At 65.7% G+C, this 57,671-nt stretch carries 50 protein-coding genes (1 of these 50 running past the window's edge); 28 read left to right on the top strand and 22 right to left on the bottom strand.

Going from position 1 to position 57,671, the window contains the following annotated elements; genetic code table 11:
• The 3 genes from NA11_RS17020 to NA11_RS44805 form a co-directional block, all read right to left on the bottom strand.
• Positions 1 to 555, bottom strand: the 5' portion of a protein-coding gene (locus NA11_RS17020) for a GNAT family N-acetyltransferase (RefSeq protein WP_069162886.1). The gene continues 66 nt to the left of window position 1, outside the view; 555 of the gene's 621 nt are visible here — the first part of the coding sequence; its start codon is at positions 553 to 555; its stop codon lies off the left edge, out of view.
• Positions 555 to 1,229: a hypothetical protein gene (locus NA11_RS17015; RefSeq protein WP_069162885.1), complete on the bottom strand. Its 675-nt coding sequence runs from the start codon at positions 1,227 to 1,229 to the stop codon at positions 555 to 557. The genes NA11_RS17020 and NA11_RS17015 overlap by 1 nt, the downstream gene beginning before the upstream one ends.
• 116 nt (positions 1,230 to 1,345) lie before the next feature.
• The gene (locus NA11_RS44805) at positions 1,346 to 1,543 is read right to left on the bottom strand and encodes a hypothetical protein (RefSeq protein ID WP_141717641.1); all 198 of its coding nucleotides are present in this window, start codon (positions 1,541 to 1,543) and stop codon (positions 1,346 to 1,348) included.
• Positions 1,544 to 1,977: 434 nt separating this feature from the next.
• Between NA11_RS44805 and NA11_RS17010 the strand changes: the two genes are divergently transcribed.
• Complete coding sequence (locus NA11_RS17010) at positions 1,978 to 3,219, top strand: AlbA family DNA-binding domain-containing protein (RefSeq protein ID WP_084654698.1); 1,242 nt, start codon at positions 1,978 to 1,980, stop codon at positions 3,217 to 3,219.
• Positions 3,220 to 3,366: 147 nt separating this feature from the next.
• On the opposite strand, the gene NA11_RS17005 is transcribed toward NA11_RS17010, so the two are convergent.
• Positions 3,367 to 3,771: a hypothetical protein gene (locus NA11_RS17005; protein ID WP_069162884.1), complete on the bottom strand. Its 405-nt coding sequence runs from the start codon at positions 3,769 to 3,771 to the stop codon at positions 3,367 to 3,369.
• Positions 3,772 to 3,913: 142 nt separating this feature from the next.
• A complete protein-coding gene (locus NA11_RS17000) occupies positions 3,914 to 4,450 on the bottom strand; it encodes a GNAT family N-acetyltransferase (protein WP_141717640.1) in 537 nt (178 codons plus the stop codon).
• A 635-nt stretch (positions 4,451 to 5,085) separates the two neighbouring features.
• On the opposite strand from NA11_RS17000, the gene NA11_RS16995 reads away from it, so the two are divergent.
• From NA11_RS16995 to NA11_RS16945, 11 genes are all read left to right on the top strand, one after another.
• Positions 5,086 to 5,418, top strand: coding sequence for a YraN family protein (locus NA11_RS16995; protein ID WP_069162882.1), 333 nt, complete (start codon positions 5,086 to 5,088; stop codon positions 5,416 to 5,418).
• A 20-nt stretch (positions 5,419 to 5,438) separates the two neighbouring features.
• Positions 5,439 to 6,716 (top strand): WGR domain-containing protein, encoded by a 1,278-nt coding sequence (locus tag NA11_RS16990; protein WP_069162881.1) that lies wholly within the window; start codon positions 5,439 to 5,441, stop codon positions 6,714 to 6,716.
• A 57-nt stretch (positions 6,717 to 6,773) separates the two neighbouring features.
• Entirely contained in the window at positions 6,774 to 7,466 is a 693-nt protein-coding gene (locus tag NA11_RS16985) for an LPD29 domain-containing protein (RefSeq protein WP_069162880.1), read from the top strand.
• 50 nt (positions 7,467 to 7,516) lie between these two features.
• Positions 7,517 to 7,759, top strand: coding sequence for a hypothetical protein (locus NA11_RS16980; protein ID WP_069162879.1), 243 nt, complete (start codon positions 7,517 to 7,519; stop codon positions 7,757 to 7,759).
• Positions 7,756 to 8,439 carry a hypothetical protein gene (locus tag NA11_RS16975; protein ID WP_069162878.1) on the top strand — a complete coding sequence of 228 codons (684 nt, stop codon included), beginning with the start codon at positions 7,756 to 7,758 and terminating at the stop codon, positions 8,437 to 8,439. Before NA11_RS16980 ends, NA11_RS16975 begins: the two co-directional genes overlap by 4 nt.
• Positions 8,432 to 9,271, top strand: a complete 840-nt coding sequence (locus NA11_RS16970) for a hypothetical protein (RefSeq protein ID WP_141717639.1) — start codon at positions 8,432 to 8,434, stop codon at positions 9,269 to 9,271. The genes NA11_RS16975 and NA11_RS16970 overlap by 8 nt, the downstream gene beginning before the upstream one ends.
• 19 nt (positions 9,272 to 9,290) lie before the next feature.
• Positions 9,291 to 10,184 (top strand): hypothetical protein, encoded by an 894-nt coding sequence (locus NA11_RS16965; protein WP_069162876.1) that lies wholly within the window; start codon positions 9,291 to 9,293, stop codon positions 10,182 to 10,184.
• A 123-nt stretch (positions 10,185 to 10,307) separates the two neighbouring features.
• Positions 10,308 to 11,189 (top strand): hypothetical protein, encoded by an 882-nt coding sequence (locus NA11_RS16960; RefSeq protein ID WP_069162875.1) that lies wholly within the window; start codon positions 10,308 to 10,310, stop codon positions 11,187 to 11,189.
• A gap of 43 nt (positions 11,190 to 11,232) precedes the next feature.
• On the top strand, positions 11,233 to 11,763 hold the full coding sequence (locus NA11_RS16955) for a hypothetical protein (RefSeq protein ID WP_069162874.1): 531 nt from the start codon (positions 11,233 to 11,235) through the stop codon (positions 11,761 to 11,763).
• 117 nt (positions 11,764 to 11,880) lie between these two features.
• Entirely contained in the window at positions 11,881 to 12,477 is a 597-nt protein-coding gene (locus tag NA11_RS16950) for a hypothetical protein (RefSeq protein WP_069162873.1), read from the top strand.
• A 14-nt stretch (positions 12,478 to 12,491) separates the two neighbouring features.
• The gene (locus NA11_RS16945) at positions 12,492 to 12,968 is read left to right on the top strand and encodes a hypothetical protein (protein WP_069162872.1); all 477 of its coding nucleotides are present in this window, start codon (positions 12,492 to 12,494) and stop codon (positions 12,966 to 12,968) included.
• A gap of 63 nt (positions 12,969 to 13,031) precedes the next feature.
• On the opposite strand, the gene NA11_RS16940 is transcribed toward NA11_RS16945, so the two are convergent.
• Both NA11_RS16940 and NA11_RS47175 read right to left on the bottom strand, forming a co-directional pair.
• A complete protein-coding gene (locus NA11_RS16940; RefSeq protein WP_069162871.1) occupies positions 13,032 to 13,607 on the bottom strand; it encodes a hypothetical protein in 576 nt (191 codons plus the stop codon).
• Positions 13,600 to 14,070, bottom strand: coding sequence for an HNH endonuclease family protein (locus tag NA11_RS47175; RefSeq protein ID WP_369691134.1), 471 nt, complete (start codon positions 14,068 to 14,070; stop codon positions 13,600 to 13,602). The genes NA11_RS16940 and NA11_RS47175 overlap by 8 nt, the downstream gene beginning before the upstream one ends.
• Positions 14,071 to 14,653: 583 nt before the next feature.
• Between NA11_RS47175 and NA11_RS16930 the strand changes: the two genes are divergently transcribed.
• Positions 14,654 to 15,097 (top strand): NUDIX domain-containing protein, encoded by a 444-nt coding sequence (locus NA11_RS16930; RefSeq protein WP_141717638.1) that lies wholly within the window; start codon positions 14,654 to 14,656, stop codon positions 15,095 to 15,097.
• Here NA11_RS16930 and NA11_RS47390 read toward each other — a convergent pair.
• Positions 15,048 to 15,455, bottom strand: a complete 408-nt coding sequence (locus NA11_RS47390; RefSeq protein ID WP_501193646.1) for an SUMF1/EgtB/PvdO family nonheme iron enzyme — start codon at positions 15,453 to 15,455, stop codon at positions 15,048 to 15,050. The two genes, NA11_RS16930 and NA11_RS47390, sit on opposite strands and share 50 nt — an antisense overlap.
• Positions 15,456 to 15,732: 277 nt before the next feature.
• Here NA11_RS47390 and NA11_RS43910 point away from each other — a divergent pair, with 277 nt between their 5' ends.
• Complete coding sequence (locus NA11_RS43910; protein WP_084654695.1) at positions 15,733 to 16,275, top strand: GNAT family N-acetyltransferase; 543 nt, start codon at positions 15,733 to 15,735, stop codon at positions 16,273 to 16,275.
• Between the two features lie 58 nt (positions 16,276 to 16,333).
• On the opposite strand, the gene NA11_RS16920 is transcribed toward NA11_RS43910, so the two are convergent.
• A complete protein-coding gene (locus NA11_RS16920) occupies positions 16,334 to 16,576 on the bottom strand; it encodes a hypothetical protein (RefSeq protein ID WP_069162867.1) in 243 nt (80 codons plus the stop codon).
• Positions 16,577 to 16,667: 91 nt separating this feature from the next.
• Positions 16,668 to 17,312, bottom strand: a complete 645-nt coding sequence (imuA', locus tag NA11_RS44800) for a DnaE2-dependent mutagenesis accessory factor ImuA' (RefSeq protein WP_501193645.1) — start codon at positions 17,310 to 17,312, stop codon at positions 16,668 to 16,670.
• A 489-nt stretch (positions 17,313 to 17,801) separates the two neighbouring features.
• On the opposite strand from imuA', the gene NA11_RS16910 reads away from it, so the two are divergent.
• The 4 genes from NA11_RS16910 to purF all read left to right on the top strand — a co-directional run bounded on the left by NA11_RS16910 (position 17,802) and on the right by purF (position 21,445).
• Positions 17,802 to 18,272 carry a hypothetical protein gene (locus tag NA11_RS16910; RefSeq protein ID WP_141717636.1) on the top strand — a complete coding sequence of 157 codons (471 nt, stop codon included), beginning with the start codon at positions 17,802 to 17,804 and terminating at the stop codon, positions 18,270 to 18,272.
• 76 nt (positions 18,273 to 18,348) lie between these two features.
• Positions 18,349 to 18,942: a hypothetical protein gene (locus tag NA11_RS16905; protein WP_141717635.1), complete on the top strand. Its 594-nt coding sequence runs from the start codon at positions 18,349 to 18,351 to the stop codon at positions 18,940 to 18,942.
• 321 nt (positions 18,943 to 19,263) lie between these two features.
• Positions 19,264 to 19,899, top strand: coding sequence for a GNAT family N-acetyltransferase (locus NA11_RS43905; RefSeq protein ID WP_084654694.1), 636 nt, complete (start codon positions 19,264 to 19,266; stop codon positions 19,897 to 19,899).
• 76 nt (positions 19,900 to 19,975) lie between these two features.
• Complete coding sequence (purF, locus tag NA11_RS16895) at positions 19,976 to 21,445, top strand: amidophosphoribosyltransferase (protein ID WP_084654693.1); 1,470 nt, start codon at positions 19,976 to 19,978, stop codon at positions 21,443 to 21,445.
• A gap of 39 nt (positions 21,446 to 21,484) precedes the next feature.
• Here purF and NA11_RS16890 read toward each other — a convergent pair whose 3' ends face one another.
• Genes NA11_RS16890 through NA11_RS16880 form a run of 3 tightly spaced genes read right to left on the bottom strand, consistent with a single transcriptional unit; the run spans position 21,485 to position 35,647 of the window.
• Entirely contained in the window at positions 21,485 to 22,111 is a 627-nt protein-coding gene (locus NA11_RS16890; protein ID WP_069162861.1) for an SAM-dependent methyltransferase, read from the bottom strand.
• Positions 22,112 to 22,151: 40 nt separating this feature from the next.
• Positions 22,152 to 24,566, bottom strand: a complete 2,415-nt coding sequence (locus tag NA11_RS16885) for an FAD-dependent oxidoreductase (protein WP_069162860.1) — start codon at positions 24,564 to 24,566, stop codon at positions 22,152 to 22,154.
• Positions 24,563 to 35,647 (bottom strand): type I polyketide synthase, encoded by an 11,085-nt coding sequence (locus tag NA11_RS16880; protein ID WP_069162859.1) that lies wholly within the window; start codon positions 35,645 to 35,647, stop codon positions 24,563 to 24,565. The genes NA11_RS16885 and NA11_RS16880 overlap by 4 nt, the downstream gene beginning before the upstream one ends.
• Positions 35,648 to 35,914: 267 nt before the next feature.
• Here NA11_RS16880 and NA11_RS16875 point away from each other — a divergent pair, with 267 nt between their 5' ends.
• The 7 genes from NA11_RS16875 (at position 35,915) to NA11_RS16850 (ending at position 43,166) form a co-directional block, all read left to right on the top strand.
• Entirely contained in the window at positions 35,915 to 37,165 is a 1,251-nt protein-coding gene (locus tag NA11_RS16875) for a helix-turn-helix domain-containing protein (protein WP_069162858.1), read from the top strand.
• Entirely contained in the window at positions 37,162 to 38,055 is an 894-nt protein-coding gene (locus NA11_RS16870; protein WP_069162857.1) for an aminoglycoside phosphotransferase family protein, read from the top strand. Before NA11_RS16875 ends, NA11_RS16870 begins: the two co-directional genes overlap by 4 nt.
• A 52-nt stretch (positions 38,056 to 38,107) precedes the next feature.
• Positions 38,108 to 38,884: an NsdA family TPR-like regulatory protein gene (locus tag NA11_RS16865; protein ID WP_501193644.1), complete on the top strand. Its 777-nt coding sequence runs from the start codon at positions 38,108 to 38,110 to the stop codon at positions 38,882 to 38,884.
• A gap of 478 nt (positions 38,885 to 39,362) precedes the next feature.
• Positions 39,363 to 40,163: a tyrosine-type recombinase/integrase gene (locus NA11_RS16860; RefSeq protein ID WP_369691133.1), complete on the top strand. Its 801-nt coding sequence runs from the start codon at positions 39,363 to 39,365 to the stop codon at positions 40,161 to 40,163.
• Positions 40,160 to 42,478, top strand: a complete 2,319-nt coding sequence (locus NA11_RS46645; protein WP_245745919.1) for a tyrosine-type recombinase/integrase — start codon at positions 40,160 to 40,162, stop codon at positions 42,476 to 42,478. The genes NA11_RS16860 and NA11_RS46645 overlap by 4 nt, the downstream gene beginning before the upstream one ends.
• Positions 42,439 to 42,642 carry a hypothetical protein gene (locus tag NA11_RS46640; protein WP_245745918.1) on the top strand — a complete coding sequence of 68 codons (204 nt, stop codon included), beginning with the start codon at positions 42,439 to 42,441 and terminating at the stop codon, positions 42,640 to 42,642. Before NA11_RS46645 ends, NA11_RS46640 begins: the two co-directional genes overlap by 40 nt.
• Before the next feature lie 2 nt (positions 42,643 to 42,644).
• Complete coding sequence (locus NA11_RS16850; RefSeq protein WP_084654692.1) at positions 42,645 to 43,166, top strand: DUF6262 family protein; 522 nt, start codon at positions 42,645 to 42,647, stop codon at positions 43,164 to 43,166.
• A 54-nt stretch (positions 43,167 to 43,220) separates the two neighbouring features.
• Here NA11_RS16850 and NA11_RS45660 read toward each other — a convergent pair whose 3' ends face one another.
• Positions 43,221 to 43,382: a hypothetical protein gene (locus NA11_RS45660; RefSeq protein WP_167837655.1), complete on the bottom strand. Its 162-nt coding sequence runs from the start codon at positions 43,380 to 43,382 to the stop codon at positions 43,221 to 43,223.
• Positions 43,383 to 44,601: 1,219 nt separating this feature from the next.
• On the opposite strand from NA11_RS45660, the gene NA11_RS16835 reads away from it, so the two are divergent.
• A complete protein-coding gene (locus NA11_RS16835; RefSeq protein ID WP_069162853.1) occupies positions 44,602 to 45,246 on the top strand; it encodes a hypothetical protein in 645 nt (214 codons plus the stop codon).
• Positions 45,247 to 45,274: 28 nt separating this feature from the next.
• On the opposite strand, the gene NA11_RS16830 is transcribed toward NA11_RS16835, so the two are convergent.
• The 7 genes from NA11_RS16830 to NA11_RS43895 all read right to left on the bottom strand — a co-directional run bounded on the left by NA11_RS16830 (position 45,275) and on the right by NA11_RS43895 (position 54,181).
• Positions 45,275 to 45,943 carry a putative type II toxin-antitoxin system PemK/MazF family toxin gene (locus tag NA11_RS16830; protein ID WP_141717634.1) on the bottom strand — a complete coding sequence of 223 codons (669 nt, stop codon included), beginning with the start codon at positions 45,941 to 45,943 and terminating at the stop codon, positions 45,275 to 45,277.
• Positions 45,940 to 46,191, bottom strand: coding sequence for a hypothetical protein (locus NA11_RS16825; protein ID WP_069162851.1), 252 nt, complete (start codon positions 46,189 to 46,191; stop codon positions 45,940 to 45,942). The genes NA11_RS16830 and NA11_RS16825 overlap by 4 nt, the downstream gene beginning before the upstream one ends.
• Before the next feature lie 103 nt (positions 46,192 to 46,294).
• Positions 46,295 to 48,937 carry a DNA polymerase I gene (gene polA, locus NA11_RS16820; protein WP_069162850.1) on the bottom strand — a complete coding sequence of 881 codons (2,643 nt, stop codon included), beginning with the start codon at positions 48,935 to 48,937 and terminating at the stop codon, positions 46,295 to 46,297.
• On the bottom strand, positions 48,934 to 49,470 hold the full coding sequence (locus NA11_RS16815) for a hypothetical protein (RefSeq protein ID WP_141717633.1): 537 nt from the start codon (positions 49,468 to 49,470) through the stop codon (positions 48,934 to 48,936). The genes polA and NA11_RS16815 overlap by 4 nt, the downstream gene beginning before the upstream one ends.
• 144 nt (positions 49,471 to 49,614) lie before the next feature.
• Entirely contained in the window at positions 49,615 to 50,334 is a 720-nt protein-coding gene (locus tag NA11_RS16810) for a hypothetical protein (protein WP_069162849.1), read from the bottom strand.
• On the bottom strand, positions 50,335 to 53,832 hold the full coding sequence (locus NA11_RS16805; RefSeq protein ID WP_069162848.1) for a hypothetical protein: 3,498 nt from the start codon (positions 53,830 to 53,832) through the stop codon (positions 50,335 to 50,337). It abuts the gene before it with no gap.
• A gap of 13 nt (positions 53,833 to 53,845) precedes the next feature.
• Positions 53,846 to 54,181 (bottom strand): hypothetical protein, encoded by a 336-nt coding sequence (locus NA11_RS43895; RefSeq protein ID WP_084654690.1) that lies wholly within the window; start codon positions 54,179 to 54,181, stop codon positions 53,846 to 53,848.
• Positions 54,182 to 54,594: 413 nt separating this feature from the next.
• Here NA11_RS43895 and NA11_RS16795 point away from each other — a divergent pair, with 413 nt between their 5' ends.
• Together NA11_RS16795 and NA11_RS16790 are read left to right on the top strand one after the other, a co-directional pair.
• Positions 54,595 to 55,143, top strand: coding sequence for a hypothetical protein (locus tag NA11_RS16795; protein ID WP_069162846.1), 549 nt, complete (start codon positions 54,595 to 54,597; stop codon positions 55,141 to 55,143).
• Positions 55,144 to 55,451: 308 nt separating this feature from the next.
• A complete protein-coding gene (locus NA11_RS16790; protein ID WP_069162845.1) occupies positions 55,452 to 55,904 on the top strand; it encodes a hypothetical protein in 453 nt (150 codons plus the stop codon).
• 581 nt (positions 55,905 to 56,485) lie between these two features.
• On the opposite strand, the gene NA11_RS16785 is transcribed toward NA11_RS16790, so the two are convergent.
• Entirely contained in the window at positions 56,486 to 56,860 is a 375-nt protein-coding gene (locus tag NA11_RS16785) for a hypothetical protein (RefSeq protein ID WP_069162844.1), read from the bottom strand.
• Positions 56,861 to 57,671: the final 811 nt, after the last annotated feature.

Genomic DNA, 57,671 nt, shown 5'->3' with positions numbered 1-57,671 from the left:
CCGTGCCGAGTTGACTGCTCGGACCATGACAAGTGAGGTCACGCCCAGCTCCGGATGATGGTTGCGTGCGACCACGCCGAACCCGTGACGGCGGTAGAGCGCGATAGCTGCAACGTTGGAGTCGCGGACATGCAGCCCGAGCCAGTCGACGCCGGCTTCCTCGCACGCCCACGTGTACAACGCGGCGCACAAGCCATCGGCTACACCTTGGCCGCGGAACTGCGAGACAACGTAGGTACCCCAAACCATTGCCCAGCGATCGCCAGGACCCACAGGCGGGTCCGGTAGATCGAACTCGTCACTGTCGCGTTCAGAGTCCAAGAAGGCGCCGGCCATTCCCACCCATGTCAGGTTGCCAGGCTCCTCGGCGACCACCAGGACCTGGTGCCCTCGACGGGTGTAGCGGGTAACCCGTGCTTCCCAAGCCGTGGCGTTCAACGCCGCCGCCTCGTCGAGGGTTTCGAGAAACGCCGACCCGTCAGTGCGTAGCGCCTGCAAGCGCAGCGAACGCAAACGCGGCCCATCGCCCGCACCGGGCCGCTTCAGCGCCCACATCAGTTGCCCACCGAGGTCTTCGGAGCCGCGAAATACAGGCGAGCCCCCAGGTTGTCCAACGGGGACAGATAGACCAAGGCACGGAACCAGGCCATCGCCTTACGAGGGTGCAGCCGGTACAACAAGGCGGCGTAGGCGAACAACACCCGGTGCGCGGGCCGATTGTCGATCTCACCGTAAGGCAGACACTCGGTGAATGGCCACGGGAGGCTCTGCTGAAGAACGCACACTCCAGCTGCGGCCCATTCCAGTCCGTGCGTGATCGCCTCACGCTCTTCGTCCGACGATGCCTGGCCTGGGTTGTCCTCGGGGTCGCCGGCCAACGAGTAGGCGAGCTCGGCGTAGGCGTCGAGGCACTGCGGATGTAGGAATCTGCCGCAGATCTCGCGGCACCCCGATTCATATGCCTCGCGATCCTGCTCGGACTCCTCGCCATCCGGCAGCCAGATCCTCTCCATCCGCCACTCGGCCCGGGCACCGAGTGCGCGGACCTCACGCTCCGGGGTGGTCAATGAACCGGCGGGATTGTCGTCGTAACACTGCGCCGGATCGAACCGCTGCTCCGTGCGCCACGCCAGCAATGGACGGTCGAGCTGCCGCAAGGCTTGTCCCGCCACCAATCCCGTCGGTGCGATCCACGGCACGGCACCTCTGGGGACCTGAAGGATTTCCACGGCCACAGTCTCGTCTACCGGCAACCGACACGGACCAGATCTGCGACGTCACGGAATTGCATGGTCAGCATCCGAGCCCAACGCTCGCTCAGCACAACCCCGCCTCGGCCGCCGCTCTATCGGGACGTTCCCGCGTTTGTCTGCCCCTCGGAGACACCGAGACCCGAGCAGTCAGCCCAGCGCCGAGACAGCCGCTCGTACGCGGCGGCCTCGTCCATGGCGAGGATCTGGGAATATTCGAGCGCCAGCACACCCGAGGTGCCAGCCCGCACGAGATCAAGCAGTCCATTGGCTACGCCTACGGCACAGGCCATTTCACGCTACTCACCGTCAAGACGTGCATAAACTTCCTCCATGGCCACCATCTTGCCGACGCTGACTGTTTGCTCGAAAGCCGCGTCGCCGATTTCGGATTCTGCGTGGGCTGCCCCTGCGGGGTCGTAGTGTTCGCCATCGCATGGGCTGGCGACCGGGTACGCGTCCACGAATCCGGTGACCTAGCACTGTATTCCGAGTTCGAAGCGACGGGCTGGCCCGAATCCGATCACGGAGACCCTGTCCTCGGTCCATTTCTGTGTCGTGAAGTTCCACCGTTGGGCGCGGCAGAGTTCGCCGCGCGCAAGACCCGCCAGTAGGCCTCAACCGCGCGCGGAGATGCCTATACAAGTGAGAACGATCGTGGTCCCGCCGGTGCGGTGCGTGAAATCCGCTGTGGTCGTGTCGGTGTCCGCGGCTACGCTGCTTGCCCGTGACGACGACTACCGGTCCGCTGTGGGATCCCCGCACCGAGCACGATCTGCGTACCGCCCTGGACCATGGGCTGCTCGAGGAGACGCACTACCTCGATCTCAAGCGGACGGTCGATCCGGGCAAGTCAGCCAACAAGAAGATCGCGGCTGATATCGCCTCATTCGCGCTCGACGGCGGCACGATCGTCATCGGAGTCGACGAAGGTGCCGACGGGGCGACACTGAGCCTGTGGCCGATCGAGTTGGCCGGCTTGCCCGAACGCATCGAAAGTATCGCCGTCACCGTCGTGCACGAGCCGCTCCGCATCAGCACCACCCGCATCGCCGCCACCGGTACACCCGGGCACGGCTACCTCGTCGTCCGAATCCCCCGGTCCCCACGCGCGCCGCACATGGTCGATGGCCGCTACTACGGTCGCGGGGACAAGGAGAACCGCATCCTGTCCCAGGAAGAGGTGCTGCGGCTGCACGAACGCCGACTGACCGGGCGCACCGACATCCTCGCCGAAACCCACCGCGCCATCGAGGAACTCGGCCCGCGCGGCGGCACCTCGATTCTGGCGATCCTCGCCGAGCCGCTCGGCGCACCTGACGATCTGCTCGTCCCGCTCACCGAATCGGGCGACTGGCAGAGCACCGTTCTATCCCTCGTTCAGGACGCCGCACTGCCCGAGCACCGTGCATACGCGCCAACCCTGGCCGAGACCGGTAGTTTCGGCCGCCGCGCCAACGCCGTTGCTATCACTACTGGTATGCACGACGGCACACGGTTCGAGGTCGGCGAGAACCGCGCCGCCGAGATCGCGTTCCGGGAGAATGGGTCGCTGCTGCTGGCCTCCGAGCGTGCCGTCGAAATCCAGACGTTCCCCCACGTGAACCCGAAACCGCCCGACATCGAGGTGGTGTTCGAGACCTTGATCCTCGGGGACACCTTGCTGTTGATACGTCTGGCCGCTCTGGTCTCCCAACGGTTCGGGTTCAGTGGCACCTGGCGCATCGGGCTGGTCGTGACCGGCTTGCGCGGCACTCGTTCGTTCACCCTCTGTGCCCGGCGTTTCGGGCACGATGGTGCGGTCTACACCGCCGACTCCTACCAGCGGGCCACCGAGGCCACGCTGCTCGACCTCACCGCCGAGCCCCGCACGGTGGTCAAGGCCCTCGTCGCCCCGCTGCTCCGCAGCTTGGACGCCCACCGCGCGTGGGAAACCTACTTCACCGAGCCCACCGACGCCAGCGGTTAGCTCCGCCGAACCCTTGCTTGCCAGCGTCACTGAACCGATTCGCATCGACTCCGTCACCAGCGGTTGCGATCACCTCATGACCGACAAGAGCGCCAGGCCAGGGCGAGGAACTTCGCAGTCAGGCTGCTCTCAATCGGGGCCGCGGCATCATTGCCCGGCTGTGCCCCTGCGGCCACCTAGCTGCATGCCGACCAGCGACAGAAGCGACATCAGGCACTCAATCAGATGGTCGAAGTCCGCCGACGCCGCCTCGGCGAACAGCTTCTCGCCCGCCTCACTGTCGTCGTTCGCTCGTGCGGTCAACAACCGCAGCGCCCATATCTGTCCAGCCGACATATCCGGCGACGCCGGCGGGGGGCGCCATGGGATCGAAGGCAGCGGTGTCATCGCCAACAGCGTGTCCATCCACAGCAGCGCGGCCTGGATCACCGCGGTTCCGGACTCGTCAGCGTCGAGCAGCTGGGCCATCTGCAATGAGCCCTCCACGTAATCGCCGTCGATCGCCGCTTCCAACGCAGCGCGTGCGTGCACTTGCCAGAGCTGATCGGCCAATGTTTTTCCTCCCCGGTTCCACCCCAACGATCATCTCGACCCTATCGCCCGAACCTTCACCCGTCATGCGGGAACATGATCTCGCAGTGCTGAGCCCGCCGGAGTAATCGTTGAACCCACCGATCACTGCACTACGGCAGAGTCAATGTCGTAAACGGTAGTGCCACATGTACTTCGGGTGATAAATCCTCGCCTGAAATTTGGTGAGGCCGACGAAGGCGAATCCTGCGCCGACTGCGACGGCCTGGCTTGCCCAGTTACGGGAGTCGACGTGGCAATACAGGTCGGTGCCGGGGAAATCGAGAAGGCCGACCACTGTGCGCAAGGCGCTACTCGCGTATCCGTTGCCCTGATGTGACTGTGGCACTAGGTATTTGATGACAACCACATCGCGCGTGTAGCTGTCGGCGTCGAGACCACCGACGATGAATTCGGCCGACGGGTGCGCGATGCTGGCAGCGGCGATATAGACCACGCATTCACCGCATCCGTTGCGGCCCACCCATTCCATGCAGTGCCCGGCACCCTCCGGCATAACCTTCCCGCAATCACCCGGGCGCCAACTCCCGATCCAGTCCGCTGCTTCCTGGGTGTCGAACCACGCCGAAATCGTCACCCGATCGACGGGCTTCAGCGGGTGTAGAGCGACATGGTCTGGCATGGCCTGGCGATTATCCACCCTCGGCGCCCACCCAACCGGCAACGTGCCGCAGGACGAGGCCGCCGACGAGAACTCGATGGGGAGACCGCGCCGACACGGCTGAACACGACAACTTCATTCGACGCCACATCGACACCTCGCGCGATTGAGTCATCGGCAACGCAGACTCGCACTCCCGCACGCCCCCCTGCATCGATCAGCCCGACGCAATTCCTGCCGCAGAGGCGGCTCCCTGCTGATCGAGCAGCACCACTGCGGCAACCCGACGACTGGCAGCCATTCCTCTGAACCGCACCCCAGGATGGATTGGACAGCAGGCCAGGCCAAGCACGGTGCGCAGGCGGTGCGCAGTGGCTGCGCATGCAAACGCCGACGAGTAGAGCGCTCATTCCGATCAGAACGAGATTGACGAACTACCCCCTGCCGCAATGTAATTAGAGTTCACATACCTCAGAAGAACCGGCAACCCGGGCACGACTTTCGTCGCCGAGGCAAGTGCGATCACGCCCGACGGTCACGAGAAGCAGCGTCGAGCCCGCGGCTGGGACACATCGACCGCCGAGCCTTGCCGCACTCCGGGCGATCCGAAGGCCGAGCGTCCAGCAATCAAATCGTTACCAACATTACCCCTAGTTTGGGGTAATGTAATTGGCATGACGCACACCGCGACCGCAGAGCTCGATATGGCAGCTCACCATCTCGAGCAGGCCGGGCTGACCATCGATGCCCGCAACTGGACGTGCAGCTACGGATCACTCGATCTGGTCGCCCATGACGCCACGACCACCGTCTTCGCCATGGTGCTCACCCTTCCCAAAGGGAAGGCGGCGGACGCCGTTTCGCCCTCCTTCGCCAAGTGCCAGCGAGTCCGCAGGCTCGCGCTGCTGTGGCTGGCCGAGCAGGACGGCCCTTTCCAGCCCGTCCGGTTCGACGCCCTCTTCGTGCCCGAACTGCCCGCGATCGAGCACCACCTAAACGTCTTCTGACCTGTCCGGAGGAGATCGGCATGCCCACCACCGCCACTGTGGCAATCAGCGAACAGATCCTGCTGGTCAAGGTCGCCGCCGAGGCGAACAACAACAAGTTTTACGAATTGATCCTCAGGACCGACGGAATGGTCATCGCCCGATACGGCCGAGTCGGCAGCCCCAAGGGCCAGATCAAGGAATACACCGGCGGGCAGACCACCTTCGCGAAAAAGCTGAAAGAAAAGTGCGGCGAAGGGTATCGGATCGTCCAGAACGACCAATCATCATCTGATGCTTTGTCCCCCAGTGTTGTTCAGAGTGCCGCGAAGGCGGCTCTCGGTGCCGGTGATCCCATCACCGACGAGTTGGTCGATCTGCTCGCCTCGGTCAACCGCCACACCATCCAGGTTCAATCCGGCGGTCTGATCACCCCAACCGCCAGCGGTGGAATGGAAACCGCGCTCGGCCCGGTCTCTCCTGCCGCCGTCGCGGCCGCGCGCCTCCAGCTCGACGCCGCCGCCCACGGTGACATCGACGCTGTCAACGAATATCTGATGCTGGTCCCCCAGCAGATGCCGCGCGCCCGGGGGTGGGAACACCAGTTCAGCGAGCCCCGTTTTCTCGCCGATCAACGCGACTTTCTCGACCAGCTCGACGCGGCCGTGCGCGTTGGCAGTGCAGGCGCAGCCGGAGCCCGCGCCCAATTCCGTTACCGGCTCGAGCACGTCGCCGACGACAGCGCCAAGGTCGCCCAACTGCGCCGGGCCTACGAACGCACCCGCGACCGCAGCCACGACTGTTCGGCACTGCAACTGCACCGGGTGTGGACCGTGACCGATACGACCGGCACCGACACCTGGGCAGGCTTGCGCGATCAGCTCGGCAACGTCCAATGGCTCTGGCACGGCAGCCAGCCCGAGAACGTGCTGAGCATCCTCGCGCGGGGGCTGTACTGCCCGCCCACTACCGGTAGCAGCATCCGTGTCACCGGCCGGATGTTCGGCGACGGCATCTATCTCAGCGATCACTCCACCAAAGCGCTGAACTACAGCTACGGCTACTGGGCCGGAACCCGCACCCGCCACACCCGCTGCTTCATGCTCTCGGCGCAGGTCGTGATGGGCAACGAGCTGACCACCACCGCCAGCGATACGCCACACGGCGTCGTCGCGCGGATGCGTCACCGCGACGCCGCCACCGGGCAGCCCTATCACTCGCTCAACGTCCGAGCCGGAACGTGCCGGGTCTACAACAACGAGATGATCGTGCCCGATCCCCGCCAGATTCGCTTGCGCTACCTCGCCGAATTCCGCTAGCACGCAACACTTCTCGACCCCACCATTCGTCCTGCGACCGCAACCTGGGAGGCTTTCATGTCGCACACCTATCGCATCTTCGAAACCTTCATCCCGCCCGGCGAGGCCCCGCAGCCTGTCGGCGCGATCAGTGGCGCTCAGTCCGCCGCCGATGCCGTCGGCCGTCTGCACACGATGGCCGATATTGCGCGGGCCGACGCCGAGGTCAGCGGAGTGACCCGCTACTGGGACAGCCTGATCGTGTACCGGGCGGGCGGGCTCACCGAATACGAGGTCGAGCCGCTCAACGCGTCCGGCCGTTGCGCGGCAATAGATCTCATGTCCGCCGCCCTCGATGACGCCTGGCCCGATGCGGCGTTCAGCGTCGCGCCGTGGGACAGGGACGTCCTGGTGCACTGGATCGACGGCCCCACCGAGGGCAGCGTCCGCGAATACCTTCGCTTCCTCTACATCCGGGAATTCCATATCAAATACAAGCGGTTACAACTGCGCCGCCTCTACAGCGCTCCCGCGTGGACGACGATCGCCTCGGCGATCACCACGAGCATCGGACTCGCGGTGCCGCGCACCGCGACCGGCGACATCGATTGGCGCGCCGCCGCCAGCGTCACCGTCGTCGAAGCACCCGAATCGCTGACCAGCGCGACCACCCGCACCCACCTCACCCTCGACGAGCTGCTGCGCGTCGTCGCGCACTCCACGGCAATCGATACCGACGGCCACGGGTCGAAGCGGCAGGCTGCCGCGTGACCGGCACCCCGATGCCGTCGACTCCCCCTCCCCCAGAGAGACAGACACGCATGAAAGTCATGGTCCCCCAATGCATCGAAGACACATTCGCCGGAATCACCGCCTCCGGTGATCTCGTCATCGACACCGGCACCGGCCTGGTCGCGCTGACACCGTGCTGCCAGGCGGTCGTCACCTTCGTCGACTACTCGCTGTGCTGCAAAGGCTGCTACCGCGAGGTCTCCCTCGAATATGCCGACGACCCGCACATCCACACCCCGCGCGCACAACTCACCGTGGAGATCGAACCATGAAAAGCCAACCCGATAGCGCCCCGGCGACACTCCGAACATTCACTAGCACCGAATATTTCGATATCCACGGTCATCCCGTCCTCGACGCCGACGGTCCGGCGGCCGGGCATCTAGGGCTGGGTTACCAGTTCCGCATCGGCAGGCGGCACGCCCCGGACCGATGGGTGGTCGTGGTGACCCTGTCACCAGCGTTGTACGACGAGACCGGGGCCAAGATCGTGGACTCCGCGGTCAAGCGACCCCTGACCGTCGCTGGGACGGCGGTCTACGGCGATCTCGATCTCGCTGCCGAGCCCACCGGCACCGTGCCGCAGGCCTCGATCGTTTTCGACCACTACCACCTCGCCACTCCAGCCCCCGATTCGCAGCACGCCCGCGCGGTGCACACCGCGCTGACCCAGCTCTGCGAGCAGGCCTTCGCGTTCTTCCATACCCCACACCAGTTGCACGCCAGCATGATCGACCACACCATCGGCGAGATCGCTGCCCTCGACCAGCAGATCCTCGACCACTGCTCAGCGCTGTTCCCCCGCCGCGCCGCGGCGATCCAACGCCGCAACCACCTCATCGACCACCCGCCCTCGCGCGCCGAAGACCCTGCCGCCGCGCCCGAGCACGGCCAGCCAACGCTCGCCCCGTCCCGCTCACTGCCCGACAACCCGAGGAATGCTCATGCCTAGATCCAGCCAAAGCTTCACCACCACAGAGCTTTTCCACTACTACAACCCGATCCTCGAAGCGAGCGGGCCGGTCAACGGCCCGATCTGTGTCGGGTATCACCGACCCGGAAAGAATCGCCACAGCCGCGGCAGCTGGGTTCTCGTCATCGTGTTCTCCCCGCGTCCGATCGATTCCACGGGCCACCCCTACGGCGAGCAGCGGTATGTCACCGTCGGCAAGGCCACGTACTCGGGCTATATCGAAATGACTGTCGAGCCGGAGCAGGGCGAGCAGCCGCCCTTCGGCACGTTCGGCGAGCGCCGAATTGCGCGCCACGATGCCCACTTCGACAGCTTCGGGGTGATCCCCCAGGCATTGCAGCGAGTCAGCAAACAGATCCTCACCTACTACCACACCCCGCAGCGCCTGCACGCCGCCAAGATCGACCACACAGCGCACGAGATCGTCCTGCTCGACCGAAAGATCTTGGAGCGCACCAATTCTCTGATCGCCCGCCGAGCCGCAACCCTCCAGGAATACGCACGCCTGGTGGGCGGTGACGAGCACGAGGCGACACCATCGCCCGATGTCGTACCGGCCGGAGTAGCCGCCAGCCCCGACAGCCTGCTCGAGCAGTTCCAGGAGTGCGTACGCCGACTCGATTCGATGGCGAAGGCGCACACCGACCGCGATTCCTACACCACCGCCGCCTACTGGGACGACCGCGCCGACGACCTCGAGCGCGCACTCGGGTTGGCCCGCTCTCTCACCGACTCCGCTGGATCCGGTCGGCTGCCCACGCTGTGGCACCCGCTGGGCGTGCCGATATCGACCACTACACATTGCACCTAATTAGGTGTAATGTGTAGCTATGCCCATCTCCCCCACACTCCCTTCGGCCGAGGAGATCGAAGCCGCTCTGGAGCGGGCCTACAGCGATCGAAATCGGTGCAATGCCCGGATCGCCGCGTTGTCCACGCTGGGCATCGCCGTTGCCGCCCGCCGGTATCTGCCCGCCATCCGCTGGGTGGTGCTCACCGAGAACATCGAGGGACTCTCACCGGTAGCGCTGTGCGACGGCCGCAGACCCGACCTCGAGATCAGCGAGTCCGACGACGACGCCGTGCACACCTTCATCAACGCGACCGGTCTACTGGCCTCCAACATCACCGACCCCGAAGCCGCCGGACTGACCCGCACGCAATACAACAATTTACTGCTCGACCTGGCCACCGCCCTCGACACCGGAAAGAGCTGGCTCACCAACGAATCCGATGCCGACAGCCGCGAGTACCCGGCGCGCCCGGACGCCGAGCACCAGGGCGACGCCGAGGCCGTCGCAGACGCGGTACCGGCGAACCGCAGCGGCGACCCGGTCGAGTTCTCCATCGACGACACCGCTTTCGCCACCTGGATCACCGACGCCGACGTTCTCGGCGACGCCCCGACAACCGCAAGTGATGCCCCGGCGTCGGATCTGCTGTCGCTGCTCGACAGCGCCCTGCTCGCGGGCGTGGTAGTCGGTGCGCCGCGCTGGGAACTGCTGCTCGATGTCGACAACGCAGCCCGCGATCCCGGGTTTCACCTGATCCTGCGCACACGCGCCACCGACCACATCACGGCCGGGTACACGCTCGGATTCACCCCGATGGACGATCTCTGCACCGAGCGTGACACCGCGCCCGCCGCAACCGTGCGCCGCCACCTCGATCACGTGATCGCCGTCGCCAACGCCACCCTCGGCGCGATCACCGGGCACGAGTAGACGACCCCGCCGCGCGCCGCCCTCGATCGCACGGCACACCGCGGCCACCCCGGCACGCCCGGTCGATGCCGACCGCGCCGACAAAGCACCAGCCCGAACGACAACGAGGAAGGAACACCAGCGATGCCGATCACTCTGTATGTCGACGAAACCGCCCTCGCCGCCCACCTCCGCACTGCGGACTGGGTACCCGGGTTACCCACCACCAGAACCACCTGGCGGCGGCGCTGGTCGACAACCCTGCGCACCATCATCGACGGACTCAGCGCCGCCGAACTGCTCACTAGCGACGGGCATCTGGGACAGTTCCCGGTCCGGATCCGTTACAGCCTCGTCGGCGAGACCGGCACCCGCCCCAGCAGCATCCAGCTCTGGGCAGAGACCTTCGGGGCCGACGGCATCCGGCTGGCGACAGTGACCTACCGCGACCCCGATCACTTCGCCGACCTCGTCACCGAGGCCGGCTCGCCCGACCGGGTGGCGTGCTCGGTCATACGCTCGATCCTGGCCGATCTCAACCACTGTTTCCGAAACCTCCAGCGCCTGTTGGCTGTTCGCGGTGCCCACGACACCGTCTACTACTCACTGCCGAGCCAGCACGCCCAGGCGGGTATGTCGCTGGCCGACGGACCCGACATCCGCGCGGTCACCATCGATGCCGACACCGTGAACCTCGAGCTGTGTGCCCCCGACGACTCCGAGCCCGACGCCGCCAGCCGCGAATGGCTCGAAACCATCAGCGCCCCTCTCGGCGAACGCCTCGTCCTGGCGATTTACCCCGATACCCTCGTCGACGGCAGCGGCCACCCCGACGCGATCGTGCACCACCCAGAACCCGAGAACACCGATCTGCCGCTGCACATCTACAACGAAGTCGTCAACCTGCTCGGTCCCCCGCTCAGCGCCGACACAGCACGACAGGCCGCCGCCGCGCTCGAGCGGACCACAGGCGAAGCCGACAGCCGACCACGGCATGCGCTCGACACCGGGAAGGTCGTCGCGTGAGCCTCCTGGCCAGCCGTGGCAATCTTCGCGCGGAACCGGGCCGATGACCTGGACCTCCTACGAGTTGCCCGCGCGCTATCTGCGGGCCGGAATGACCACCGCCGCAGCGGAAATCCTTACGGTGCACACCGTGGCGGGAGCGCTGATCCTCGCGACCCTGTGCACCAGGCGGCCCGACGACCCCTTCCTCGATGCAGAGTTCCGATGCAGCCCTCACACGCAATGCTGGCCCGCGGACCAGCACGTCGAGTTGAGCGTATGGCCATGGACCGAAGTCGATGCCAGCAACCACGAACACGCCCGCGCGGTACAGATCAACACGATCACCGGCAACCCGCACCCCGATCCCGGCAACCCGGGCGAGCACACCGACTCCGAACTCACCGATTTCACCGTCGACGCGGTCGCTCTGGTCCGGCTACATGTCCGCGCTGCCAACGAAACCCAGGCCATGGCCATCCTGGCCAGCACCGGCGAAGCACTGGAACCCAGCACCGGACCGGTCTCGCTGTCACCAACCACCACACTGGCCGAGGTCAGCTACCGCCACCTGCTCAGCATTCGCCGCGAATAGACCTGCACAGCAAGCGCTTTCAACCTCCATGCAATTCCGTCGGGATGACCTCGGCATGTTCTCCACGGCCGTCGACACCGATTTACATTACACCTTATTGAGGGTAATGTAATCAGAGTGAGCACTCCGGACCACTCGCACTGCGCGATCGGCGGAAACGACGACCTGCCACCGCCGATAGCCGCTGCTCGACACGCTGGCGAGCCCGCCGCCCCTCGCCGCAACACCGGCTACCGCAAAGCGGTGATCGAGCACGCCCTGGCCCACGACATCGCCCCCGGCGACGTTGCCGCCTCTCTCGGCATCACCAAACAGGCCGTGAGCCACCTGATCAACCACAGCCGGACCCAGGCCGCTTACGCCCTGCCAGTCGACACTCCCGCCTGCGACGAGAACGGCCAGCCACTGGGCGGAGACGCCCGCTGGTATGTACTCACACCCGAAACGCACTGGGACACAACTCAGATCGCCCACGTCATCGTCGCCACCGCCGCACACGGCGGCGATACCCCGGCCTCGACCGCCATCTACGCCTGTGACATCACCGGCCGCCGCCGCACACCGGAGCCGATCTTCGGCACACCGCTGCCCGTCGACGCCGACCACGACCGCGCCCTGCGCCACGCCGGATATCTCCGCGTGCAGACCCTGCCACCACCGAACCGGCTCGGCCGCAACCGATCCCGCACACGCCCGACCATCACCCGACTCTGAAAGCGAGCCCTGCCATGGCCACGCTATCGCTGCACGAAGACAACCTGTCCCGCTGCCTGCACAGCGACGACAGCATCCGCGAGACACCGCTCACCCTGCACGGCTGGCGCACCCACTGGAGCACCGCCACCCGCACGATCCTGGATTGCCTGGCCTATCACGGCGAGATCTTCTCCGCGGTGGGACTGCGCGGCGACCCACCGATCGAGATCGCCTACGACATCGTCGACGAACCCTACGACTACCCCGACAGTGTCCTGGCCTACGCCTACACCCCCAACGAAGGAATCCGACTGGCCACCATCGCCTACTTCGAGCACAACAACCTCGTCACCCACCCGGCCGATCCCGATCACTGCGAGGACCGCAGGCTCTTCGACACCCCGTTCCAGGCCGCCGAAGCGTTCGCACGGCGACTGCTCGACGACCTCAACACCCAATTCCACGCCCAGCAGGACGCCTTAGCCGACTACACGCGCCTCACCGCCTAGAAGGCGTGCACTTCATCCCGATAGGCGCTAGGGTGCTGTGCCCCAGGCGCTTTCGCGTCTCCCTCAGAGGTCGCCGATCATGAACTTGCGGGTCGCGGTGTTGAATTTCACCCGCTGGTAGCTCACCCATCGGCCCAGATGCACCATGTCCTGCGCCGTCACGCCCATCGCCCGCAGTTCCGGCCACGGCAGCAGATAGCCCTGCGGGCTGTAGATCGGCGTATCGTCGGTCCACCGCGAATACCGACCGCTCTCCCGATTGAAGATCTTCTCCGAACCCTGCACATGCGCATCCGATACCGCGATCACCCGCGCGCGCCGAACCTTCCAGCAGCGCGCCGAAGGCGGGAAGTCCTCGTCCGGCTCCAACTCACCGATCGGCTCGACCTCGTACAACGCGCCAACGCGCGGATACGGATCCGGCCGGCTCAACCCGTAGCGAATCGCGAACGCATTGCCCAGCCGCTTGAGCTCGGTGACATAGACGCACCCCGGATCGGTCGGATCGTTGCGCGTGGACAGAATGTGCTCGACATGATCCTGCGGCAACTCCGCCCGCGGCACGATGTCGTGCCCGATCTGAAACCCCGGCACCCCGCCGTGCCAGAACCGTCTGCGCTCAACATGGCGATCAGCCACAAGAATCGAGCTCTGTGGACATCGCGGCCTTCTCCGCACCGGTCACCCACAACCCATAGGCGGCCTTGACCCGGATCTGGCGGACCACATAGGTGCAGCGGTAGCCCTTGCTCGGCGGCAACCACGTCGCGGCATCGGAATCGCCCTTGGCCTGATTCGTCGGCCCGTCCACCGCCTGCAGATTCAGCGGATCGTTGGCCATGTCGCGGCGCCGCTCCGGCGAGAGTTGCTGTGCGCCTTTCTGCCAAGCATCCGAGAGCGCGACCACATGGTCGATTTGCACATCATCGGACGTGGTGGCCCCGCGGACAAAATGGATGTCCTTGCCGGTGTAGAGATCGGCGAGCTCACCAGCCGCGACCTTGCAGTCCCGTGTTCTCGGCACGAAGCTCACCTGGATGAGGTCGCGTTTGAGGATGTCGTTTCGGGTGTCACAGCCGTTGTGGCCTAGCGGCACTGACACATCATCGGACCATCGCTCTCCGAACTGGTCTCTGCTGTAGCCGGACTTCGGAGCTCGACCGGCCACCCGTAAGGCCTCAAGCTGAACCCGCGCCACCGTCGCATCGATCGTTCGACCGATCGGCGCGCACTCCTGAGTGACGCTGAGTGCGCACAGGGGGCCGGGCGCCGGCTCCGCCGAGGAGGCGGCGCATGCGCACACCAACAGGCCGGCGCACGCCGCACCGACGGCCCATATTCGATGGCGATAGCGTGAAACGGTCATCGTTGTGTCCTGTCACTGATCTTCCGACCAGGCATCCAGATGTCCAGCGGCACCGAGAGCACCGGGCTCTCGCATCGTCGCAGAGACCACCGATCAAACTGGTTAGCTGGCCACGGCGTGTCTCACGAACAACGACCGCAGTCTCACCGGCGCGCTCGCTACCTGCCAACGAGCCTGGACAGACCTCACCTTCACCGGGCAACCGCAACGCTGGACAGTTGTCACATGAGCCACACCGAACAGCCGCTCTACCAACGCGACCCCGACGCATACCAACGGCCACCTCGCCGAAGGCAACCGGCGCCAAGCACGCAAACGCATCGGCGCCGACGCCCTACTCCGCGACGAACACGGCCGTATCCTGCTCGTCGACCCCGCCTACAAACCACTCTGGGACCTCCCCGGCGGAATGTGCGAAGCCAACGAAGCCCCCGACCACGCCCTGCGCCGCGAACTCACCGAAGAGCTCGGGCTGCACCTGCCAACCACCACGGCTCTGCCCCTGCTCGTCATCGACTGGATAGCGCCCCACGGGACCTGGGACGACAGCATCATGATGATCTTCGACGGCGGAGTCCTGACCACCAAGACAATCGCAGCCCTGCGCGCAGCCGACGACGAACTCGACGGCTGGGAATTCGTCACCACCGAGGAAGCCCAGTCAAGGCTGAAACCGTATTACTGGCAACGTGTTTCAGCAGCAATAGACGCCGCTAACAGGGGAGAATGCATCTATCGGCGCACCGATACATTTCCTGTCTAGATCTACACACAGCGCACTGCTCGGGTGTAACACGAACCAGAACGAGCAGGCGGAAGTGTCGAGTGGGGGCCGGAGGCCTGATCGGCCAACCTCGCCGCCGCGAAGTCGCGGGCGGCCTCGACCTCATCATTTCGGTTGTGACGCAGCGGAATCCGGGGTCGTCATCGAGCATCGTATGGTGCGCGTCGCTGAACTCCGCAAGAGCGGCCCGGTCGAACAACGAGGTGAAGGCACTGCCTTTCAGCTCGAAGCGGTCGTGGCTGGTTTCGCTGGATTGCCATTCCCATACGTTGCCGCACAGGTCGTAGATCCCGTGGGGGCTGCCACCGGACGGTCTAGCTCTGCGGTGCAGACGCATCGATCGAGGTAGGCGGGTACACCTTCGCGGTGCTCGATTGCCAAACCGGTGATTGCGAGCGCTCGTTCCTGGCGTAGGAACGTATGGTCATCGACCGGTTCGCCCGGCCTGGCCGCGCGGTGCTGGCGATCTCCCCGGACCCAGACCCATCTCCCCTGCCGACCCAGCCCGCTCCATGAGCGTTGCCCTATCCAAACACCTTGCCCTGATCAGCAATTCACTAAGGAGCGACTGGTCATGAACAGAACTCTGGTCACCGGCTGGGAGAATAGATGCCATGTCGCATCTACCCCGGTTCAACGATCCGGTCGAGGCCTCACTTTCCGCGCGCGATTTCGATCACCCCGATTCTGTTCGACTGCTGTGTGACTACGCCAGGGAGCGGCGCGTGCTTGTCGGATTCGACGATCCGCCTAACCTGGACAAACCATCGGAGTACCAGCCTCCACGTGGACTGTTCGTCATCGCATACACAGAGCCAGAGATCCCCATCGCATGCGGTGGCATACGCACCTATCGCGATCGCAAAGGGGTCTTCGAGATCCGCAAGATGTACGTCGCACCGCAATATCGTAGGCAGGGAGTGGCCCGTCGCATCCTCCTCAGGCTCGAACAACACGCGTCTACGCAAGGCGCCCACGAGTTGCTTCTGGAAACCGGGTCGTACAACCAGGCCGCCATTCGTCTGTACACCTCGTCCGTGTATCGACCAATCCCGCCCTATGTGCAAGGAAGACCTAGCTTCAACCGCGCCTTTGCAAAGGATTGCAGAATTCCGGCTGGCGACGCTGCAACGGGATACTCGGCTTTTGACGAATGAAGCGGCCGGTCGCGAGACCGAATTTGTGCTACCGCTCCTATTCGGTCAACAATTGGCGCTATTCGACCGGACTGACCGCGTCCTCGGGCACCCACTGCCGAAAAGTCACCGACATCTCGCCGTTATGCGTGGACACCTCGAATGCCACCTCGGCCCACCAGCCGATCACTCCACCGAATCGCAGCCTCGCCCACCGGTGCACAACCGCAGGCAGCCAGTCGCCCCCGGAGCACGGATCAAGGCTGTAGGCGGCAACACCGATGGCTGGTTTGCCTTCGGATCTTCTGGTGCTGACGGGCATTACCCACGCCCGCCGCGGATCGACCCGGGCCGGGTGCGGTGTTCCCAGCCGACGGAGTGGAAAGAAACGATCCTGTTTCGCCATCACGAATTCATCCGGTCCGCGTCCAGTTCGACGACGTTGCGGCGGCGTCTGCTGCTGCTGCTGCGCGATTAGTCCAGGCCAGCCGTTGGTCACCAGCTCCTCCGAGGCGTAGCGGCGTGACGGCCCGGCGCCCGACTCGATCGATCACTTGGACGTCGATATCGACCGCGCGCACGCGTCCGCCTCCCGCGCTGAGGCCGACATAACCCGCTGTGCGGGAACGGATCTCCAGATCAGGGCGTACGAGGCCACTATTGGTGACGATCAGCACCGAGTCATGGCGGCGCACGCGGGCGATGAGGGCACGGGTGCGACTTGGCGGCGCGTCCACCTCTCCGTCGACCACCACCACATCCATTCCATCGAGCAAGACGCTGGCCACCGACAAAGGGTCCGGCCCGCTGGTGGGGATGTGGGCCAGGCGGCTGAGATCGCCGCCCAGTTCATGGAAGGCCAGCCATCCGGCCCTGGCCATGCCGAGCACCGACACCCACCGACCGCCCGCGGTGACTGCCGCCAATAGACCCAGCAGCACGTAGCCGCCTCCGCTGCAGCTCACTACAGCCCCTTTCGGCAGTCCCGCTTGTGGCAGAACTTCGCCGAGGCCGCCGGGGATCGGCACCACCCCGGCGCCGGCCGATGGCGCAGCCATTGCCGACGGTGTTGCTGCCGCGCCGCCGCCCCCGCGACGACGCTCGATGGCGTCGATGCGGGAGCGAAGATCGTCTAGCTGAGCTGCGCGACCACGCGTCGTTGCCGACGAACGGACACCAGCATCTGGCCGCCCGTCACCGCCCGCCACTTCCCGAAAATCGAACATAGGTTCGATAAGCATGACACGGCCCTGGCCGGAAGTCGAGATCCGAGCTATCGATCGGCAATCATCGCCATGACGGCTGGAACGCGGGTGAGTGCCGCGCTACGGTATCGACCGCGTTCGGTACGAACTACACCGGAATTGGCGGCCCTGGACCGGTGGTTCAGGGCCATGGCGACCTTGGCGCCGGGGCAGCTCTATCCACGCGCTTTGGAGTCCGGCGGCTCAGCCGTTTCGGCGGCGCGCTTCCGCCGGAACGGCTAGTTTCGTGCGCAACAAATGAATTCAGGTATCAATACGACTCATTGCGAAGGGACTCCCGTGGTGGATCTTGCGTTTTGCAACGTCAGCCTCGACTCGGCCCACCTGCACCGCATGCACGAGTTCCTGACCGACCGCGGATGGGTCATCATCCATCCTGACTACAACACCCTCGACGACAACGGCATGCCCACGAAACCCAGCACCAGCTGGCGCTACCCCGACAGCTTCGGCGGTGTCGCGCTGAACAGCATCGAGGGTGGTCCCTACCCGCTGGTCTGTCGCTTCGGCATAGAGTGGCTCGACCACCCGCAGTACCGGTTGGGCTTGAATGTCGACGGAGCCGGATACATGCGTGGATGCCCCGACCACACCGAGACCGAACACCACCTCGTCATCGGGAACGACGCCGGCGAACTGGACCTCACCGAGGTCGGCGTGCTGCTCGACCGCCTGGAACCCGCAGCTCGCGCGCTCAACGCACGTGATCTGATCGAATGCCGGTATTTCGGCCCATGCGGCCGGGATCTCTGACTTGGCGTACACCATGTCCGCTACCGGGCCTGCGGTCCAACCACCTGATCCACGGACACTGGGCAAAGTAGGTGATGTGAGCCAAAGCTCTCGCTCGGAGAGCGTCCTCGCGTTGCTTGACGCTGCCGCAGCGAAGGTGCAGTGCCTGCACGCTGAGCAACTGGCAGCGGAGGAGGACTACATCCGTTGCGCCGCCGCGGCGCACGAAGACGGGCACCTGGATTGGCGAGGGCTGACCGAGGTCTACGAGCGTATCCGGGCTGAGGGTCGTCCTGGATACTCGCAGCGCTGGTTGCGGCACATCCCTCACGACCTCAACTCTTTGCGCCGCTTCGCCGCGGCCACCCCGAACAACAGTGACGGCACCTGGAGCGGTGAATCCGGATGGGAAGGACTGGACAAGGACCGAATCCCGACCAACGGCACCCATGTGGCGTACGCGCTGTTCGGCAACGCGGGCGCTCCGATCCACATCAGCTTCACCTACAAATTCCGTTCGTGCGTCAAACGACTACACGAGAGCGGCCTGGAATGGGTCTCGTGGAAGGCGTGGCCGGCCTCTGACCGCAAAGACGCTGTTCGGTTACGGCGGCAGCTCGCTGAGCACTATAACTGGACCAACGTGGCCGAATCGAGCTCTGAAAGTGTCCCCGAATCCCCCACCGTCTGAGGGGATCTCGGACTTACGAGGGCGGAGGCGATGGGCCGCATGACAGTAGTGCATTCCGGCGTTCAATTACGCGTTCCCGGCGACGTGAAGCACGTGGTGGAGAACTCGCTCGGCCGGTACGTTGCCAACGGTGCGAGATCGAGCAGCTCAGGGCAGGGTAGGCCGACTGTCGGTACCTGCCAGCATTTGCCAGAGCATACGATTGGCAAATGAGTACTGACTGGTCTCGTATCGCGCGGCTGGTGCGGGGACCCGGGGGACCCGCGCTACCGATGTACCGGATCGCCCCCGTCGGGTCCGTGTGCCTCATCAGGGCGACTGATGCCTGAATTGACAGAGGATGTCGTCCAATCAGCTCGGTTCACCCAGACCGAGCAACCTGCCCTCTCCGCTGAAGGTGGTCTGCTGTTGCGGCCGTGGGTGACCGATGATGCCGAGGCTGTTTTCGAAGCGTTTCAAGATCGGGACATCCAGCGTTGGCATGTGCGATCCGCTGGTTCGATCGCCGAAGCCGACGAATGGATAGATGAGTGGAATATGGCGTGGCACATAGCGATTCGTGCCCATTGGGCGGTCGCGGAGACTAGCACCGGCCGCGTCGTGGGCAGGGTTTCGTTGAAGCACATGGACCTCGTCGCTGGGCAGGCCGAAGTTGCGTACTGGGCGATGCCGGCCGCGCGAGGCCGCGGCGTTGTCCCGCGTGCAGTCGAGGCGTTGACCGCGTGGGCCTTCGACGATGCCGGTTTTCATCGACTCGAGTTGACTCATTCAGTCCACAACGAGCCTTCGTGCCGAGTGGCGCACAAATCCGGCTTTCGTTGGGAAGGAACGAAATACAGCTCTGGGCTACATCTGGATGGGTGGCATGACATGCACCTGCATGCTCGCATCAGTCAGGCCGGCTCCGATCCCTATAGGTCCTCGGATGACAGACAGCACGCCAGCATGGCCGACTAGCAGCCGTGCTCTGGCTGTTCCCCTTGTAGTTCTGAGGCGAACGTCCAGGAGCCCTATACCGGTCAGGTAGTCTCAGGTGGTGGACGACAGCGCTCCCAAGGAGTCTTGCGGCGTTTTCGGGCTTTACGCCCCCGGCAGTCCCGTTTCACACATGACTTATCTCGGCCTGTTCGCGTTGCAACACCGCGGGCAGGAAGCCGCGGGGATCGCAGTCAGCGACCAGGGCAGGATCTGGGTCGACAAGGACAACGGCCTGGTCTCGGCCATCTTCAACGACAACCGCTTGCAGACACTGCGCGGTGATCTGGCCATCGGCCACACTCGCTATTCCACTACCGGCTCCGGTGATTGGGAGAACTCGCAGCCGGTCTATCGCGACCTCGGCGGCCATCAGTTCGCCCTCGCCCACAATGGCAACTTGGTCAACACCGCGCAGCTTGCCGAGACCCTCGGACTGCCCCCGAGCGCGGCAGGCAGCGACAGCGGTCTGGCCGCGGAGTTGCTCGCACGCGAGCTGCCCGCCGAGGCCACCGGTACCCAATCTGAACTGGTCGAAGCGTTCGTTCGCACCTTGCCGCAGTTGAGCGGTGCCTACTCGTTCGTGCTGCTGAGCCAGGATTTCCTCATCGGAGTCCGTGACCCACACGGCATTCGGCCACTGATTCTGGGCAAACTCGACAACGGCTGGGTCCTGGCGTCGGAGACGCCCGCGTTGGACGTGATCGGCGCGGAAATGGTGCGCGAGATTCAGCCCGGCGAAATGGTGGTGATCGACCAGACCGGAGTCCAGTCGCTGGCACCGTTTCCCGCCGAGCAGATCCGGTCGAAGTTCTGCTCCTTCGAGTTCGTCTACTTCGCCCGCCCTGACGGCCGGCTGCGTGGGGAGAACGTTCACCGGGTGCGTCAGCGCATGGGCGAGGCCTTGGCCAGGCAGGCCCCTGTCGAGGCCGACGCGGTCGTGCCGGTCCCGGAGTCGAGTGTGCCCGGCGCGCAGGGTTATGCGCACGAGTCCGGCATCCCGTATGTCGACGGCTTCGTGAAGAACCGCTACATCGGGCGCACATTCATCGCACCGACCCAGGAACTAAGGGCCGCCGCTGTCCGGATCAAACTCAACCCCATCCGGGAAAACATCGAGGGCAAACGCCTGGTGGTGGTGGAGGATTCGATCATCCGTGCCACAACCCTGCGTGAAACCATGCGGATGATGCGTGGCGCCGGGGTCGCCGAAATTCACCTGCGGGTGCTGTCTCCTCCGTATCGGTGGCCGTGTTACTACGGGATGGACACCACCGACCGCTCGAAGCTGGTCGCTGCACACATGACGGTCGACGAGCTGCGCGACTATCTTGGCGCGGACTCGCTGGCCTACCTCGAGCTCGACGCGATGCTCGCCGCCATCCACCCTGAGGATTCGACCGGGCTGTGCACCGCCTGCCTGACTGGTGACTACCCGATCCCGGTCCCCGTCGACCTCACCGAATTGGCCATCACACCCTCGGTGCCGCTCGCGGCTCCAGCGTCGATCAGCGGACTGCCGAGATAACGCTGGATATTGCTCACACAGCCAGCGAGACAACAGGATTCACAAGATCCCTTCTTCGGCGGCCACCGAACACGGCGAGTTCTGTCCTGTCGCGAATACATCGAGAACTAGATCTTCATCGATGTAGCGAGCCAAGCTCCACAATCCGGGCGTCGCCCTGGCGATGTCATGGACTTCATCGCCGGTGAGGGTGTAGTCGGGTACCGGGCGGCGCCAGTGTGCGCACAGCACCGTCGCCGCGGGCTCACAGTGGGAAACGACCTCGAGAAGAACCTGTTCGACAGTGGAGGCCTCGAGGTAGTAGCAGACCTCGCTGAGCACGATCAGATCGAACTGCTCCTGCGGCCAGCTCTGTCCCAGCGCCCACTGCCGGAACTCCACAGTTCCGGCATCGCAATTGTGCTCGACACGCGTGCGTGCCTCGGCCAGGGCTTTGTCAATGACATCGGTCGCGACGAGGTGGTCGCAGCGGGAGGCGAGCTCGATGCTGAGAGTGCCTATGGCGCAACCTGGTTCGAAGGCGCGTCGATAGCGAGCCTTGGGCAGGGACGCCATCAACAGTGCGCGCCGTCGCGCCTCATACCAGTGGGTGTCGAATCCCCAAGGGTCGAGCTCGTTGGCGTAGATTTCCTCGAAGTAGTTGCTGGGCACCGCTTTTGCGTTCATAGTGACGGATTCCTTTCTACGGCTGGATGGTTGCGTGCGTTCAGCACAGTCCGAACGGTGGTTTGAGCGTGGCCAGCTGAGAGCAGCGGCTATCGTCGGGGTCCAGGACCGGGGTGAAGGTGTTCGCCGCGATGGCGCTGTCCCATGGCTTGCCGAGGAGCAGCATCGCGGCCAGTCTCCCGATCTCATCGGACCCCCGTGCCCCGTGGCCGTTGCCGCCCACCGCGACCGCCAGACTGTCGTCGAGGTAGCCGATATAGGGGTAGCGGGTGAGGGTCTTTTCGATGATGCAGCCGGCCTGGGTGATCAACGTGGATCCCAGCCCCGGGACCATGGTGCGCATCGCCGTGGACAGGAATCGGCGCTGACGGCGGGTGATCGTCTGCTGGGTGTACCAGGCGGTCATCTCCTCCACGGTGCTCAGCGGGTCGATGAAGGGCTGCATGCCGGGCCCGATCCGCAGATACCACCGCCGGTCCGGATATTGCACGGGCGGCAGCAGATACAGCGACATGTTGTCATCACCGATGTCGGCGGGATCCACGACGACCACTGGCGGCAGGCTCGCGAAACGATCTCGTTGGTGCTCGTCGAGGGCGAAGAGCAGGTTCGGTTCGGTGAACGCCCGCATGCCCAACCGGACACCGGCAGGCAGGAGCCCGTTGTGGTTGGTGAACGCCCCGGTGGCCATCAGCACTTTCTCCGCGGCGATCTCCCGGCGGGTGGTGCCATCGAGGATCTGCAGGCGCCACAGTCCCTTCCGGCGGTCCATCGCCACCACCGGTGCGCGCACGCAGCGCCCTCCGGCAGCCGCGGCAAGTCTCAGCTGAGCTGTGACCAGGGCCCGCGGGTTCAGGTAGCCGGCGTGCGCGCGTTCGAGAAGGCCCTCGGTGCCGCCGTCGAGCTCCGGTATCCCGAGTTCGGGGAATTCGGTGCGCAATTGCGATTGCGCCAGCCATGCGACGTCGATGCCCTCTTCCCGACCTCGCTGGACCATCGCCGAGGTCCGTGTGTGGAGCGAGCCCGCCATGAGGATCAGCGAGCCGCAGTCGTGGAAGAACCGCAGCCCGGAATCGGCCTCGATGTCGCGGAATCGCTCCAGCGAGCGGCTGTCGAGAGCGGCCCAGACCGGATCCCAGCCGATCCGGCGGCAGATGCGGGCTTGGTCGTAGTGGGCGCCGAACGAATGCTGGCTCAGCGCCTCGTCGGCGCCGGGTTCGGCAGGGCCGATGACCAGGACGTCGGCGCCTTCCCGGCTGAGGTACTTGGCGGCCGCGGCACCGAACATGCCCGCGCCGATGACCGCGATTTCGACGGTGTGCGGCATGGTGCTCCTCGTCGGGATGTTAGAAGGCTCGTGGGGCTGAATAGACTCGGGGGGTTCGGCATTCGCGGCGAGCAGGTTCATCGCGGTGGCGGCCCGGGGCGCGAACCGGAATCGTTCGGTTCGTGTCATTCCTGCGGTGAAGCCGTCCAGGGTTGCGAGCGCGACGAGCGCGACATAGGGCAACGCTCGCCGATAGTCGCTGCGGCACTGCGCCAGGGTGTAGTCCAAGGACACGGTGCTGGTCAGGACGTGGTGGTAGTGGTGGAGCAGTCGCCCTTCCCAGGCGCGGCGGGAAGCGGGATCCAGCGAGGACAGCAGTAGCAGCGCGACGTCGGCGAGCGGGTTGCCCCACATCGCGAACTGCCAGTCGATCAAATACGCCGAGGGCGTGCCAGGTAGCCGGGCCGGGTCGAGGAACACGATGTTGCTGGCCCAGGCGTCCCCGTGGCAGACCGCCTGCAGGGTGGCCTGCGCGTGTGCCCGGTGCGATGTTCGAGCTACGTCGATCTGTGACAGCTGTTGTGCCGCAGTTGGTTCCCACGGCGTGACCCACAACGGGGAGGGGCCGTCGATGTCGTCGAGGCCCATGCGGATCGAGTCCAGCAACGGCGGCGACTGCGCGTTCAACAGCCACTCGTGCGGCTCGCCGGTGGGTGTGGTGGTGGCCGACAGGGAATGCAACAGTGCCAGGGTTCGCACCGCGGCACGGGCCTGCAGGTCGGTCAACCCTCGCGCCATTGCCGACCCGGTGACGGTTCCGGCCGCGCCGAGGTCTTCCAGCGCGAGGGCGCCGTGCCCGTCGGGGCGCAGTGCCGACCAGTAGCAGCGCGGCGCGATCCCCCTCGGCGCTCCGTTGTGTTCGCGCAGCATCCGGTATAGCGACACCTCCCGGGCCAGCACTCCGGCTTGCAGTGCCCACCGTCCCCATTCGGTGTCACTGTCCGGTGTTGTTTTGTAGATGAGCGAGCGTGCGCCCCAGCGGATTCGGTGTACCGGGCCCATTTGCCCGCCGGTGCGTGAGAGCGGCTCGACCTGGATCGGGGCGGCGTCGAGCGGCCATCCCAGGTGCTCGTGCAGCCATGCGGGGTCGATGTCGGATGCGCGCGGGATCGCTGCATGGGTGTTCATCGCGCACCCGCCTGGTCCCGGACCGGTCGCGGTGGCAGGTAGTCGTGTGCGCGCAGCCGGTCCAGATACAGCGGGATCAGCTCGAGCAGCGGCGGGCAGCTCACCCCAGGCCGGTGCGTGGTGGTGTTGGTGACGTCGAGCCGGCTGGTGCGGAAGTAGGGGTCGGACCCGGTCAGTAGTGGGATCAGCGGGTAGAGCGGGTTGTCGTCGGCGAAGCGCAGGCCGGCGAGTAGGACTTCCCAGTCGTGCAGCGCGATCACCTCGAGGCGGTAGCCGTCTGCGCGCAGCACGTCGATGAACTCGTCGTAGCGCAAGGGTGCAGGGTGGGTGAGGTGGAAGGTGGTGCCGGGCTCGGTCGCGTGCGAGAGGTCCACGATCGCGGCCGCGACATAGTCGACCGGGGTGATGTCGATGGTGGCATCCATTTCCGGGCAAACCCCGAGGGTGATGATGCCGCGCAGGAATCGGGTGATGAAGTCATCGGGTTGGCCGCAGCCTCGAGCGTGGGCGCCCATGATGGCGCCGGGACGGTAGATGTTGGCGGGCAGCCCGTGGCTTCGGGCTTGTTCGACGAGTTTGTCTGCTACCCATTTGGTTTCGGCGTAGCCACCGCCGAACAGGCTCTCGCCATGGACCAGCGGTCGGTCTTCGTAGAGGACCGCGTTGCGCAGGTAGCCATAGGCGTCGAACACCGCGTCGGAGGAGATGTGGTGCAGCTGCGAGAGCGGCCCGTCGGCGGCCAGCCGGATCAGCTCGCGGGTGCCGTTGACGTTTGCGGGCTTGAGTTTTTCGTAGGACAGCAGTGAATTCACTTGTGCCCCACAGTGATATATGGCGTCGCTCTCTTCGGCCAACTGCGCCCAGCGGTTCGGTGTGAGTCCCAGGCGCGGGCGTGCCAGGTCGGCGGGCACGCCGATGATCCGCGGGGCCCATGTGTCCTGGTAGAGCTGCGCGGCGGTGAGCGCGGTGATGACTCGCTGCTGGGCGTGCCCGGCGTCGTCCGCACGCACCAGACAGTGGACGCGCGCGCTGGTGGTGCCCAGCAACTCTGCGGTGAGATGGGTGCCCAGGAATCCGGCCGCCCCGGTGATCACGATGTTGTCGGCGGGTCGCGCCCGGCGCACTGCGGCGGCGGGGGTGATGATCGGTTCCAGGCGTGCGTCTTCGAGCAACCGGGCAGGCTGGTTCGACGTCGGCACGAGGGCCGGTGTCGAGGTGGGTTCGGCCGACCGGGGGAAGAAGCCGCCGTGGCGCATCTGGCGCAGACAGGTTTTCGCGGTCTCGAGCAGGTGCGCGACATCGTCGGGGGTGTGGCTGGCCGACAGGAAGCAGACCCGGGTTTCCAGGACGTAGATGCCGTGGGCGGCCAGGGTGTGGAAGAACACTTCCAACGCCAGGGTCGAGCGGTGCAACCGGTAGTCGCCGTCGGCGCCGATGAATCGGAACACCGAGGCGAAGGACACGATGCGCAGCGGGAAGCCCTCGGCCTGGCAGAACCGGTTGAATTGCTCGGCCAGCCCGTTGACCTGGTCGCTGACCCGTTGTTGCAGCTGCGGGCCTTCGGTGGACAGGCGGGCCAGCACCGCCGATGCCGCGGCCATGGTCATCGGGTTCTTGTTGAAGGTGCCGCCGAAGAAGGTCGTCGCCACGCGCGGTTGCGAGGAGTCCCCGAAGCGCCAGTCGCCGCCGTCGACGGTGTCGAGGAACCGCGCGCGCCCGGCCACCGCGCCGACGGGCATGCCGCCGCCGAGGATCTTGCCGTAGACGGCCAAGTCTGCCTCGACCCCGGACCAGCCCTGCGCGCCGCGCGGCCCGGCACGGAAGCCGGTGACGACTTCGTCGAAGATCAACGCGGTACCCGAGTCGCGGGTCAACGCGCGCAACTGGTGCAAGAACTCGACCGGCTGCAGATCCGGGCGGCGACTTTGGACCGGTTCGACCAGCACCGCCGCCAGCTGTGGCCCCAGATCGGCGATCACCTGCAGGGCTTCGGGGGTGCCGTAGTCGAGCACGATCACCTCCGACAGCGCTGCGCTGCTCAGCCCGCGGGCGATCGGCAACGATTTCTCGGTCCCGGCCGGCAGCGCCAAGGTGGCATCCGACCAGCCGTGATAGGAGCCCGAGAACATCACGAACCGGGTCCGGCCGGTGGCGGCGCGGGCGAATCGCAGGGCGGCGGTGACCGCCTCGGTGCCGGAGTTGCAGAACACCGCACGCTCGGCGCCGGTCAGCTCGCACAGCTGAGCGGCGACCGGTCCGGCATTGGCGGCCAACGGTCCGATGTGCACGCCCTGGTCGAGTTGCGCGCGCAGTGCTTCGATCACGAAATCGGGTTGATAGCCGAAGAAGTGGACGCCATATCCCATCGAGATGTCGAGGTATTCGTTGCCGTCGATGTCCCAGAAGCGGGGCCCGAACGAGCGTTCCACCGCGATCGGGTAGGCCATCTCCTTCAGTGGCATCTGAAACGGTGTCATCCGGCAATTGGCCATCACCGATCGCTCCTGCACGGCACGCGCTTTCGACGCGGGCGTGCGGGCCGCATAGCGGTCGGCGAGCTCGGCGACGAATCGCTGCTGCTGGCCGGTGAGCGGTTGAGCCGGTGCTGGAGCGCCGCTCAGGCTGGCGGGCCCGCAGGCAGCACTCGGTGGTGCCGGTGGCGGTGGTGGCGTGGTGGGGGCGAGCGGTATGCGGGGTGGGCGGTGCTCGGCGATGAGGGCCGCGAGGGCCTCGACGGTGTCGGCGTCGTCGATCAGCTGTTGGAAGGGCACCTCGATCTGGTAGTGGTCGCGGATGTGGTGGGCCAGCCGGGTGAAGGTCAGCGAATCCGCCCCTGCCCCTTCGAGGCTGGTGTCCGGTGCGAGATCACCGACGGCGAAGCCGAGCATCTCAGCGACACGCGCCCGTATTTCGGTCACGAGGTCGGTCGGTGGTGTATCCGATTGCGCGACAGCGTGTTCGGTGGCCGAGGTGGTATCGGTGTGCGTGCCGATCCAGAGCCGTTGGCGTTTGAAGGGGTAGCCGGGCAGACTCGTGCGCTGCGGCGGCTCGGGATACAGGCGAGTCCAGTCGATCGCCGTCCCCGCGCACCACAGTCGGGCCAGGCCGACCACGTCGCGGCGCTCGTACATCACCGTCGGGACGGTGTCCTGCACGGCTGCCGCGGCAGTGGCGTCCCCGCGCAGAACGCTCGCGGCGGTGGCGGCGTTGCGCAGGACCTCGCTGAGGCGTTCGCGCAGTACCGACACCTCGGTGGTGACGACGGCCAGGCGGTGATCGTGGTGCTGGCGACCGCTCTGCAAGGTCCAGGCGAGCTCGGCCGCAGAGGTTTCCTCGGCGAGCGCACCGTGCAGCGCCGTGAGGGTGGCGCGCAGGTCGGTCTCGTCGCGGGCTGAGATCGGGAACACGAACGGTCCGGCCGGCGGCGAGGATTCGAAGGCCGGGGCGGCTTCGACGATGAGGTGGGCGTTGGTTCCGCTGAGCCCTATCGAGCTCACCCCGGCGACGCGAGGGCGGGCGGGCGGCCAGGGCGTGCTCGCGGCGGGAACCGACACCGGCAGGCGGGTCCAGTCGATGTGATCGTTGAGCGGTCGGGCGTGAGGCTGGGCGGGGATGGTGTCGTGTTGCAGCGCGAGCACGGTCTTGATCAGCCCGGCCAGCCCAGCGGCTTCCTCGAGGTGGCCGATGTTGGCTTTCACCGACCCGATCAGCACCGGGTCGCGCCGTCGGGCGAATACCTGGCCGAGGGCGTTGACCTCGATAGGATCACCGAGAGCTGTTCCGGTGCCGTGTGTTTCGACATAGCTCACCTGCTCGGCATCGACACCGGCGTCGGCGAGGGCGCGGGTGATCACCGCCTGCTGAGCGGCGCCGTTGGGTACGGTCAGCCCGGAGCTGGGGCCGTCGTGGTTGACCGCGCTGCCGCGGATCACCGCGTGGATCGGGTCGCCGTCGGTGCGGGCGTGGTCGAGTCGTTTGAGCACGATCACCGCCGCACCTTCACCGCGGCCGAACCCGTCGGCCTCGGCGGAGAACACTTTCGAGACTCCGTCGGGCGCGAGCGCGCCCAGCTTGCACAGCTGCACGGTCTCGATCGGGTCCAGCAACAGTTTTCCGCTGCCGACGATCGCCACACGGCATTCGCCGCGGCGCAGGGCGGCCACCGCGGTGTGGATCGCGACCAGCGCCGAGGAGCACCCGGTGGCGATCACCATGCTCGGGCCGTGGCAGCCGAGCTTGTAGGAGATCCGGCCTGCGGTCAGGCTCAGTGTGGTGCCGGTGGCCAGATACGGTTCCCGGTCCAGCTCGCTCTCGGCTTGGCGCAGATAGTCGTTGGCGAATTCATCGCAGCCCAGAAACACTGCGGTGTCGCTGCCGCGCAGCGAGGTCGGGTCGATGCCGGCGTGCTCGACGGCGTTCCACGCCAGCTCCAGCAGCAGCCGGTGCCGGGGATCCATGCTCGCGGCCTCGCGCGGTGAGATGCCGAAGAACCCGGCGTCGAAACAGTCCAGGTCGGTGATCGTCGCGGCGCGGCGCACATGCATCTTGCCCGGCACCGCAGGGTCGGGATCGAAGAGCGCGTTCAGATCCCAACGGCTGGAGGGGATCTCGGCCACCATGTCCCGGCCCTGACTGATCAGCTCCCAGAACTGCTGCGGCGATTCCGCACCGGGGAATTTGCAGGCGAGGCCGATGATCGCGGCCGCGGACTGCTGCGGCGGCTGCGCACCAGCACTACTCGACGCCTCGGTCGCCGCCGCGGCGATGTCGGAGGCGAAATGGTGCGTGGCGAGGTGGTCGACGAGCGCTTCCAGGCAGGGGTGGTCGAAGGCCACCGTGGCGGGCAATCCGACGCCGAGGCGGGTTTGCAGGGCGGTGCGCAGATCCAGTGCAGCCAGCGAGTCCAGGCCCATCTCGGCGAAGCCTCGGCGTGGATCCATCGTGTGCGGGTCGGCGTCGAGCAGTGTGGCGGCGATCTCAGCGACCGTGGACACCAGCAGCGACTTCGCCTGTGCGGGTGACGCTTTCCTCACTCTGAGCGCGAACGAATCGGCCGGGATGGTGCAGGAGGTGGGCGCAGGAGTCACGAGGGCCTCGATGATGGGCAGCGGATGGGAACGGGCGCCCGACAACTGGGGCCAGGTCATGTCGGCGACGACGGCGTGCGGTTGGCCGGTGTCCACCAGGGCGGCCATCGCCGCCAACGCGCTCTGCGGCGCGAGAGGCGTTTCCCCCTCGCCGTGCAGGGTGGCGCGGTGGCCGGGCGAGAGTGCCGCGCTCATCCCGGGCCCGGCCCAGCTGCCCCAGCTCACGCTCAATGCGGGCAGGCCGTGGCGGTGGCGGTGGCGTGCCAGGGCGTCGAGGAAGCCGTTGGACGCGGCGTAGGCGCCCTGTCCGCGGTAGCCGATCACCGAGGCCAGCGAGGAGAACATCACGAAGAAGTCCAGTCCGGCATCGGCGGTCAGCGTGTGCAGCAGCCACGCCCCCGTCGCTTTCGGCTCGACAACCCTGGCGAATCGGGTCCGGTTGTGGCGCAACAGGATTGCGTCGTCGATGCCTCCGGCGCAGTGCACCACGCCACGCAACCGGGAGCCGCAGGCCTCGACGATCGCGCGCAGGTGGGTTTCGTCGGTGACGTCGGCGGTGGCGACTTCGACCGGCACCCCGGTAGCTGCCAGTGCCTTCCACAGCGATTCGTCGGCGGGAATTCCGTGGCGGCTGACCAGTATCAGCCGTGCAGGGCGCTGCCGGGCCAGCCAGCAGGCCACCTGCAAGCCCAGTCCGCCGGTGCCGCCGGTGATGACATAGATTCCGTCCTCGCGCACCGGCATCGCCGCCCTCGGTGCGGGGTGCTCGGCGCTTGGGACCAGGCGGGAGCAGAATAGTGCTCCGCCGGAGACCATGAAGTGTTCACCGCGGCCGCCGGTGTGCAGGGCGGAGATCGCGGCGTCCAGATCGCTGCCCTGCAGTGGCGTCGGGATGGTCAGCGCCGACCACTCCAGGTCGGGGTGCTCGGCGGCCAGCGTGCGGGCCACCGCGGCCACCGCTTCACCCCGCAGATCGTTCTCGCCCGAGATCAGGCACACCCCCGCCACCGCGTGAGCCCCGGTGGTCGCGAAGGCCAGCACCTCACCCAGGTGATCGAGCAGCGCCACCAATCCCGCCGCCGCGTCGGCCGGATCCAGCGGCGAGACCACCACTACCAACCGCCAGGGCCGTGCGATGGAAGGTAGACGGCGCAGCCGCTCGGCCAGCGCGCCGGGCGCGGCCGGGGAGGTCGGCACGAAGACACCCCCGGTTCCGTCCCTGTCGAGTCGTTCGATGATCGCGGTACTCAGCTCGTTGTCATCGCCGATGACCACGTACCCGCCCGCGGAGTCGTGCTCGGTGCCGTGCAGGGCAGGTTCCCAGACCAGATCCAGGATCTGCGGCATCGGTGGCGGCACCTGATTCGCGGCCGTTGGGAGGGCCGTTGGGTCTACTGGCGGCGGGGACTGGTTGACCTCGAGCCAATGGCGGCGGCGTTGGAACGCATAGGTCGGCACGGGCACGCGCCCGCGGGCGAAGGGCGCGCCGATTCCGTTCCAGTCCAACCGAATTCCGGCCAGGTACAACGAACGCGCCCCGGCCAAGGCCGCGTGCGGGTCGCGCGGGGTGATGCTGGGTGCCCATACCGCGCCGGATTCCGGCAGGCATCGCTGTCCGAGTCCGGTCAAGGTCGGTTTGGGGCCGAGCTCGACGAAGGCGTCGAGGTTCTGGCGGGCCAGCGTGGCCATGGTGTGGGTGAATTGGACCGGCTCGAGAAGGTGGCGGACCCAATAGTCGGCACTGCTCAGATCGGCCGACCCGGCGAGTTCACCGGACAGATTCGCGATGATCGGGATGCGCGGGGCGGCGTAGGTGATCGATTCGGCGACCGCCCGGTAGGCATCGAGTACCGGTGTCATCAGCGGGGAATGGAATGCCCGGGTGGCCGACAGCATCACCGCGTCGATGTCGCGCTCGCGCAGCTCGGCGAGCACGGCCTCGACCGCACTCGTCTGCCCGGAGATCACGGTGGCGTCGGGTGCGTTCACCGCGGCGATCGCCACAGTCTGGCCGTAGCCGCTCAACGCGGCGGTGACCGTGTCGACGTCGGTCGCGAGGTAGGCCATGGTCGCGGCCGGTGCCAGTTCCTCGACGAGCTGCGCGCGCCGGATCACCAGCGCCAGTGCGTCTTCGGCGCTGAAGACGCCTGCCAGGTGCGCAGCCAGGTACTCGCCAAGGCTGTGGCCGGCCACGACGTCAGCGCGTACACCCCAGGACTGCCACAACGCGTGCAGCGCGTAGCCCACCGCGAATAGTGCGGGCTGGGCGAGCACGGGGTCATCGACCGTGGTGGCGGGTTGGCGCCCGTAGAGCAGCGCCGACAGCGATCGGCCCAGCAGGGGCGCGGCGATCGCGTCGCAGCGGTCGAAGGCCTCGCGGTATACCGGCTCGGATTCATACAATCCGCGGCCCATCTGCGGATACTGCGATCCGTAACCGGTGCACAGGAACGCGACGCGACGCCTGTGCTGGGCTGGCGGGCGGGTGGGCGCGGCGAGATCGGTGGCCAGCAGCTGCGCGAGCTGGGCCTTGGCCTGGGTGGTGTTGGCGGCGAGCACCGCGATCCGGGTATCGAAATGACGGCGGCCGGTCGCCGCAGAGAAGCAGATGTCGGCCCACGCGTCGCCGGTGACCGCGAGGTGCTCGGCGTAGCGCTCGATGCCGGCGCGCAACGCCTCAGGGCTGCGCGCCGAGATCGGCAGCAGATGCCGGTCCCGCTCGAGCATCACCGGGGTGCGCGGTGCGGGTGGTTCTTCGAGCACGAGATGGCAGTTGGTGCCGCCCATTCCCAGGGCGGTGACTCCGGCGCGGCGCGGCTGGTCCCCGTGGGCGGGCCAGGCGCGTAGTGCGGTGTTGACTTCGAACGGGCTGTTCTCCAGTGCGGCGGCGGGGTTCGGGGTGCGAAAGTGCAGGCTCGGTACGAGACGGCGGTGATAGAGGCTCAGCGCGGTCTTGATCAGGCCGATGACGCCGGCCGCTTCGTCGAGGTGGCCGATGTTGGTTTTCACCGACCCGATCGCACACCAGCTCCCCTGCTGGCCGGTGCTGGCACGAAACGCCTGCGTCAGGCCCGCGATCTCGATCGGATCGCCCAATATTGTTGCGGTGCCGTGTGTTTCGACATAGGTGATATCGGCGGCAGTGACGCGAGCATCCTGATGGGCGCGGGCGATCACCTGGGCTTGAGCGCTGATGTTGGGGCCGGTGTAGTCGACCTTGTCGGCGCCGTCGTTGTTGACCGCTGACCCGGTGATCACCGCGTAGACGTGGTCGCCATCGGCCAGTGCGGCGGCAAGTGGCTTGAGCACGACCACACCGAGGCCGTTGCCGAAAACCGTGCCCGCGGCCTCGGCGTCGAAGGCGCGGCAGTGCCCGTCCGGGGAGACCATCATTCCCTCGCGCCACAGGTAGCCGGTGCGCTGCGGGGTGATGATCGAAACCCCGCCCGCGACAGCGATATCGCAGTCACCGTTCAGCAGTGCCTGCCGGGCCAGGTGGACCGCGACCAGGCTGGTCGAGCACGTCGATTGGACATTGACGCTGGGCCCGCGCAAGCCCAGCTTGTAGGACGCCCGCATCGGCAGATGGTCACCGGCGTTGCCTTGCTCGATCCGCGCCGCAGTGCTGTCGTCGAAGTGCCGATGGCTCAGATACGTTCCCGGTGCCTTGGCGGGCAGCACGTTGTTGATCAGGTAGGTGCTGGTCGAGGATCCCGCGAAGACGCCGACCTCATGGCAGGCGGGGTCGACTCCGGCGTTTTCGATTGCCTCCCAGGTGGATTCGAGGAACAACCGCTGCTGAGGGTCGATCATCGCCGCGTCGGCGGGGCTGTAGCCGAAGAATCCGGCGTCGAATTGGTCGATGCCTTCTATCGCCGCCGCGGAACCGACGAAATACGGGTCGCCGGTGGGGTCGGGTTCGCACCGATCCATGGCCGCCGGCGTGATCGGTGCGATCGACTCCACGCCGCGGCACAGGTTCGCCCAGAACTCATCCAGAGTGTCAGCCCCGGGGACGCGGCATGCCATACCGATGATGGCAACATCACCGGATCGCTCCACGTCCCGGACACCGAGGTCAGCGACAACGCGCTGTCCGGACGACTCCTCCTCGCCGTGGTCCAGAAATTGCGCCAGGGCCGCGATGGTCGGGTACCGAAACAGCGTCTCGGCGGCCAACTCTCGTCCGAAGGCGGCACCGATGCGCTGGTGCGCGGTGACCAGCAGAAGCGAATCCGCGCCCAGCTCGGCGAAACCGGTATGCACGTCGACGCGCGCCACCTCCAGCAGCTCACACCAGATCTCGCACAGCCGCGCCTGCGCCGGCTCCCCCGCCGCGCCACGATCGCGCGAACTCGCAACGGGCTCGGTCGCGGCCAGGGCGCGGCGGTCCAGCTTGCCGCTCGGTGTCATCGGCAGCGCGTCGACGAAGCTCACCTTCGCGGGGACCATGTGCTTCGGCAGGCAGGCGGCCACGTCGGCGCGCAACTGGTGCGGAATTTCCTCCCTGTCGTGTCCGGCCATCGCGACGACGACCGCATGTAACCGGGTGCCACCATGGGTGCTCGGTTCGGCGATCACGGCGCATTCGGCCACCGCCGCATGCTCGGCGAGGACCGCTTCGACCTCGCCGGGTTCGACTCGGACGCCGCGGATCTTGACCTGGGCATCAGCGCGCCCGAGGCATTCGATGGTGCCGTCAGCTCGCCGCCGGCCGAGGTCACCGAGGCGGTACAACCGTGATCCGCAGGTTGGGAACGGGTTCGCGACGAACCGGGCGGCGGTCAATCCGGGGCGGCCGTGATAGCAGCGAGCCAGGCTCTCGCCTTCGGCGTAGATCTCCCCCACGACGCCCTCGGCCACCGGCCGCAGCCAGGAATCGAGGATGTAGAGGTTCATGTTCGACACGTTCGCCCGCCCGATCGGCACGACGGCAGGCCAGTCGCCCGGATCCCCGGAAAGGGTATGTGTCGCAACGTCTATACATTCGGTGGAGCCGTAGTGGTTGCGAATCACGCATCCGGTGCGGCGCGCGAACTCTCGCACCGCCGGAGTCGCCCGCAGCACCTCCCCACCAACGATCACCTCCCGCAACCGCCCTGGCACGGCTGCGGTCAGTGCTGCTTGCGCCACCTGCTGCAGAGTGACGAACGGCATGTACCACTTGTGCACGTCGTGCTCGCGTGCGAACTCGAGCAATGCCATCGGATTGATGCGAGTCGCTTCGGGGATCTGGACCAGCGTCGCGCCGGTACTCAGCCCCGCGATGATCTCGTGGAACGCGACGTCGAAACTGATCGGAGAGAACAACAATGTCCTAGTGCCGGGATCGGCGAGCCACGTATCACGATGCCAGGCAACAATATTGGCCAATGCCGCATGCTCGACCACGACCGCTTTGGGCTGGCCGGTCGAGCCGGAGGTGTAGATGCAGTAGGCAGCGGTCTCGCCCGGCAGATCCCCGTCGAGATCGCTCTCGGCAAACCACCCCACCGACTCCGCGATGCTGTCGAGCCCGATCACGGTATGTCGGGCCGACAACTGGTCGGCCACGTCGACGGCACCGGCGGTGAGCACAACGCATGCGCCGGAATCCGCAAGCATGAATTCCAGCCGATCGGCCGGATAGGCCGGATCCAGCGGAACCACTGTGGCGCCGGCCTTGAGGATCGCCAGCACCGACACGACCAGCTCAATCGACCGGTCCAGACACAGACCGACCAGCTCGCCTGGGGCGATTCCGATTGAAATCAGGTGCCGGGCAAGCTGATTGGCACGCCGATTCAGCTGGGCGTAGGTCACCTGCTCGCCAACGAATTCCACCGCGACCGTGTCCGGATACGCCGCGACGCTGGCCTCCACCAGCCGATGCACGCACACGCGCCACCACGGACCGAGCCGGGTGCTCACGTCGGTGGCCGCACAGTGACCCGACGCCGGATCCACCTGTGGCTCCGGATCCGGATCAATCGTGGAATCGGTCGTGTTCGTCATCTGTGCCCTCCTCGTCGGCGAGGGCACCCGCCCCGAGGGCGGCGCAAGCGGTCTCGGGGCGTATCCGAGAAAAGGGGTGCAGCCCCAAATCTCCTCCGAGTCGCCCGCTCGTCGCGTTCAGCCGGCGGGGGGAGGCGGCTTCACGGGCTCGGTGGCGGGTGCCGAACTCAGAATCGGTGCGAATCCGCTGGAAAGGCAGGTAAGAACTGGCAGTTCGGTCCTAGAGTTCTGGTAATCGACACGCCGACATGCAGGGGTGGGGATCCGATGATCAGGTGGACCGGGATCGAAGTAGCCGCGCTGCGCGCCGTGCACGGGCTCTCGCAAGTCGACTTCGCTGCCAAAGCCGGGATCGCAGATCGCACGGTGGGTTACTGGGAGCAAGGCAAGGCGACTGCTGTCCTGAGCCCTCGTTTCGCCGACATGATGGAGACCTTGCTCGACTGGCTCGATGAGGAACCGCAGCAACGGTTCTATCGAGCCATCGGATTCCGCAGTGACGGCACACCGATGCCACTCGACCAGGACACAGTGAACTGCGCCGCCGACTCGGTCGCCTTCGCCGAATGGGTCGCCAACGACGATCCCGGCCTCATCGTCACCAACCTGGCCGACCAACTCGCCAGTATCGCCCAACGCTTCGTCTACTCCGCGCCCCAACCACTGCTGCACGAACTTGCCACACTGCGCGACCGAGTCAAAAAGGCCCTGTGCACCCAGCCCTCCCTACACAGAAAACGCGAACTGCTCTTCCTCGCCGGCGTCTCGATCGAACTGCTGGCCCAGGTCACCGACAATCTCGGCGACGCCACCTCGGCCATGGAACACGCCATGGCCGCGGAACTGCTGGCCCGCAAGGCCGGACACGACGGGCTACGCGCCTGGTCAGCAGGCACCCGCGCACTCATCGCCGAATGGAACAACAACCCGTCCGCTGCAATGCAATTCGCGCGCGAAGCCTCCACCTGGGCACCACCCGGCCAACACCAGGTCCGCTTGGCCGCGCTCGAAGCACGCTGCTGCGCACGCCTGGGCCGCACCACCGAAGCCCGCGCCGCCATCCACCGCGCCGAACGAGCGGCAGACAACGCCGACACCACCGACGAACTCGCCGCATTCGGCGGCAGCATGCGCTTTCCCACCACCAAACTGGCCTACTACATCGGCAGCACCTACCGGCTCATCCAGGACTACCCCCAAGCCGAACAGTGGGCGCTCGACGCGATCACCGGCTACACCAGCGGACCCGAGGAATCGCGCTCCTACGGTGACGAAGCCATCGCGCGCACCGACGTCGCCATCGCCCGGATCCTTACCGGAGCCGTCGACGGAGCCTGCGAAATCCTGGTGCCAGTCTTCACGCTGCAACCCGATCAGCGCATCTACCCCATCGTCGATGGTATGAACGCTGTTGACGGCGCGTTGCACACCACACGCGATGTCAACGCCTCGATAGCCCGAAACCTCAGCCAGGAGATCGCCATGTTCACCGCCAACGAACTGCCAGCGCTGCGATGAGCACACCAACCCGCACCAGCCACGCCCTACACACCGCATGCCGCCAGGTAGATCTCGATTCCCGAAACGCGCAGCTACTCCACGAACGCTCCAACACCGTCTACCTGCTACCCCACGCGAACGTCATCGCCCGGATCAGCCACAACGAACACCACGGCCTGCAAGCACGAGCATCAGTCGCCATCACGAAATGGCTTGCCGAACAACACATCCCCGTCACCGAGCCGGTCATCGACCACGCCATCGACATCGACCACGACACAGTGACCTTCTGGCAGTACTACCCACAACACGGACGCGGCGAACCGCCCTCATACGAACTCGCCACGATCCTTCGCCAGCTCCATGCCCTGCCCGGCCCTTTCCCTTTCGAGCTCCCGACCTACCTCCCGCTGGCCGGGCTGACGCAAGTACTGGCAGACCCACACTCCAGCAGCGCACTCGATCCCGGTGACCGGCAATGGCTCACCGATCAAGCGCGCGAACTCGTCGACAGCTACCACAACCTCGACTCCCACCTCGGCCGCGGCCTCGTGCACGGAGACGCCTACAGCGGAAACACCCTCTGGGGCCCCGAACACGTCCTCCTCGGGGACTGGGACGAAATCAGCATCGCCCCAAGAGAACTCGACCTCATACACACATTCCAAAGCACACGATTCGGCCTCACCGACACCGAACTCGCCGACTTCAGTACCGCCTACGGCTGGGACATCCGTGACTGGAACGGCTACAACACCCTGCTGGCCATGCGCGACCTGCACACCCTGATCAGCTACATCCGACGAGCAAGCGACAACGACCAACTCGCCCAACACGAACTCGACCGCCGAATCCGCAGCCTGCGCAACCCGAAGTTCGCCGATACCCAATGGCGCGCGATCAGCTAATACTCGAAACCCGCACGGGGAGAGCGGCTATGAGTCACATCGAACCACCTTTATGCCAGCGAACCGAGTGGTTCCCTCCAGCCCGGGCAGTATCCCTCACACGCACCGCTGTGCAGCACGTACGAGGCTGACTCTCGTGGACCGGCGGGCGTTCCTCACCATGATGGGCACCGTCCTGAGCGCACCTGCCCATCAGTGGCTTCTGACCGACCCCGTCCCACACCTCACCCGATGGGGCCGAGCTCGGCGAGTGGACCTCGCCATCGTCGACCAGCTCGACCTCATCGTCGGTAGTCTTCGGCGCCAAGACGACGATGGTGGTGCCGACGCGCTGCTGCTGTTGATTCGCACGGATCTGCGACGGGTCGTGCAATTGCTCCAGCACAGTCGATACTCCGACACCGTCGGCCGACGCCTGCACAGCAACGCCGCAGAGTTACTGCGTCTTGCCGGTTGGGTCAGTTTCGATGCGGGCCGGCATGCCAAAGCCCGACGGTATTGGCTGGCCGCCCTACGCGTCGCACGCGAAGCTGGCGACCACGCCTTGGCGGCCAACATCTTGGGCTTCTTGAGTTGCCAGGCAAAAGACATCCAACACCCCCGCGAAGCGGTCGCGCTGGCCGAATGCGCCCGCAGCGAATACCGCGGTGCCAGTCCTCGTGTCTTGGCAATCCTGGACCTAAGGGCTGCAGAAGCGCACGCCACCGACGGATCCACCGCAGGATGCCGGCGAGCGATCGACAGCGCATTCACTCACCTCGACACCTCCATTACGATCGCGCCGGACTGGAGCTACTGGCTCAACGTCGGTCACGCGCACGTTCTCTAGGGGATCTGAACCTGTGGCGTGACGTCGTGTCGGTGACACTCCGTCGGAGTTTTGCGACGGTTCTCTGGGGGTGTGTAGCTCTATGGCTCCGTGTTGTTTCGATCAACGGAGAGCGGAGTGGGTAGTGCGAGCGTTTCCTGTGCGAATGCCGTCGGGCGGCAGGTATTGGACAGTGATCGATGAGGTTTACGAGGTGGAGCCGATCGCTGACCGGTATCTGAGGGAGCTGCGGTTCGGCCGGGACCGTGCCGAGTCGACGACGAAGGCCTACGCACAGAGCGTGTCACTATATCTGCGCTGGTGCGCGAGCACTGATCGGGAATGGCGCACGGCAGCAAGGCATTTCGGCTTGTTCATGGTGTGGCTGAAATACACCCCGGCCGGCACCGGCGGCCGGGTGGTGATGGGGCCCGGTGCTGAACCGGTCCGTAAGGAGTCGCGAATCAACAAGATCCTCGTCGCTACTCGCGGCTTCCTGATGTTCGCGGTGGCGGCCAGGGAAGCACCAGCCTGGGTGATGGAGCAGCTCTACGAGATCGGCGACAACCGGGATCTGCCATTCGCCGCTCAGGGCGAGTCGAGCCAGCTGCAGTATCGGCTGCGGGCTCGCCACAGACTGCACGAGCCCGAGACTGCAGTGGACCGTGCCACCGATGCCGAGATCGTCGCCTTGTTCCGCGTGTGTCACTCCGCGCGCGACAGGCTGATCGTGCTGTTGCTGACCCGCGCCGGGCTGCGCCGCGGCGAAGCCACCGGTCTGCGACGAAGTGATCTACATCTGTTGCCGGACAACACTATCCACGATTGTCCGGTCGAGGGGGCGCATCTGCACGTGGTCCGGCGGGACAACCCGAACGGCGCTTGGGCGAAGTCGCGCAATGCCAGGGCGGTGCCATTGGATTTCCTCACCGTTCGTGCGATCGACCTCTACCTGCTCCAGCGTGAGCAACAGCCTGCGGCCACCGAGTGCGATTTCTTGCTGGTCAACCTTTTCCGGGCACCGCTGGGGGCGCCGATGACACCAGATGCGCTCAACGAGTTGTTCGAGTCGCTTTGTCGACGAGCACAGTTGACTCGCTCGGTTTCCCCGCATCAAGGCCGCCACGGATTTGCAAGCAACCTTGCCGATTCCGGGGCCGTGCTTGACGAGATCCAGGCATTGCTCGGCCACGCCAGCCCGTCATCAGCGGAGCCCTACCTTCATCCGTCCCAAGCCAGATTGCGCGCAGCGATCGAGCGAGTTCCGTCACCACGTGAGCTGACCGAAGGACTGCAATGAGTGCGCTGACATCCACTGCTGCGCCCCCTGATCACGCAGGTGACGAGATAGCTGCTGGATTGTGGGCGGCGATCACCTCCGAGTTCCTCCAGTTGGTGAATTGGTCCGCGCAGCGGAGAGTGCTGAGCTTTCCGCAGGGTCATCCAGTGCTGGGATGGAGGCTGTGTTCAGTCGCGAACTGCGACGGAAGAGCCAAGGGGCTCGCCACGTTCTGCCCGTCCTGCTGGGTCCGATGGAAAGAGTGCGACCAGCCTCCGGTCGCGGAGTTCATTGCCATCGAGCGGATCCGGCTCCGGCAGATGCAGGTCGGGAATTGCACAGTCCCGCAGTGTCAACGGCCTTGGAAAACCAGCACACTCGCGCTTTGCACCACTCATATTTGGCAGCGTGACAACATCTTCAAGTTGTCTCTCTCTGAATTTGTGGCCCATCCCGATGTCGTTGGTCTTCCTTCTTTCGGTCCGTGCGTGGTTGCGGCTTGCACCCGCGACCGAGGAGGTCACGGACCCTACTGTCACACCCATACCCAGCGATGGCGAAACAGCAGGTCCAGCGGAGTTGATGAGCACCACTGGCGACTGATTGCTCCTGCCATTCCCATCGGCGGCGAGGCGAGCCTGCGCGGGCTGCACGAACGAGTGGTGGCCGAAATGCTTTTCGGCCTGCAGCAGCGGATCGAAAGAGGAACCAAGACCACCACTGAAACCTTCCGTCCGCTCGCAGATCACGCTCGCGTTGAGCAAGTCGGCTCCCTCAATGAAATCGACCCTGACAAACTCAGCACACGCCTGGTTCGGGGGACGCACAAGAGTTTCGTGAACTCGGCCCAACTGTTGCGCGCCACCCCGGAGACCGAACGTTTGAAGGACGAATGGGATGCGGCAGTTTTCGGGCACAGCGGAACCCTGCGGTTCACGGAGATCTCCCAGCCATGGCTCCGGGAAGCGATGAAGGTCTGGACCTACAACGACATTCCACGCAGGCGCGGAAAGCAGGTCAAGGCAACCTGCCAAACGAAGATCAATTCGATGGTGACGCTGTCTGCGAGCCTCCGTCTGCAGCACCCAGACCATGGTTGCGATCCAGTCGGACTGTCTCGCAACGACATCACGGCATTTCTGAACAGGCAAGCGTTCCTGCACGCCGAGGGGACTATCAGCGCTCGACAGCGAATCATTCAGATCCGCGACATTCGGCAGATCCTGACGGAGATGCGCGCCCTGGCCCTCACCCGACCGGGTCAGCTGATGCACGGGCTTCCCGAAGACTTCACCATCTCCGAGGGCGACATCCCTGATGAGCCCGAGGACACCGAAGCAGGGCGAGACTTGCCGACCGAGGTCATGCGGGAACTCTGCAGGAACCTGAAACAGCTTGAGAACGAAAGCGGACGGGAAGTTCGTGTCGCCTCTGAACTGCTTATCGACACCGGCCGGCGGCCGAACGAAATCTGCGAGCTCCCGTTGGACTGCCTGGAACGAGACCAAGGCAAGCCGGTCTTGGTTTACGACAACCAGAAAGCCAATCGGCTAGCACGACGTTTGCCGATTAACTCGGCCACAGCAGCTCTCGTCGAGGAGCAGCAACAACATGTCCGGAACCGGTTTCCGAACGAGCCCATTGGCCAGTTGGTGCTGCTGCCTCGCGCGAACACGAACCCGAATGGCACTCAACCGATCAGCGTTGGCACGGTCAATATGGGCCACCGGCGATGGGTCGACGGCCTGCCAGAATTCCTGGTCTTGGCCTCCGAACACATCGACGGCGAACCGGTGAAACGGATGCTGCCGTTCGACAAGAAGAGGATTTTTCCCTACGCATATCGCCACACTTGGGCCCAGAGACATGCCGACGCGGGAGTCGCAGTCGAGACCCTCAGCGAACTCATGGACCATCGTCAATTGTCTACGACACAGGGCTATTTCCGTGTCGGGGAGGAACGCCGCCGAGAGGCCGTTGACAGAGTGACCGCGTTGCAATTCGACCGGCACGGCAGCCGCATCTGGAGGCAAGCCAAGGCGTTGCTGGATTCCGAGCATTTGCGGCGCGCGTGGGTGAAGTCGCGGTCCCCTACGGCACTTGCAGTGAGCCTAGCAACGTTGCCGCGGGCGGGGATGATTGCCCGGTCCGGTTCAGATGTGTTGGCTGCGCGCACTTTTCGACCGACGTTTCCTATCTGCCGGATCTGGAGGCATATTTGTCGGATCTGCTGCGCAGCCGGGAACGGTTGCGCAGCGCTTTCGACGCGGCCGACAATTGGGCCAAGGCCGAAGCCATGCCGTCGGACGAGGAGATCACCCGCATCCGGCGTCTGATTTCCCGGATCAAGGCCGATGTCGACGAGTTATCCGAGGAGGATCGGGCCCAGATCGAGGACGCCGTCGGCGTCGTCCGCCGGGCCCGCAACAGCGTCGTCGGTCTCGGTCTGCCACGGATTCGCCAGCCCCTTCCCGACGTTCGCCCGGACAGGAGCGCATAACCATGGTCAACACCATGATCCAAGGACGCCAGGCCGATTCCGCGCGCCGCAGACAGCAAGTCATCAAGGCGCTCAACGCCGCCCACAAGGACGGCGGGCAGATCAGCGTTTCAGCGATCGCCCGCGCCGCTGGCGTCGACCGCACATTCCTCTACCGGCACCCCGACCTGCTCGCCCAGGTCCACACCGCCCAAGCCACCCCACTGCCGACCGCCGGAACAGCGGCGCCGCTGACGATGGCGTCGCTGCGAACTGATCTGGCCAACACTCAGGCCCGCATCGCACGCCTGGCCGGGCACAACAAGCAGCTCGAGAAGAAGCTGTCCGAGCTGCTCGGTGAGGAGGCCTGGCGCGAATCCGGACTCGGCGCTCCCGCTGACATCGACCAGCTCCAACGGCAGATCACCACCCTCGAACAGCAGATCATCGAACTGAACCGCCGGCTGGAGGAACGCGATCAAGAACTCGAAGCGGCCCGAGCCGCGAACCGAGAGCTGTTCGCCAACATGAACAAGCGCCACTGAACACCGCTCCGCGGCCGGCCCCGGCCCCGGCCCCGGTCGCGGAGCGGCACGGCGTCAAAAGTCGGCCAGCTTCTCACCGGCGAGGAGACACCGGAACCGGTTCAGATCGAGCCGCAGATGCTCGATCGAGTCCTCGGAATCCTCGGCGAACTGCGCGAACGAGGATCGGACGGACGGGTCGGCCGCGACCAGCCAGTCCTCAAGGAACTCGAGCATCTCGGCGAGTTCAACAGCGTCTTCTGCAGCAAGTCTGATCTCGGGCACCGGACAACAATGCACCACTGCACCGATCACACTGGGTGCAACCGACCGGATCCGGGCGCTCAGCTTCCAGAGACGTCGAAGCGTGTCCCCTCCGAGGGAGCACACGTCACATAGGTCTCGGTCGTCTCGAACTCGTGGTTCTTCTCCAGGCAGCGCCGGACTTCCGATGCCTTGTCCGGGCTCTGCCGCACCGGCATGCTGTCAGACCCGCACTCCGGGCAATCCTCGGTCCGCGGTTCTCTGATCCACTTCCCATACTGCTCAGGCCCACTCACGGCTCGTCTGTCCCCTCGCTTGGTCGGATCGAACACCGGATGCGGCCAAGTCTTCCATTCATGCGCCCCGGCGGCTGCTGATCCCTCACACCGCAGATCCGTGCACCACACCTGTCGCCATCTGCTACCTTCACCACCGAAGCCACTGAGCTGCACGAATTTCCACGAGAGCCGCGCTCAAGTCCCAGGCACCCCAAGAGAAGCGGCGGCCAAGCCGCATTCTGCTTTCTGCAGCTTGCCGACTACGGCGCCGCGCGCCGCCATTTTCATCAGGCGCGGCGGTTACAAGACCCGTCCGCGACGCGCGAGGCGGCCCTGCGAGACGCTCTGCTCGCCAAATCCTATCTACGCCAAGCCGAGCCAGACCTCGACCAGGCCCTTGGACTGGCCAATCGCGCCGTCGACGTACTCACCGGTGACGTCACCTCCAGACGCTGCGTCGGGCAGTTGAACGTCCTGCTGCGCGACCTAGGCCCCCACTACCGCAGGCCAGCCGCGCGGCAACTCGCAGAGCGAGTCCGCTCGCTACAGACGGTTATGCCAGCAAGCTGACAACCCGGCCCAAAACCACGGGCTTCTCGAAGACGAGATATCCCCCTCGGATCCGCCGTGATCAATCGTCTGCACTTCAACTACCGGCCCGAGGTTGGTCCGCTATGCCGACAGCGAAATTTTGACGTCGATTCCTCGCTCTTCTCCACGAGCTACTTGTGGGCGATGCGAGCCGCAGGCGACTTTCCGAGGTGGGCGCGACGACACCGATTCGTTATCGACCAGCAGCAACGGACTGGCCCAAACGCTACCTCCACCATCTGCGCGCTGCGTAAATTCCCTATCAGATGGAACAGGAGCGCCAGGGAGGAAGCGACCTAACCACAATCAAAGGGGGATCCGAAATGAATGTCACCGAGCTATGGAGCCGAGTAGAGCAGGTCGTCAGCGACAATGCAGCAGCCCTGCGCGCGATGTGCACTTCTGGCGAGTTGTACGGGTGGGCAGTCGAGCAGGGCATGGTCGGACCGATCCTGTGGCCGATTGTGCGCACCGAGTTGATGCGCCAGATCGGCGTCGATTGGGAAGAAATGCACGCCAAAGAGCTCGATCGCTTTTCGAAGGCTCTGCGTGCTGAAGCAGCAGAGTCACGGGCGATCATCGAGTTGTACGCGGCCGGATCCGACGACCATTCTGTATACGCGGTCTGCGACGTCGACGGCCGTCCGATCGTTTGCCGACATTTCCACGCGGAAGATCGGTTCTATCAGCGTGGCGACCAGCTTTCCGCAGACATGTCCGCGGCCGAAAAGGCGGTCTGGCTGGCGGGCAAGGCCTGTGCGGCCGCGGGCGCCGCCAGCTGTGCGATGACGCTGCATGTGGCGAGCCTGTTCATCGAGCCCGATATCCTCGCGCCGCTCGCGCGGCGTTGGCATATCTGGCTGGATCTAGACGTACGAGCCAACAACCCTGCGGTGCAGTTATGCCATGAACCGGAATTTCGAGACTGGCACGAGGTATCGCTAGCGAATCTGGTCAGCCGGGTTTGATGGAGTGGGTATCTTTGTTCCTGCCCGGTCATTCGGAGACGTAGCCGACCAGCGCACCGATCACCTGGCGCATGGTGGCCTGGCTGAGAGTACCGATCTGCTCGACCAGCCACGGCCCGTACAACTGCGTGGGTCGATACACGATCGCGGAGACGTCGTGGAGCGGGTCTTCCTCGGTGAGCGGCACAGCCAGGCCAGGCATTCGAGGCGCAGCCTCCAACGGCAGCGCCACCACACCGGGCAGGGCAGCGTTGACCTCGGCTCGGGAGATCACCAGCATGCGGTCCGCGCCGAGGGACGACGGCGCTTCCCGGCCGGCGATGGTCGGCAGGTAGGTCCAGATCTCGCCGCGATCGGCCATGAGGCTGACCAGGGCACCGACGATTTGGCGCATGGTTGCTTGGCTGACCGTGCCGAGCCGTTGTGCCAGCCACGGCCGATAGAGCTGGGTCGGTCGGTACACGATCGCGGACACCTCACCGATTGGGTCCTCGCCGGTCAGGGGCACGGCGAGCGCGGGCATGCGCGGTGCGGCTTCCAACGGTAGCGCCACCACACTGGGCAAGAGCGCATTGACTTCAGACCGCGAGATCACCAGCATGCGGTCCGCGCCGAGGGTGGCTGGTTTTTCGTGCCCGGCAACAGTTGGGGAATATGTCCAGATCTCGCCGCGGTACGGCACCGGGGCTTGTGTCACGAAGCGTGTTCGTCGCGGATTGCAGCCGCGACAGCGGCGCGCTGAGCCTCGACCTGTTCGAAGTAGGCAGCACTGTCGCGGCCTTGTTCGCGTTCCCAGGCGGCGGCCGTAGCGGCCGAGGAGGTGAACAGCTCGCGCTGGATAAGCCGCTCGGTCCACGCCGAGAAGTTGGTTCCTGCGTCGCGCGCGTATTCCTTGGCCTGATCGAGCAGGCTCTGTTCCAGACTGAGCGACGTAGTAACTCTCACAGTAGGAAGTTTAGCAATGTTGCTACTGAGCTGCCTGTTGCGATTGGCAGGCTGGGCTGGCGCAACGGGGCTGCCGTGCCGGACGATGTCGGGAGTTCGGCGTCTAGCTGTGGTGCGCGGCGGCCCAGGTCGCTCCGGTGCCGATTGAAACTTCCAGGGGGACGGCCAGTTTCACTGCCGATGCCATGGCGTCGCGGACAACGGCAGTGAGCTCGTCGCGCTCGGTAGCGGGGAGTTCGAAGAGCAGTTCGTCGTGGATCTGCAGAGTCATCCTGGCGCGTAGACCGCGTTCGGTGATAGCTCGGTCGATGTCAACCATGGCCCGTTTGATGATGTCGGCGGCGCTGCCTTGGATCGGGGCATTGAGGGCGGCGCGGGTGGCGGCCTCGACGCGGTTGCCGTCGTTGCTGGTGAGCTCGGGCAGGTAGCGGCGGCGCCCGAGCAGGCTTTCGGTATAGCCACGGTGCGCCGCCACCTCGACGAGATCGTTCAAGTAGTCGCGGACTCGGCCGAATCGGCTGAAGTAAGTCCCGATAAGAGTGCGCGCTTCGGCAATGGGGATATCGAGCTGGCTCGCCAGACCACGGGGGGTGAGTCCGTAGGCCAGTCCGTACCCGATCGCCTTCGCTCGGCGACGGTGCTCGGCGTCGACATCGGCGGTCGGTATCCCGAAGGCGATACCGGCGACATAGTTGTGCAGATCTTCGCCGGAGGTGAAGGCATCGATCAAGAGTTCATCGCCGGACAGGTGCGCCATGATGCGCAGTTCGATCTGGCTGTAGTCCGCACTCATCAGCAGATCGAATCCCGCGCCCGGGACGACGGCCTCGCGCAGGCGGCGGCCATCGGGCGTGCGGATGGGGATGTTCTGCAGATTCGGGTCCGCCGAGGACAACCGCCCCGTGGAGGTGACCATTTGATGCAGCGTGGTGTGGATCCGATTGTCGGGTCCGCGGTGGGTGAGCAGACTGTCGATGTTCGAGATCAGTTTGGTCGCACTACGGTGAGCGAGGATGAGCTCGAGGAACGGATGACCGCCGGTGGTTCGTTGCAGACGAGTCAGGTCTTCAGCGGCAGTGCTGTACCCCTGCTTGATCCGACGAGTCGGCGGCAACGCGAGTTCGTCGAACAGGACGGCGCGCAACTGGGCGGCGGAGCCGAGGTTGATCGGGCGGCCCAGAAATTGTGTGGCGGCCTCGGTGGCTGCGCCCGCGGCGAGGGAGAATTCGCTTCGCAGGTCTTGTAGGTGGGTGGCATCGACTGAGACGCCGTGGTTTTCGATCTCGGCGAGGATCGCTGCTAGGGGGATTTCGGTCGTGGTCAGCAAGGTGGTCATGCCGGCGCGGTCGAGTTCGGTACCGAGCACGCTGGCGAGGTCACCGATTTGTTGCGCCGTGGTGACGACCGGCGGATGTGCCGGTTCGTCGCCGAGGTCGAACAGCGTCTCGGCTGTCGGGGGCGTTTCACGGTGCAGATGCCGGTCGGCGACTTCGGTCAGGCTGGGGCTGCTGGTGCCTTCTCCGGGGTGGAGTAGATAGCTGGCCAGCGCGGTGTCCATGCTGATACCGGCCGGTGTCCAGTGGTGTTCTCGCAGCGCGTGAACGGTGGCTTTGGTGTCGTGCACTGTTTTGGTGACCGACGAGTCGGCAATCCAGGCACCGAGGGCCTGCTTGTCGGCTGAGGTGGTCGCGGCCAGTTCGATATGGCCGGTGTGGCCGGTCGGTGTGCTTATGGCGATGGCGTGCAGGCGGCTGTCCTGGGTTTCCAGGGCCAGGGTGCATCGGCCGGTCCCGGTTGCTCGAGTGGCCAGCCATTCCTGCACGTGGCCGGACGGTACAGGCTCGCTCGGCGCGCTGTGGGCCGTGAGCGCCAGCGCGTCCAGGACCGAGGCGCTGAGCGTGGGCTGGTTGCCGAGCAGGCGCGTGATGCGGTCGGGGTCTGGGCGGTGCGTTCCGGTGGCGAGGGCGGTCAACGGCGGCGAGGGCAGATCGTGGCCTAGGCGAAGAATATCGCGGCGGGCGGTCACAGTGGCCGTGTGTGCGCGCAGGACGGCCGCCGGGCGGCCGGGCACGTTGTCGATGTCGGCGATGAGTCCATCGAGGGTCCGGTACTGGGTCAGCCATTTCGCGACCGTGGCCTCCCCGACTCCGGGTACCGGCGCCATGCCTCGCGGGAGATCTCCGCGTAGCGCCAGATAGTCCGGAACGTTGTTCGGCGTGATCCCGCCGTGGCTACGGCAGATGGTTGCGGGGGTGAGTGTGTCCAGTGCGCCGGCGTATCCGGGGCGTGCGATCACCACCGAGTCGGTGAGGCACTGCAGGACCCGGTCGTCGATGCTAGCGATGACCACATTTTCTACGTGGGCGGGACAGAGTTGAGCGAAGGCGGCGGCCTGGTCCGCGGCCTCGAGACCTGGCGGGGCATCGACGACCGCTATCCCCATGGCCTGCACCAGCTCTCGCATCCGGTCGAGTTGTTGAACGAGGTCAGTCACGACGGCTGAGGGTTGGTAGTCCGGCTGGATATTCGCGCGCGTCAGCGGGCCGGGTGTGTCGAAGACTGCGGCGACATGGGTCGGCGCAAAGGCGGCGAGCACCGCCAGAATGGTTGTGGTGCAACCGGATACGGCATTGATCTGTTCCTCGGCGGGCACGGCGGCAATGGGCGCGACGGTGCGGAATGCGTGTGCGAGCAGCGAGGGAATGTCCAGGACCGCCAGCGTCGGGACCTGATCGGGGCTGCTCATCGCAGGCCCTGCTCGACGGCGAGCGCGGAAAGGTTCAGTGCCGGCGCGTCCTCGGCCCAGAGCTGGCCGCGCCCGATCTCGAGTTGGGACTTGTGCGGGCGGATCGCCCAGGCGGCTTGTCGCTGCATTGCCGCACGGACGAGCAGGTCACCGTGGAATTTGGTGGGAACCGTGGCGACGTCGATAACCTCGCCGCGCCTGCGGGCATCGTCGACGATGGAGGAGTGCTTGGACAGAATCAGCTGATGCCAGGGCCGGCCGTAGACCGCGATGAGCACGACGGCGTGCGGGGTGAACCATTCCTGCTCATCCCACTGCGGGATGACATTTCGTCGGTGAGGCAGCTTATTGGCTTGGATCGCGTTGTGGGCGTAAGCGATTTGGCCATCGGCGCGCCGTTCGATCGCGGGGCCGCCGGTTCTCAGTTGCCGTAGGCGCGCAGCCGGAATGGCCGCGGGGTCACTGTCGGCGCCGCGTAGCCAGTTGCGGACCGTGGAGACCGAGACCTTGAAGTCGGCGGCGACCAGTTTCACGTTGAGCGTTCCGCGTTTGGTGGTTCCGTAGCATTCGATCAAGGTGGCGAACAGCCGCGCCCGCGTCCACGCGGGCTCGTGCGGCGCGGTGGCCGACGCGTCGCGCGCAGTGGTTGCAGGTGGGCTGTTACGTTGCGGCACTGACTATTTCGCCTTCCATACCACGGACTCACCGCTCTGCGGATCACCGAAATTGAAGACATTCCAGTTCTCGGTGTTGCCGTACTTCTCCGTGTTCGCGTACTCCCGCATCCAGTTGGCCAGCCCGGCTTCGCCGTCTTCCTCCCAGGCCTGCAACGCCTCCTCGACCTGATCGGGGTCCAGTTCCCAGGTCACGCTGCGCTGGCGCTCGTATTCCTCGACGCCTTGCAATGCGTGGACGGTCAGGAAGGCGCCGTAGCGAGACATTTTCGATCCCTCGCTGCCGGCGCGGCGGCTACTCAGCGCGGCGCGCCTTCCTTGTGCGGTGGTGGCGGCCTTGCGGGCGTTGGCCAGTAACTGCGCTCGATTCTCCGGCAGCGGCTCGGCGGCGCCCTTCATCCACCGCTTGATGGTCGAAGTCGACTTGCCTTCCCCGGCCGCCGCGGCTGCGACATTCACCCGGCCGCCTCGGGGGCCAGGCCCGTAGGCGGCCACCAGCGCGCCGAGCAGCGAGGAGTCCGGGCGGCCGGTGGAGTTCGCGTCGATGCGGCCGGTGGTTTTGGCGAAGACTCGGGCCATCCCGGTGTCCTGGGCCTCGGCGACCTGGTCTACGACCTGATCGAGTGGCACGCCCGTGGCCGTGGCCACGTTGGCGACATCGACGGTGCCGTGCACGATCGACCCGCCTCCGGTGTCGCGAATTCGCAACAGGGACAGCACCATCTAGTTCTCTCCTCCGGTCTGAGCGATCCAGTCGTTGTACTTGGTGAGCAGATGCTTGCCTCGATACATCCCTTTGCCGAAGTAGCCGTCGAGTTGAGGAGCGAGCAGTCCCGAGGCCTCCGGTTTCATCTGCCCGAACCCTCGTCCCAACGTCGGGCGAACGGCCGGGTTGGCGGCGACTGCTGCCTCGTCGTGCGCGAACAGGGGCCATGCGGTGACCGGATCGGGGTTGTCGCTGGTGTAGATGATGGTGTCCTTGGTCACCGCGACGGGCCATTCGCCGGTGGTCTCACCGACCTTGACGATCGTGTGCACGATATTCGCTGTCGCCTGGGAAACCCCGAAGTAACGCCGCTCGGGCCAGTAGCCGATCTTGCCAGTTCCATCGTCGTTTTTGAGCTTGTTACTGGCTTGCATCCCGAAACCGCGGTTGCGAGCGACCTTGAGCTGGTTGCGGACTGCGTGATCGTGTGGGTCGTCGGTGTCGAGATCTTTGGATCCTCGGCTGAACGGAGCCACCCACCGACTCAGTACCGTGTCGTGCTGGTGCCACACGATCGCCTCGTGAATCTTCAGATCGAATGTGGGTGAGATCTTGCGGCCGATGATCAGGGCCCGCTCGAACTGCGGGGTCGGCACCCACACCGGGCCGGTGTGGGTCTGCCCGCTCGGGTTGAGAACGTAGGGGTAGAGCCAGCTGGTGGGCTCGGGGATCTCGGTTAGCAGGAACGCCGGTGTGTCCTTGTCGAATTGCCATCCTCCTCCCCCGCGTACGTGCTCCGGAGCGCCTATCGGCAACTGCAGTTTGGCCAGTGCTGCGCAGTGGCTCCCGCCGCGGTCGTAGGCGTGCAGGTAGGTGCGTGCGCGCTCGGCGGCAGTCAACTCGCGTGACCACTCGATTTCCTTGGCGATGTCTCCGATTCCTGGCAGCAGCTCGAATCCTGAAGGGGCCATGACGATGTCGCGCCACTCGTTGATCCGATATTTCTTCGGCATGCGGGCTTCGAGCATCCAGTCCAAGCCCGTGCTCGGGCCCGAGATCTTCCAGGGGTAGCCGAGGGTGCGCGCGAACAGATCCAAGCGGTATGCGATCTCCGCGGGCGTCGGGTTCCCCGCCAGGATCGGCATATCCGGATCGCGGGCGTCCGGCTCCGGTGTCATCCCGGCCAGAAACACCACCCAGATCGTGTCGCGGTCCTTGTCGTGGCCGCCGGGACGGTCCTCGCGCCACACCCGATTCCAGGAACCGAGTTCGGGGGCATCGCCATTCTTGTTCTGGCCGCCGAGTTGCCAACCGGCGTCCACTGCCTCGGTGACCCAGGGGTGGCCCCGTGTGAGTCCGCGCAGTTCGTGCTCACGCCCGCTCGTGCTGACCGACGTGGTGTCGATACCCCATCGTTGAGCCAGCGCGGTGGTAATCCAGATCTGGCCGCTCTCGAATTTTGTCGGTGAGAGCCGGAATCCCAGGTTCAGCCCGTAGGCGAGGGCAACCAATTCGCCGACATTGGTTATCTCGGAGGGCAATTCCCGACGCGAGCCGTCGGCCAGCCACACACCGCTGACATCGGCCACCGCGGCCACGCCCGTGAATTCGGCTGTGGCGCGCGCACCACGCGACGGCGATGTCGGAGCCCGCGGTGTCTGTGGCGGGCGACTGGCACCCTCGGTCGTCGGTTCCTCGGCCACCGCTGCGGGCGCTGGTTCGCTCGGCCCCGACTCCGGTGTCGACTCTGGGGGGGTCTCGGCGATGTCGACGCCGGGTTCCTCGGCAAGGGCAGCGGAGTCGGCCTCGCCGCTCGTCTGGCCCGCGCTGCTGTTGAGGATGTGCCGGTCGGCATCGGCGTCTGTCGGTGAGTGGCTGTTCGGGGCCAGGAATTGTCGCAACCGACGTGGCGGGGGCTGGTCGACGGCGAAGGCTCGTTCCAGGACGGCCGAGATGCTGGTGTTCTCGACCGCGGCTTCGAACAGGGCGATGATCGTCTCGTCGGTGAGCTGCACCTGTCGGCGCAGTATCAGCTTGCCGAGTGGCCCGGGCGGGTCGCTCAGATCCTGGCCATCGCCGACGGCGTAGGTCATCGTGGTGTCGTCGATCCTCAACGGCCACAGGCGAAACCGGTCGGCGATGATCATCGCCGCGCGGCGGCCGCGGAAGCGTGTCTCCTCGGCGATGAACGCTGCCCACACCTGCTGGATGTGATGGCTGGTCCCCTGGGCTTGCCAACGGGAGGGATCATCGAGTGCGGTGAGGTAGTCCTCTGCGGCGGCGTAGGCGAGCTCGGCCAGCGGTCGATCTGCCGCGATGGTGAACGCGTGCAGGGCATCACGCAGTACGTCGGTCCAGGCGGCCAGGGTTCGTCCTTGTGCCGACCAGCTCACCGCGGCTGCGAGGTCGAGAGTCTCGATGTCGAGGCCGGCGCCGCCATCTCGGACCTTGGCGCACAGCCCATTCAAACCGGAGGTGGTGATCCATGCCCGGGTCGGCTGGTCACGCTGCATTCGCGGGTCCGGCGGGGGCAGCTGCGCGGCCAGTGAAAGCCCGACGGTTGCAGGCAGATTCACCAGCCACAGTGCGGCCGGACGTTTACGTTCCGAGGCGAGTTCGCGGGCCTGGGTGGCGGTGAGCAGGGTTGCGTCTCCGGCCGGGAAGGTCAGCATTCCCGCGCTCGCCAGCTTGCCGGCGTATTGGTCGAGTTCGATCAGGTATTCCGCGTCCGGGCCGTCGATGTCCTCGACAGTGGGAGTGCGGGTGATCAGTGGCTGTATCCGGGTCTCCAGGTGCTCGACTTCGACCGGGGCCAGCACCGGGTCGGTGACGATCAACCCCTTGGTGCGTGCACGAAGCAGCCGGTCGAGGACCGCCGCGCCGGTGTCGGCGCCCGTCGTTGCCGGTGGCGCGTCGACCTCGGCGTACCAGCGCGTCATCCGCCGCCCCAGTTCGGCGACCGCGAGGGCGTCGTCGGTATCCAACCCCGTTGCCGGGTCGGCTGTTTCGTCACCCAACACACCCAGTTTAGCGTCGGCGGTGGCGGTGCAGGCGAATATCTCGGCGATCAGGTCGACTTCGATTGTGGTGCCGGTGCGGGCGAGTCGGATGCGATGGCCCGCCGAGCCCACGGTCCACCCGCGCTCGAGCAGCGGCGCCAGCGACGAAGCGACTACCTTGATCAACGCGCCTCGGATCACGTTGCGCTGCTGCGAATCCGGCAGTTCGGCAAGCCCTTCGGGCCGCTGGACAACCCAGCCCAGCATCGCGCACGCTTGTTCACCGAGAACCCAGATCTGCGGAGGTCCTGGGTCAGGGCGTCCCGCCACAGCTGGCAGCTCGGGAATCAGTCGCTGGTTGTCCCAGCACCAGCAGATCAACGTTTCGAGTTTGTCGATCGAATCCACCGGCCCGGTCAAGGGCGTGCCTGACGGCGTCCACGAATGCGCGGCCGTAATCAGCACCGCCCGCCCGTCGGCGGTGGCTGTGCTGGTTGAGCGCTGGTGGGTGGGCATAGGGTCGGCTCCCTCAACCGATGTAGTGGACTGGATTACGTGACGGGTGCGGTGTCGTGGTCTGGCGCCCGACGCGGCCGTCGCCACTCAGCAGCTGCCCTTCGATCGCGCGGCGGTCCCCGTGTTTGGATATCCCGGTGATGCGCGCGACCGCGCGCACGACACCGCCCGGGTCAATGATTTGGGCTTCCTCGTGTTCCAGGACTCGGTCGGCGTTCATTTTCCATACGCCACGCCCGGCGTCCCATGCTTGCTGCTCGGACATCCCCTGCTGGTAGCCGATCGTGGCGCGGCCCAACGGATCCGCCTCGCCGGCTGACCGCAGACCATCGAGCCTGATCTGGAGCACCCGCCACCTCCGCATACTTAGTAACTTGTAGAGAAGTTTAGCTGATACTTCCCAACAAGCTGCTGAGTTTGGACGGCGTGTCGGTCAGTAGTAGCAAGTTGCAGTGAGACCGGTCATCTGGATGATGTCTGTACGTGACCTGCGCGTTCGTCACTCGTGTCAGTAAGTCTCGTCAGGGAATGTCAGTGCCAGCGGGTCGGCTGCGACCACGGATCCTAGGTCCGAGCTGCGGCGATGCCGATCAATTGTCAGCGGTGACGCGTCTCTGCTGACAACGCGGAATCTGCCTTCTCCTGGCCTCACCGCCGTCGATGGCTGTCATAGGCGCTCAGTCTCGTCGGCTTCCGAACAGCAGCGGGTGTGTCGGTGCCGGGCGGCACAATCACTCGAAGCCAATCGAGGGGACGACGGGGATGACGACAGCTGATGACGATGCCGCCCAGGATCAGGACAGCGCCGCTGGTCCAGATCGGTTCGCGCCGTATCTATGGCCACGACCGCCGCATCCGTTCGTGCGAAAGCTGGACCCGCGCCGAGCCCGGCGGCGGTGGCGGGTGCGGCGGGCGGTGCGCTATGAGCCCTTCGGGCCGCCGATCACCGAGGGGGCCGCGACCGACATCCGCTCGATCACCTTCTGGTACCGCGATCAGCGGGGCTGGCCGATCGGCAAGCTCAACTACCTGGTCTGTCACCAGTGCCGCATCTGCTACGTCGGCGACCTCGATGTACAGAAGAACTTGTGGGGCAACGGAATCGCCACGGCGGCATTGGCTCACCTGCGTCGCCAGCTGCCGGGCTATACCTGGCAGACCAGCCGCCACTACCCCACCGCGAAATCGTTCTGGCTGCTGATCGCCGAGCGCACCGGTGCGGGCTACACCGACGAGAACGCCGGCTACGTGTGCGATCACATGGCCCGGTTCTGGTCCAGCGGGCCGACATATTGGGAGCGAGACGACTGAACCGTCAATCCGTCAACGCATTTGCCGGGGAGGTCCCCCGGGAAAGGTTTCTCGCCCTCACCTACATACTGCTGTCGAAACTGTGCGCGCTTCGGTGGGTGTGGATCGCGCGAAACGGATCCGCTGCCGTGCTGGTGCGGCTTACGCTCATCGGCGTCCCGGGGAGACTCGGGAGATGCAGCTCGGAACGGCTTCGCCCAAGCCCCCGCCGCCGCTGTGTGAAACGGTGAGTTTTCGCCTGGTGGGCCGCCTCACCGTCCATGGTGGTTCTCTGAAACCTGCCGCCGCGCTGAGGAGTCCAGTATCGAATGAGCTTCCAGGATGCCCGCAACCCCGGTCGCCCGCTCGTGGTAGTCGCCGCCGAGTTCAGTCTGCACGATCTGTTGCCCGAGCTCGACGTGGTGCCCGTCGACACTGGGCTCTTCGGGCTCGCTGTCGAGCCCCTGTTCGGACTCGCCGACCAGTACGCCGCCCGCGCCTTGGTGGATCCAGCCGTTGCGGCCGTGGAGGACGTGGTCGTGATCGCCGACAACGCAACGTTCGAGCGGTTCCTGCGCCCGGACAGCGTGGAAGGTGTCGATATTGCCGCCACGCTGGAGTTGCTGCACCTCGAGGGGTGGCACGGCACGATCGTGGCACCGCTGACCTCGCACACCCGCTGGCAAGGCGGGCTCTATGTGGCGTTGCCGGACAGCTACGAACCCGGCTGGTACGACCTGCACGGCTTTCACCTGCGCCGATCGTTGATTCCGGGGCAGTGACGCCTCCGCCCCCGATGACGAGTCTCAGCTGCGACTCTGCGTTCGCCGAGGAAGCCGAGTCCGTGTTGACCGAGACCTACCCAGCTGGCACCAGCCGCAGCACCCGGATGGGGGGACACATCCAGTCGAGTGCCGTCGTCGGGAGATGACTGTTCTGCTCCTTGACATCGATCGTGTATCAGATGCGGAATCCCTCGCGGTGCGAGAAGTCACCGGGGTTACCGTTTTCCGCACGCCGACAGATTGCGGCCGGGTAGCCGCCCTCGCTTACGAAGTCAGGCGGGGGCGACGGCTCCCGCCGTTAGTCTCCGCCCGAACCGCGTGCTGGTGGCCTGATCTCGGCAGTCGATCTACCATCCGTGCTCCCGATCGTGCCAGGCCTGGATCCGCCAGGCAGCAGAACAGGCCGCCGGCCACGAATCAGGTGACGCCCACGCGCAGAACTAGCCGAGCGCTTCCCTGACGAGTAGCCGTCCCTCCCGAGCCCGGGTCCTGACGGTGAATTACCGACAGCCACAGGCAAATATGCTTAGCGCCGGACTTCCAATCCGGACCCACGTGCAGTGTCGGCAGAGGGTAGCTCACTGCCCGTCGGAGAGTTGCTCGCGCAGTTGCTGCTCACCCTGCTCGAGCAGGGCACGGACATGGCCATAGGCGGCCAGGTAGTCGGCGGTGGTGGGTGCGGTGCCCACACCAGCGCGGGTTCGCGCCGCGTGTTCGGCCTGTTCGGAGATTTCGCGTTCGGCCTCGCCTTCCAGCAGGTGTACCGCATCCGCAGCGCGGGCGGCGGCCGCTTCGGCGGGATGGGTTCGCTCCCACTCGCAGGCCGCGCGGGCCGCGTCGGTGAACAGCCGTGCCCGGCACGCCACAGCGATCCAGTCCGATAGGTTTCCGCCGTCCGACTCCTGGATCCGGGCCAGCAGCGTGTCATCGATCGAGATCGTCGCAGTCGCCATGCCCGACAAGGATAGGCCGTCCGCCGCGGGTGCTGGCCCGGAACCACGCACCGCTCATTCGAGCGATCGTGAATTTCCCACCATGCCGGATCACCTGGAGACTCTCGCAATCGCCTTCACGTCCCAGGGCTTTCACCTCGGCAGCACTTATCGGCCGACGTACCAACATCCACCGTTGCGCACCGACGCCATGAGCTGACGCCAATCCGGGACAGGATGGGGCGCACTGGCAATCGGCGCACGAGGAGCGTGGGCTCCTGCGACCACGACACTTTCGAATGAATGCCAGCACTCCTGGTGCCCGCAGTGGGCGCAGACGTTCGGATTGAAGCTGCGCCCGCGCTCACGCCGTGCCCCCAGTAAGGCAGCAACGTCGGATCGACCAGCCGCCGTCAGAACACTCCGCGCGATCTGCACCGGCAGCTCTTGGTCGGTCGCAATCGCTTCGACCATGCCATCTCGCCCGAGCGCGCGGGCTTCAACTGCCCAGACCCACTGTTGCTGGCTTCCGCACCTGTCACAGATGTGCGGATAACCCATGACATCGATGAGCAGTGTCGGATTCCCCATCAACCGAGCCTGCCATGCGGTCACGCCACGCCGATGGCGTTCCCACGCACTGTTTCGCTCCCCCGCGCGGGCTCAACACGTCGCCGTCGCTGACATAGGCCGCAACCGCGATACAACGCTTACTGCTCGGAACCGTAGCGCCGCCAGCCTTTTCGGCATCGCCCAGTTCCGGTGCAGCGCATTCGATCAGCGCGCCACGACCTCATGGCGAGGACGCCTCGTCACCGTTGAGTCGCCCTAG

This window comes from Nocardia altamirensis NBRC 108246 (genome assembly GCF_001612685.1).
GTDB lineage: Bacteria > Actinomycetota > Actinomycetes > Mycobacteriales > Mycobacteriaceae > Nocardia > Nocardia altamirensis.
This window is presented reverse-complemented; position numbering and strand designations above follow the sequence as displayed.

Coding starts and splice junctions, on each gene's coding strand:
- NA11_RS44805 (WP_141717641.1), bottom strand. CDS start 1,543: ATGGCCTGTGCCGTAGGCGTAGCCAATGGACTGCTTGATCTCGTGCGG.
- NA11_RS16995 (WP_069162882.1), top strand. CDS start 5,086: ATGACGCACACCGCGACCGCAGAGCTCGATATGGCAGCTCACCATCTC.
- NA11_RS16990 (WP_069162881.1), top strand. CDS start 5,439: ATGCCCACCACCGCCACTGTGGCAATCAGCGAACAGATCCTGCTGGTC.
- NA11_RS16985 (WP_069162880.1), top strand. CDS start 6,774: ATGTCGCACACCTATCGCATCTTCGAAACCTTCATCCCGCCCGGCGAG.
- NA11_RS16980 (WP_069162879.1), top strand. CDS start 7,517: ATGAAAGTCATGGTCCCCCAATGCATCGAAGACACATTCGCCGGAATC.
- NA11_RS16975 (WP_069162878.1), top strand. CDS start 7,756: ATGAAAAGCCAACCCGATAGCGCCCCGGCGACACTCCGAACATTCACT.
- NA11_RS16970 (WP_141717639.1), top strand. CDS start 8,432: ATGCCTAGATCCAGCCAAAGCTTCACCACCACAGAGCTTTTCCACTAC.
- NA11_RS16965 (WP_069162876.1), top strand. CDS start 9,291: ATGCCCATCTCCCCCACACTCCCTTCGGCCGAGGAGATCGAAGCCGCT.
- NA11_RS16960 (WP_069162875.1), top strand. CDS start 10,308: ATGCCGATCACTCTGTATGTCGACGAAACCGCCCTCGCCGCCCACCTC.
- NA11_RS16955 (WP_069162874.1), top strand. CDS start 11,233: ATGACCTGGACCTCCTACGAGTTGCCCGCGCGCTATCTGCGGGCCGGA.
- NA11_RS16945 (WP_069162872.1), top strand. CDS start 12,492: ATGGCCACGCTATCGCTGCACGAAGACAACCTGTCCCGCTGCCTGCAC.
- NA11_RS47390 (WP_501193646.1), bottom strand. CDS start 15,455: ATGCGTCTGCACCGCAGAGCTAGACCGTCCGGTGGCAGCCCCCACGGG.
- NA11_RS43910 (WP_084654695.1), top strand. CDS start 15,733: ATGTCGCATCTACCCCGGTTCAACGATCCGGTCGAGGCCTCACTTTCC.
- NA11_RS16920 (WP_069162867.1), bottom strand. CDS start 16,576: ATGCCCGTCAGCACCAGAAGATCCGAAGGCAAACCAGCCATCGGTGTT.
- imuA' (WP_501193645.1), bottom strand. CDS start 17,312: ATGGCTGCGCCATCGGCCGGCGCCGGGGTGGTGCCGATCCCCGGCGGC.
- NA11_RS43905 (WP_084654694.1), top strand. CDS start 19,264: ATGCCTGAATTGACAGAGGATGTCGTCCAATCAGCTCGGTTCACCCAG.
- NA11_RS16890 (WP_069162861.1), bottom strand. CDS start 22,111: ATGAACGCAAAAGCGGTGCCCAGCAACTACTTCGAGGAAATCTACGCC.
- NA11_RS16885 (WP_069162860.1), bottom strand. CDS start 24,566: ATGAACACCCATGCAGCGATCCCGCGCGCATCCGACATCGACCCCGCA.
- NA11_RS16880 (WP_069162859.1), bottom strand. CDS start 35,647: ATGACGAACACGACCGATTCCACGATTGATCCGGATCCGGAGCCACAG.
- NA11_RS16875 (WP_069162858.1), top strand. CDS start 35,915: ATGATCAGGTGGACCGGGATCGAAGTAGCCGCGCTGCGCGCCGTGCAC.
- NA11_RS16870 (WP_069162857.1), top strand. CDS start 37,162: ATGAGCACACCAACCCGCACCAGCCACGCCCTACACACCGCATGCCGC.
- NA11_RS16865 (WP_501193644.1), top strand. CDS start 38,108: ATGCCAGCGAACCGAGTGGTTCCCTCCAGCCCGGGCAGTATCCCTCAC.
- NA11_RS16860 (WP_369691133.1), top strand. CDS start 39,363: ATGTTCGCGGTGGCGGCCAGGGAAGCACCAGCCTGGGTGATGGAGCAG.
- NA11_RS46645 (WP_245745919.1), top strand. CDS start 40,160: ATGAGTGCGCTGACATCCACTGCTGCGCCCCCTGATCACGCAGGTGAC.
- NA11_RS46640 (WP_245745918.1), top strand. CDS start 42,439: ATGCCGTCGGACGAGGAGATCACCCGCATCCGGCGTCTGATTTCCCGG.
- NA11_RS16850 (WP_084654692.1), top strand. CDS start 42,645: ATGGTCAACACCATGATCCAAGGACGCCAGGCCGATTCCGCGCGCCGC.
- NA11_RS45660 (WP_167837655.1), bottom strand. CDS start 43,382: ATGCTCGAGTTCCTTGAGGACTGGCTGGTCGCGGCCGACCCGTCCGTC.
- NA11_RS16835 (WP_069162853.1), top strand. CDS start 44,602: ATGAATGTCACCGAGCTATGGAGCCGAGTAGAGCAGGTCGTCAGCGAC.
- polA (WP_069162850.1), bottom strand. CDS start 48,937: ATGAGCAGCCCCGATCAGGTCCCGACGCTGGCGGTCCTGGACATTCCC.
- NA11_RS16810 (WP_069162849.1), bottom strand. CDS start 50,334: ATGGTGCTGTCCCTGTTGCGAATTCGCGACACCGGAGGCGGGTCGATC.
- NA11_RS16805 (WP_069162848.1), bottom strand. CDS start 53,832: ATGCCCACCCACCAGCGCTCAACCAGCACAGCCACCGCCGACGGGCGG.
- NA11_RS16795 (WP_069162846.1), top strand. CDS start 54,595: ATGACGACAGCTGATGACGATGCCGCCCAGGATCAGGACAGCGCCGCT.
- NA11_RS16790 (WP_069162845.1), top strand. CDS start 55,452: ATGAGCTTCCAGGATGCCCGCAACCCCGGTCGCCCGCTCGTGGTAGTC.
- NA11_RS16785 (WP_069162844.1), bottom strand. CDS start 56,860: ATGGCGACTGCGACGATCTCGATCGATGACACGCTGCTGGCCCGGATC.